Source organism: Limisphaera ngatamarikiensis (assembly GCF_011044775.1).
Classification (GTDB): domain Bacteria; phylum Verrucomicrobiota; class Verrucomicrobiia; order Limisphaerales; family Limisphaeraceae; genus Limisphaera; species Limisphaera ngatamarikiensis.
This window is the reverse complement of the sequence record NZ_JAAKYA010000006.1, coordinates 1-57,671: the sequence shown is the minus strand read 5'-3', so window position 1 is coordinate 57,671 and position 57,671 is coordinate 1. Positions and strand designations below refer to the sequence as shown.

Below are 57,671 nucleotides of genomic sequence, written 5' to 3'. Positions count from 1 at the left end.
TCTAACCAACTGAGCTACACGCCCGTCGGCGCGCGCCCGGGCGGCAGCGCAAACCCTGGTGGAGCTGAGGAGACTCGAACTCCCGACCTACAGCTTGCAAAGCTGCCGCTCTACCAACTGAGCTACAGCCCCACGCGGACCGCCCCGGGTCCGAGGACCCTCGGACGTCGGGTCAACCCGGCGTCCTCTGAGGGCTGGATTGTGCGACAAGGCGAACCACCGGCCTCCGCCGCAGCGGAGGTTCGACCTTCGGAATCCCGTTGCCGGGACCCTTGATCTCCGTAGAAAGGAGGTGATCCAGCCGCAGGTTCCCCTACGGCTACCTTGTTACGACTTCACCCCAATCACCAGCCATGCCTTCGGCACCCCGAAGGGCGACTTCGGGCACAGCCGGCTTTCGTGGTGTGACGGGCGGTGTGTACAAGGCCTGGGAACGTATTCACGGCGCCGTAGCTGATGCGCCGTTACTAGCGATTCCAGCTTCATGCCGGCGAGTTGCAGCCGACAATCTGAACTGGGCCCGGTTTTTGGGGATTAGCTCCACCTTGCGGTGTTGCGACCCATTGTACCGGGCATTGTAGTACGTGTGCAGCCCTGGCCATAAGGGCCATACTGACTTGACGTCATCCCCACCTTCCTCCTCGTTGAAGCGAGGCAGTCCGTCCAGAGTGCTCCGGCCTTGCGGCCGGGTGGCAACAGGACGCAGGGGTTGCGCTCGTTGCGGGACTTAACCCAACATCTCACGACACGAGCTGACGACAGCCATGCAGCACCTGTGCACGCTCCCCTTGCGGGGTCGTCACCCTTTCGGGCTCCTACCACGTGCATGTCAAGGCCAGGTAAGGTTCTTCGCGTTGCATCGAATTAAGCCACATACTCCACCGCTTGTGCAGGCCCCCGTCAATTTCTTTGAGTTTCAACCTTGCGGCCGTACTCCCCAGGCGGCACGCTTAACGCGTTAGCTTCGCCACGGACGGGGTCGAATCCGCCCACGGCAAGCGTGCACCGTTTAGGGCTGGGACTACCAGGGTATCTAATCCTGTTTGCTCCCCCAGCTTTCGTGCCTCAGCGTCAGGGGTTGTCCAGGGACCCGCCTTCGCCACCGGTGTTCCTCTCGATATCTACGCATTTCACTGCTACACCGAGAATTCCGGTCCCCCCTCCAACCCTCAAGCCGGGCAGTTTCCGACGCAGTTCCGAAGTTGAGCTCCGGGATTTCACGTCAGACTTACCCGACCGCCTACGCACCCTTTACGCCCAGTGAATCCGAACAACGCTCGGGACCTCTGTATTACCGCGGCTGCTGGCACAGAGTTAGCCGTCCCTTCCTCTTCCGCTACCATCAGCCGCCGACGTATTAGGTCGGCGGGTTTGGTCGCGGATGACAGGGGTTTACGAGCCGAAGCCCTTCATCCCCCACGCGGCGTCGCTCCGTCAGGCTTTCGCCCATTGCGGAAGATTCTCGACTGCTGCCACCCGTAGGTGTCTGGGCCGTGTCTCAGTCCCAGTGTGGCTGGTCGTCCTCTCAGACCAGCTACCCGTCTTAGCCTTGGTAGGCCGTTACCCTACCAACTAGCTGATAGGCCGCGGGCTCCTCGCGAAGCGGCAGGCCTTGCGGTCCCCACCCTTTAATCCCGCAGGGATGCCCCCGCAGGACCACATCCGGAATTAGCCCACCTTTCGGCGGGTTATACCGGTCTTCGCGGCAGATTACCCACGTGTTACTCACCCGTTTGCGACTCCAGCCGCCGGATATTGCTACCCGACGGCCAGCGTTCCACTTGCATGTCTTATCCACGCCGCCAGCGTTCGTTCTGAGCCAGAATCAAACTCTCCGTGTCAAAAAACACGCAGGTCTGATTCCGTCACCGGTCCCGAAGGACCGGCCGCCGTATCGGCTGAAACTCCGGTGCTGGTCACCTGCCGACCAGCGCCAGAGGGGCTCGCACTTGTCGCACAATTCAACTCTCAAAGAACGCCGGGTTGTTTACCAACCCGCAAAATCCTCTTTTGCCCGCTCTCGGACGACACAGCTGCGTGCCGTGTTCGCTTTTTCGAACCGGCCTCACGCAGCCGTCGAATTTCGCGTTTGAATCTATTGGGCTGCCCGGTTTTTGTCAACAGCCTTTTTTCGTCTTTTTTTATCCCCCTTCGGGGAACCGGGCCGGCCAATCTTTGCGGGCCGTCTTCGCAAAGAACGCGCGATACCGTACGCAGGTTCCCTCGCCGGCGCAAGAGGTTTTTTTAAAAAAATCTCGGCTCGTCAGCCCTCGGTTTCAACCGGTTGCGCCGCGGCCGACAAAGCCGCGGCCACAGCGGCCTGCCAAACGGTCCTGGCCTCAACCCCGTGCTCCATGGCGCGCCGGCAGCAGTCGTCCCATTCGGGCTTCAGCTGCACCACACGGCCGTTTAACAGGCCGCATTTCACGCGTACGGCGCCGTACGCTGTTTGTACTTCCGTGGTGTGCCGCCGGAGCTTGCGACGTTCGCGAACGCTGCGCCGCACGCCCAGTGCCGGTGTTTCGCGCAGGATCAACTCCGTCAGGCGATCGGCATCGGCCGGGCGGCACAGGACCGTGAGCCACACACCGGGGCGATGTTTTTTCATCTGGACGGGCGCGTAAAACACGTCCCATGCGCCGGCCTGGAGGGCGAGTTCCATGAAGCGACCGAGCTGTTCGCCGGTGGCGTCGTCGAGGTTGGTTTCCAGCACGGCCACCTCGTCCTGTTCCCAATCCCACCGGCCCTGCGCGTCCGCTGCGGGCGGGGTCAAGGGGCCCAAGACCGCCCGCAGCACGTTGGGTCGGGTACGAAGGACGCGCTGGCCCAGCCCGAAACCGATCCGTTGGGCGACGAGGTTTTGCATGGGGCCGAAGCGTTCGACGAACTCGGCGAGGAAGGCGGCGCCGGTTGGGGTGACGAGCTCATAAGGTTCTTCACACTGGCTTATGGGGATGCCCCGTGCCCCCAGGATGGCCAGTGTGGCGGGAGCCGGCAGGGGAAACCGTCCATGGGCACAATCGATCCAGCCGGTTCCGTCGACCACGGGGCCGGCTTCCACCCGCGGACGGCCGAGGGACTCGAGCGCGATGCAACCGCCGAGGATGTCCACCAGCGAGTCCACTGCGCCGACCTCGTGGAAATGGACGGTGTCGAGGGGCTGGCCGTGGATACGGCTTTCGGCCTCGGCAATGCGCCGGAACAGGGCCACGGCCTTTTGCCGAACCCAGGGTGAGAGCGAACTTGTCTCGATCAGTTGTTGGATTTCACGAAATGTCCGGTGCTGATGATGTTGGGAGCCCGGCTCGTGAGGGTGAGGGTGTGAGGTGTCGTGAGGGTTTGGGCCCGCATGGGTTGGATGAACTTCCACCCGGTGTCCGGCGATGGCGCCATGGGTGGATCGGTAAACATGCCAGTGCCAGGGACCCAGCGGCACCTTGCGAAGCTCGGATTCCACGTACCGGGGGTCCACGCCGAGGTCAAACAGTGCGCCCAGGAGCATGTCGCCGCTGATGCCGGCGCAGAGGTCGAGGTAGAGGAGGTCCATGGGTGTGATCGTGGTGGGTTGTCAGGCCGTGGTGTTGGGTTCGGATGCGGCTGTACGCGTCATGTGTTCGGCCACCAGGGCGTTGATCTGGCTGGCGGCGAACCCGGCTCCAAAGCCGTTGTCGATGTTGACCACGGTGATGCCGCTGGCGCAGCTGTTGAGCATGGCCAGCAGGGCGGCCAGGCCGCCCAGGTGGGCGCCGTAACCGACGCTGGTGGGCACGGCGATGATGGGCCGGTTGACGAGTCCGCCCACCACGCTGGGGAGGGCACCTTCCATGCCGGCGACCACGATGAGCACATGGGCCCGGCGCAGGTCCTCGAGTCGGCCGAGGAGTCGGTGCAAACCTGCCACGCCCACGTCGTGGATGCGCTGGACGTGGTTGCCCATGATGTCGGCGGTTATGGCGGCTTCTTCCGCGACCGGCAGGTCACTGGTACCGGCGCTGACGACGACGATGGTGCCGGGTCGTTTGGGCAGGGGTTTGGGGTCGATGGTGACGCAGCGGGCGGTCTCGTGCCACACGGCGTGGTTCCACCGGCGGAGTATTTGGCGGGCGTGTTCGGGGGTGAGGCGGGTGGCCAGGACGCGTTCGCCCTGGCGTAAGAGGGTTTCGGCGATGGCCACCACCTGTTCCGGGGTCTTACCCTGGCCGAAAATGACCTCGGGAAAGCCCTGACGGAGTCCGCGGTGCAGGTCCACCTTGGCAAAGCCCAGGTCCGCCAGTGGAGCTTTTTGAAGGGCTTGCAGGACTTCTTCGCGACTGATGCGGTCGGCGCGGAAGGCCTCGAGCAACTCGATGGCTTCTTGCAGGGTCATGTTCGAACAAGGGGTTTGTCGGTTACGGATGGAGGTTGGGTTGCGGGATTGGTTCCGACGAAGACCCGGGTGCCCCGGGCTCCGGGCCTGCGCTGGAGAAGCCGGGCCAGATGGAGTGCCATTTCCAGGGATTGCTCGTAGTTGAGGCGCGGGTCCACCGGACTGCGGTAGGCCCGGGTCAGGTCGGCTTCGGTCAGGCCGCAGGCGCCTCCGAGGCACTCGGTCACGTCTTCTCCGCTCAGTTCGAAGTGCACGCCGGCCAGCGGCAGACCGGCTTGATAAAGGATCTCGCAGGTGGTTTCCAGCTCTTGGAGGATTCGCTCGAATCGCCGGGTTTTGAGTCCGGAGGCCGTGGTCTCGGTGTTCCCATGCATGGGATCGCAGACCCAGAGGACACGACGTCCCCGTCGTTGGAGAGCTTCGACCAGGGGAGGCAGGGCGGAGGCCACCCGGTCGGCGCCAAAGCGGGTGATGAGGGTGAGGCGTCCGGGTTCATGTCCGGGGTCGAGCAGGTCGCAGAGCGTTACCAGTTCCTCCTCGGTGATCGGAGGTCCGATCTTGACGGCAATGGGATTGCGGATGCCGCGGAAGTACTCCACGTGAGCGCCGTTGGGGTCGCGGGTGCGATTGCCGATCCAAGGGAAGTGGGTGCCCAGATTGTACCAGCCGGTTCGGCGTGGGACCTGTCGTGTGAGGGCCTGTTCGTACAACAGGTGGAGTCCCTCGTGGCTGGTGAAGAAATCGACCCGCTGCAGTTGCGGGATGGGGGCGCCCCCGGTGAGGGTTTCCATGAACTCGATGGCCCGGGCCACGGCCTGGACCCGCTGTTGATAGGCGTCGGCGACCGGGCCGGGCCGGGCGAAGTTCAGGGTCCAGTTCTCGGGGTGGTGCAGGTCGGCAAACCCGCCGTCGATCAGGGCGCGGATGAAGTTGATGGTGAGGGCGGCCCGTTCGTAACCGCGCAGGAGCAGTTCCGGATCCGGGGTGCGATCGTCCGGATCGAAGTTGGGTCGGTTGACCAGGTCACCGCGGTAGACGGGCAGCGTCTGACCGTTTCGGGTTTCGGTGTCCGAGGAACGGGGTTTGGCGTACTGACCGGCAAATCGCCCGACGCGAATGACCGGGATTCGCGCGTCGTGGACGATGAGGAGGCTCATCTGGAGAAGGACCTTGAGCTTGCCGGCGATGATGGAGGACTGGCAATCGGCAAAGGTTTCCGAGCAATCTCCACCCTGAAGGAGGAAACGTTCGCCCCGGGCTGCCGCGGCCAGCTGACCCTTCAGGTTTTCGATCTCGTAACTGCTCACCAAGGGTGGCAGTTGGCTGAGCTGGTCGAGGACCGCTCGAAGCGCTGCCGGGTCGGGGTAGACCGGCTGCTGTCGGGCGGGTTTCCGTTGCCAACTGTCCGGCTGCCAATCCTGGAGATGACCGGGCTGGTTCATGCCTTGCGTGCTGAGCCTGCCGCAAAGCGGTGGCCGGCGCAAGTGAAGGGCCGGTTTGCCGGGCGGCCGGGGTGCCGACGAAATACACGCGCGGCTGGAGTGCCCTCACCTGTGTTTCTCAGGAAAGCCACGTGGCACGAAGAGGTGGAGGGGGCTGTCCGTGCCCGGGGCAGCTGCGGATGGACCGGTTACCCCGGTCGGTCCACCTGACACGACGCGCAATCCCGGCCGGGTAGGATGTTATACGCAACGGGGCGGGGACCCGGGACCCGGTGACGAAGTGCCGGAGAACAAGCGGCACAGCCGGTCGGGCCGATCTATTCACGAATCCCGGGACGGTTCGAGGCCCCTGCAGTCAGGTCGAGCCATTCATGCGGCCACGGCCTGTCGGAGGCAGAGAGGCCCGGGGTGTCACCCTGCCCCGGGGCAGCCGGGGGGGAAGGCGGGTTTTCGGCTGGAGCCCGATGCCGTCAGGTCACATGTTAAGCCGAGGCTGTATGGGTGTGAGCACGTTGATGGTCGTGGACGACGAGGCGGACGTCCGCTACTCCTTTCGTCGCCTGTTTGAGGGCGAGGGGTTGGAGGTGGTGGAGGCAGCCAGCGGGGAGGAAGCGTTGCGAATGATCCCGAGGGTGCGCCCCGATTTGGTGGTGATGGACATCCGCATGGCGGGATTGAGCGGGCTGGAGACGTTGCGGCGGATCCGAGAGATGGATCCCCGCCTGTTGGTGATTCTGATGACGGCCTACGGGACCACGCAGACGGCCATCGAGGCGATGAAGCTGGGGGCGTACGATTATCTGCTGAAGCCGTTCGACATGGCCCGGCTGCGTTCGGTGATTCAGCAGGGGCTGAAGGCGGCGCGGGACATGCGCCAGGCAGTGGCCATCCGGCCGACCGGCGGGCTGGAAGAGGATGCGCTCGGGCTGGTGGGCCGGAGTGAGGCCATGCAGCAGGTGTTCAAGCTGATCGGACAACTGGCGGCATCGGATGCCACGGTACTGATCACCGGGGAGAGCGGCACGGGCAAGGAACTGGTGGCGCGGGCGATTTACCAGCACAGTCGTCGTTCCGGGCAACCGTTTTTGGCAGTAAATTGTGCGGCCATCCCCGAGGGGCTGTTGGAGAGCGAGCTGTTCGGGCATGAACGGGGGGCATTCACGGGTGCCACGCAGCAGCGCATTGGCAAGTTCGAGCAGTGTCACCGGGGCACGTTGTTTTTGGATGAAATTGGGGACATGAGCCTGTCCACCCAGGCCAAAATTTTGCGGGTGTTGCAGTCGGGACAGTTTGAGCGGGTGGGCGGCAACCAGACCTTGCAGGTGGACGTGCGGATTTTGGCGGCCACGAACCGGCCGTTGGAGCAGATGGTGGCGAGCCGGCAGTTCCGGGAGGATCTTTTCTACCGGCTGAACGTGGTGCGGATTCATCTGCCCCCGTTGAGGGAGCGCAGGGAGGACATCCCCCTGTTGGTGGAGTATTTTCTGGCGCGGTTTGCGCGGGAACAGAAGCAAACTCCCAGGTCTTTGACTGCGGCGGCCCTGAGGGCGCTGGAGAACTATCACTGGCCGGGCAACGTGCGCGAATTGGAAAACGTGCTGCGGCGGGCCACCGTGATCGCCAAAGGGGAGGCCATCCTGCCGGAGGATCTGCCACCGGAGGTTTTGGAGGGCGCGGCGGGCCCGGTGCGAGCCGGGGCGGCACCGCAACCCAAACCCGGTCCGGCCACGGGAGCTGCGTCGCAGGCACACGCAGGCACCTCCGAAACCGCGCGGGACGAGGAAGAGGTTGTCCACCTGGCGCGGCGCCTGTTCGAGTGGGCGCGCCGGCATCCGGACCGCAAGGTGTTGCCGGCTGTGGAACGTGAGCTGGTGGTGCAGGCCCTTAGGGAGACGCGGGATAATCAGGTGCGCGCGGCCCGCTTGTTGGGCATTACGCGGGCCACGTTGCGGAAACGGATCGAAAAGTACGGGATTCGCCGCGAGTTCCGGGTGGAATAGTTCGGTTCGTCGTGTGGGCCCGGCAGATGGTGGCTGTGGCGCCGGGCCTTTTATTCCGGAGTACCGCCCGGCCGGACGTCCTGGAGAAAGCGTTCGACCGCGGCCCAGACCTCTTCCACAGAAAGCCCCTCCAGACACACGGGCCGGGGCCAGCGACAGTAATCGAAACACGGTTTGAACGGGCAGGGTCGGCCTTCGATCCATTGCGCGGCCGGGTGCAGTGGCGCGAACCATTCGGGCAATTGAGGGCCGAAAATGGTGAACGTGGGGAGGCCACAAATCGCGGCGAGGTGACCGGGTCCGGAATCATTGCCAATGAAGAGGTCGGCAGCTTCGATGAGCTCGAGCAGGGCGGTCACTGTCTGGGGCGTGGCGACATCCCGCTCGCCGGCCTGCTGCCACCAGGCAGTCTGCGGCGGGTCGCAAGCGACCCGGACCTGCCAGCCCCGGGCGCGCAGGCGGCCGACGAGTTCCTTGTAGCGATCCAGCGGCCAGACGCGGACCGGCTGGCCGGCCCCGGTGTGGACAAGGATGGTGCGGGAGCGAGGTCGAGGCGGAGGGGAAAGCTGTTCCCGGGACGGCAACTCCAGGTTCAACGCCCGGGCCAGGCACCGCCAGTACTCGTACCGGTGGGCCTCGGGATCCGGCAACGCCAGGGGACGGGTCAACCACCGGTGGCTGCCCAGCCGGGGGAAACCCACCCTCTCCCGTGCACCGACGAGTCGCAGCCATAAATGATCCCGGGGATCCCAGCGCGCCGAAACGCCCACTTCAAATCGGGCGCGCCGCAGTTGTCGGGTGATCCGGATCAGCTCCCGCCACGGCCAGAGCCAGAACCTGTATTTTCCCCGAAAAGCGGTCCAAGGAGCTACGAGGGACAGGACCCGGACACCGGGCCAAAGCCGGGGTTGCAATTCGCGGCCGAACGGTTTGGACACCAATGTAACCTCGAATCGCTCGGAGGCCGCTTGCAGAAACCTCGAGGCGATCACCAGGTCGCCCAGGCCCCAGAGTTCGAGAACCAAAAGGCGCGGTTTCATGGGGGAGAAGGACGACGATCGGGTGGGCCGGGCTGTGCCGGGGCCGGTGGTTCCGCCGCGGCGGGTCTTCGGGCTGCCACCCACGCAGACCAGCCCAGCCAGTGGACCCGGGCCGTGAGCTGTTTTCGACCCGGGGGGCCCCACCGCAGAATCCAGTGGCTCAGCGCAAACAGCCAGTTGCGCGAAATGCCCGAGCCGAGCACCACCAGGCCGCGTCGTTCCAATTCCCCGGCCAGTTCGACCGTTGGGACCACACGAATGTGCGTGGGGTCATCGTAGAAGTTGAGGGTGAAGCGAACCGGCCGGGGCAGCGAGCGTATGGAGGGAAGTTGGAGCGTTTTGGGGTGCGGGGTTTCGAAGTAAACGCGTCCTCCGGGTTTGAGCAGGCGCGCCACTTCATTCATCAGCAGGTCCAACGAACGGAGGTGCTCGACCAGATGCATGCAGGTAATCGCGTCAAATGAGGCGTCCGGCCACGGGAGCGGATCGCGTTCGAGGTCGGCCCGGACGAATTCGCAGCCTGCCGGATACGCGTCCGGTGTGCCGGCCTTGTCCACCGCATGGAAGTGGAGATCAGGACGCAATTCGGCCATGTGCCGCAGCGTTTCACCGTCGGACGAGCCGAGATCGAGCAGCATCCCGCCGCGCGGGGTGGCGGCAACGAAGGCGGCCCGGGTATCGACCCAGGGCCAGGGTCTCAGCCAGCGCCAGTTCATGGTTCCGGAGCCGGCCCCATTCGGCAACCCATCCGCGCGCGGGCATGGTCGCCCGGCAACGACCTGCTTCGTTTGCATGCACGCGCCTCAGCTGCGCAGGATTCTGCCGGGCTCCCGTTGGGCCGGTGCGACGGAGAGTAGGCGTGGGCGCCGCAGCCTGTAAAGGGCGGGCCCGTTTTGGAGGCGGTCCCGGGCGGTACCTTCCATGCCCGGGCTGGCTTCACACGGATCTGCACCGGGCAACAAGGGCGCGGCCGGGACGAGTTTTGCGTCAGGAGCCGCAGGCGAAAGCTTCTGGCACCCCTGCGATTGATAGCACCATGCGCGGCTGGACCGCAGGGTGGCCAAAACGGATCCGGCAGACTGGGTGGGTGGCCTGTCTGCCGGCAAGCCCAATGCCATGGACCAACCGCGCACCCTGTCATGAACGAATGGATCCGCAAGGCCGCCAACCCCGGCTCGGGATGCGCAGAACGTGAGGTCGGACGGGTCTTGCAGAGGGCCCGGCATTCTTACCTGCGAGCACTACTCCTTCGGGCCTAGGAGGTAAGACCCCGATTGAGGCGGACCGCGCGTTTCACTGCCTTTCGCCCTACGGGCGCGCGGGCAAAAACGCAGCCGCCCTGACCTTCACAGGTCAGGGCGGCCTCGAAATCTGGTTGCGGGGGGTGGATTTGAACCACCGACCTCAAGGTTATGAGCCTTGCGAGCTACCAGGCTGCTCCACCCCGCGGTTCAGTGCGGCGTATACATAGCACGGGCTCCATTGCTGCGCAAGGGGGAAAATGCAAGCGACGACCCGCGTGCCATAGCCCACAGACGCCAGCCGGGGCCCCGGGCAATCCATGCCCGCTGAGAACTCTGCCTGCCTTCCTCGAAGAGGTGTGAGCTTTGCGGCTTTCGATCCCGCACCGGCACCCTCCCCGCAGGGCAGCTGCGGTGCGTGGCAACGAGGTTTTCTGAAGATCGTGGGGCAACGCTTCGTACGGCAAAAGGCGGTGGGTGCAGCCGTGGGAATTGATGCGGAGGTCTCCAAGGCGGGACCTGATCCAATGCCGAAATCCCCCAAGCGTGGTCCGGGCGCGTTCGGCTCATCCAATGGCGCGATTCAAAGCCTACGGGGTGCGGGTACGGGCGGCGCACAAAAGCCTGTTGTGGAAGCACTCTCGACTGGTTGCCCGGCGGGGCAAGATGACGTAGGCTGCGGCTCAGGCGACCGTGAAAGCAGATCAAAAGCCGAGCAACTGGCCCCTTTTGAAGGGTGACAGCCGGGCTCGGGCCTTTAGCCTGACGGAATTGCTGGTGACCGTGGCGGTGATCGGCCTGCTGGCGGCGCTGCTGCTGCCGGCCCTGGGCCGGGCCAAGGCACGCGCCATGCGCACGGTGTGTGTCGGGAATCTCCGTCAGCTGGCCCTGACCTGGCAGATATATGCCCAGGACAACAACGACCGTCTGGTCCCGAACGGATACGGAACCCGTGGGACGGTCGGGGACACCCGGCTTTGGGTCCTTGGCGCCACGCATGCCGCCGCGCCCGAGCACCGGGCCACGTTGACCAATGCAGCCCTGTTGACCGATCCCGCGGTGTCGGCCTTTGCGGCGTATCTGCCCGCTGCGGCCGTGTACAAATGCCCGGCCGATCGTCTGCTAATTGACGGCGCGGCCAAGGTACGGTCCTACGCCCTGAACGCCTATCTGGGCTGGACTCTGCCCGAGGGGGGCGGGGAATTCCTGCTGAGCCCGCGTCATGCAAACTTTCGCACCCTTGCGGAACTGGGCTCTGCGACCCCGTCCGAGCGCCTGCAATTCGTGGATGTGGCGCCCGAATGGCTCTGCCATTCTGCGTTCGGCGTGGCGATGACCGCCGTTTTTTATCAGTTCCCCACGGTTGAGCACGGGGACGCTTCCCCGATTTCCTTTGCGGACGGCCACGTGGAAGTCCGTCGCTGGCGCGACCCCTGGACCTTTCAAATGGCCAGGTCGCGATTTATCACACACCTCAACTGGGCCTTCCGGCCCTCGGCAGACCTCCTGTGGCTGCGGGAGCATGCCAGCGTGGTCACGGATCCGTCCGGAAACACTTCTCCATGAACTCCCCGGTTACCCGTCCCATCGCGTTGACCGTGGCCGGCTCCGACAGTGGCGGCGGCGCCGGCATTCAGGCCGACCTCAAAACCTTCGCCGCGCTGAAGGTGCATGGAACCACGGTCATCACCTGTGTGACGGCGCAGAACCCGCGTGAAGTTCGTGCCGTGCAGGCCCTGCGGCCGTCCATGGTCCGCGCGCAACTGGAAGCGGTTTGCGCCGAACTTCCGCCCGCCGCAATCAAGACGGGAATGTTGTATTCGGCGTCCATCATTCAAGTGGTGGCCCGATTTCGCTTCCCCGGAGACCCGCCACTGGTGGTGGATCCGGTGATGGTGGCGACGAGTGGTGCGCCACTGTTGCGGCCGGAGGCCATGCAGGTGTTGACGCGCCGGCTGCTGCCGCGAGCCACCCTCATCACGCCCAACCTGCCGGAGGCCGAGCTGCTGGTGGGGCGCCGGCTTCAGGAGGTGGAAGACCTTCGAGAAGCCGCCCGGACGCTGCGCCAGCGGTACGGATGCGCGGTGTTGATCAAAGGCGGGCATCTGGGCCGGGTCGAATCCGCGCTCGACCTCTTTTACGACGGCGAGCAGGAGCTGCTGTTGGAGGCCCCGAGGATTGCGGGTCGGCACACGCATGGGACCGGTTGCACCTATGCTGCCGCCATCACGGCATGCCTGGCCCGGGGCGATTCGCTGGTGCGGGCCGTGCAGCGGGCCAAAACGTTCGTGACGCGTGCGATTGCCGGAGCGTATCGGGCCGCCCGGCACGACGTGCTGCTACCCGGTGCCTGAGGCCGGGCCATTCCGGCGGCGTGTGGGCACGTCCGTCGTTGCGATCCACCGGGGCCGGGGGATTGGTTGCCAGAACCGGCCCCCCGGATCAGCGGGGCGGGATGCAAGGCGCGGAGGTTCCCGACCTCGCCATGCCGCCCGCGCTTGTGTATGTTGGGTCAGAATGGCAGCTGCAGCAGGTGGTCATGGGTCGGACATTTATCTTTGAATGCCCGCGGTGTCAGTATCGTGCCCATGTTTCCGGCGGGCCCGATCATGGGTTTCGGTTCGCCGTGCAGACGATTCTTTGTCAGAACTGCAAGGAACTCCATGACGCGGTAGTGCGTCTTCGCGTGCCGGTGGCGCAGCCGCTGTCGTTGTCGTCGCGCTGGTCATTCCCGGCCTTCGGGATGGGACCGGCGCGGAGATCCGTTGCCGTGCCCCGACACCCGCCCACGTTCCATCAGGTGTTGAACCAGCTCTGGCCGCGAGGGGTGCGCCATTCGCGATGGGTGGAGTTTCCGCTCCTCTGTCCCAAGGGCTCCTGGCACACCGTACGCGAATGGAACCAACCGGACAGTTGCCCTCGCTGTGGGACGTTGATGGAGCAGACGGTGTTGCCCTATCGCCTTTGGGAGTAGCAATTGCAGCAATCGCGGGGGCATCCGCGCCCGGTGAACCACGGTGCCGGGCCATCAGGCTCCTGACCAGAGGTCCCCAAAGTTGCCCAACATGGTGCCTCCCGACCGGTCCGGCAGGATTTTTGCGGGCCGCGGTTGGCGACCCTTGGCGCGAGGGGTCGGACGTCCACTTGGTTCCTTCAGCGTCTGGAGTGGTTACACTCCGAGGGTGACGCGAACTGCGGCACGATGCCGGGGCATGCCCCTGGTTGTGGCCGGCTGACCCGCTCCGGATCCGGAGGCCAGCAGGGGCAAGGACAGGACGCGTTGCCGGAATCCTTTTGCAGGTTCAAGGACCTGACGGAGCGGAGTGCCTCTTTGGCAACGCCCGCCGGGCGGTTCCTCCCGGCTGAAGACGGGAGGCTCGTAGGATTCTTTGGCAGTTACCGGCACGTGGCGTAGCCGCGGAAGAAACCGATGCACTGTCCCACGTCCGGCACGTTGTTTTCCCACTTGGTTTCGTACTCGATGGAGATGTTTCCGGCAAAGCCCTGACGTTTCAGTTCGTCCAGCAGGGCCGCCACGTTGACCACGCCGGCGCCGTAGGGGACGTCGGTGGTCTGCCGGCCAATGGCGGTGCGGTCTTTGAGGTGTACGCTGATGATGCGGCCCGAGAGGAGGCGGAGCCCTTGCAGGGGAACGATGCCGGAGGTGGCCCAATGGCCGGTGTCCGCCGCAGCGCCCACGCGCGGGTCACGGTTCCGGACCATTTCCAGCACGTTGGTCGGACTCCAGACCCGGTAATTGGGGTCGTTGGGCCGGCGCGGATGGTTATGGATGCCGACGCGGATGTCGTATTCGCGGGCCAGGCGCTCCAACAGATCGAGTTTGTCCACATCCTCCGTGGTCACGGCGTAGAGGTCGAGTTTGCGGGCAAATTCGAAGATGCGGCGCCACTCGGCCTCGTCGCGCCCGTGGACGACGCCGTAGTTGACGGCGCGCACGCCGTAACGGGCCAGATGTTCCTTCATTCGGGCGATGATCTCATCCGAGGCGTTATGGTCCCAGCGTTCCTGACTGCCGGGCGCGAGGGGTTGGCCCGGATAAAACTCGATCACCCTGGCCCCGGCTGAGGCGGCCTTTTCCACCGCTTCAAACGCCGTGAACCGGTTGAACGTCCATGCCTGAACACCGACGGCGAACCCGCCAATTTTGACATCCTCCGGGATGGGACCCGCCGCTGTGGTCATGACTGCGCCCCATACAAGGGCAGCCGCCGAACATGCGATCCAGGTAGCAGCTTTCATGGTGCCTTTGCGTCTGGCTGGCCCGAAACCGACTGGTTCCGCGTGCGACCGACCGAATCCGCACGCCGCAGCGTTGGGCTGCCCGGTCTCGAAGCCACGCTGTATGCCTACCTGCAGTCGGGCCGAATGCCAAGGAAAACCCGTGCGTTTTTCCGGGTCTCGGGCGGAACCACGGCCCATGGAAGGGTTGGGGACGGTGCGCGTTCACCAGCGTACCCGGAGGAGAAATCCAACCAAAAAAGATGGTGCGCGCTGCAGGATTTGAACCTGCGACCCCCAGTGTGTGATACTGATGCTCTACCGCTGAGCTAAGCGCGCAACCGAGACCACTCTACCGCGGCGTCCCGGGTTTTCAAGTCTTTCTGTGCCGTCCACGGCGTCACAGTTTCCGCCCGGAGATCACAGTCCCTGCCGAGCCACAGCCGCCCGCTGCCACCCGGGTTTCAGCGACGGTACTGGGGATTCCTCCGGGCTCGGCCGGTGAAACCGTGACGACGGGCTGGGCCGGATTCAGTGGCCCGGAGGCTGCATGGTTGCCGGGTACCGCCATGCCTTCCGAAATTGGAGGAATCGAATCCGGGGGCGAATCCCGCTCCGGGGCGCCGAGCGGCTTTTTATGCGGTTCATCTGGCCGGTCATTTAAAAAAGGCAAGGCACCCGGGCGCGTGCCGGAGTCGCTCTGTTGGCAGGGGCCCTAGCCTCGGAGCGGGCAACGGCCACCGGCAGGGTTTCTGACCACAATTGGCCGTGGTGCGGTTGGGCCTCCGGCAGTGTGTTCGACATTTCCGGGCCCGAGCTTCAGGTCGTGTCGCGACAACCCTTTGCGCATGGGCCGGTGCTTTCCAGGTCAAAAGCGGTTCCGGCTGATCCACGGTTAATCCATCCACGGGTCCGGGGAAACAACCAACTGTTGGGCACAAACAAAGGCGTTTGTCACCGCAGCGGACCCGGTGGAGGGCACAACGCCGGCTGACGCATGCAAACCGGCTTTTTGTACCGGCTTTTTGTTGGGGGTACCCTGCCCCTGTAGAAACGGTCGGAGCGGTTCCTGCGTGAAGGCAGCGAACCGCTCCGGCGGGCAATGGGAAACAGCCTGGGTTGTTCAAAGTGCCCGCGGTCGCGAACGTGCTGTTCCCTTATCGGTTGGCGGGAGGTCCGGCCCGACGGCGTTCCGGCCGAGGCCCCGGCCCGGCGCCCGGGCCTGCGCCTCGCTGGGCCCGCTGTTCCTGCCATTTCTGGAACTGTTCAGGCGTGAGGATTTCCTTCATTTTCTCCGTCTGCTTGTCCTGCAGCTGACGGAGTTTCTCGCGCCTTTGCTCGGGCGTAAGGCTGGTGTCCTGACGGATTTGGCGCATTTGTTCGCGCAACTCGTCCATGGCTGCGCGCATCTTCTCGCGTTGTTCCCGGGTCAACTGCAGGCCGGCGCCCGGCTCCGGACGCGGCGGCCGTTCGGCCCGCCGCAGCCCGGGGCCCGCAGCCTGATCCCGGGGCGTGGCGCCGGTCTGGCCGTCGGCTGCCCACAGGGTGGTTCCCGCACATAACAGAGTGGCCAATCCCGCCACCCACACTCTCTTCCTCGCGGTCGTTTTCATAACACATCTCCTTTGGCTCTGGTTTTCGTCCTTCGGGCGGGTTGGTTTCTCGTTCCCGCCTCACTGTTGCAGACGACGTCGGAGCGGTCGAGGTTACGCCCGGACGGGTTTTGGTCCCGTGAGTGTGAGGCGTCGGGGAGTACGGGGTGGTCCTTTCCCGGCAGGTCCGCGCCGACGGCGAGCTGGCAAGGCTGGAGTCAGGGACGGTGGATGGAGGCTGGACAACAGTTCAGCTTCTGTTATAGGAGGCTCCGCACGATGAACAGCATCCGACCCCTGACGGAACGGCTCGCCGTTTGCAGTTGGTCGCTCCTTCCGGAGGGACCGGAGCATCTGGTTCGGTTGTTGGAGCAGGTGGAGCTTTTTCGCGTTCAACTGGCCCTGGACCCGTTGCACGAAGCTCCGGTGGCCTGGCGTCTGACGCGGGAGATTCTCGCCATAAACGGTGTCGAGGTGGTCTCGGGCATGTTCACCACCGTGGGCGAGGATTATTCGACCCTGGAAAGCATCCGGCGCACGGGGGGGCTGGTGCCCGACCAGCACTGGGAAGAGAACTGGCGACGCGTCCAAACCGTTCGGGACATAGCCCGGCGACTCCACATCCGACTGGTCACGTTCCATGCCGGTTTTTTGCCGGAGGATTCCGCGGATCCGGCGTACCAGCGCCTGTTCGACCGGGTGAGCCGGGTGGCGGATTGTTTTGGCGAGGCGGGCATTGGGTTGGCTTTTGAAACCGGCCAGGAAACGGCGGAAACCCTGGCGGAGTTTCTGACGCGCCTGAACCGGCCGCATGTGGGTGTGAACTTCGACCCCGCCAACATGCTGCTGTACGACAAGGGCGATCCGGTGGAGGCGGTGCGGGTGTTGGCGCCCTGGATCCGGCAATGCCATTTGAAGGATGCGCGTCGAACCCGCGTACCGGGCACGTGGGGTGAGGAGGTCGTCCTGGGGACCGGCGAGGTGGACTGGCCGGCGTTCTTCCGCGCGCTGGAGGAAATCGGGTTCGACGGCCCCCTGTGCATTGAACGCGAAGCCGGGGGCCAACGAGTCGAAGACATCCGGGCGGCGCGGGAGTTTGTGGAACGGCTTGTACGCGCCGGGTGACCGCCCGTGTCGCGTTTCGTGGTAACGTCCTCAATCAACTCAACTGTCCAAGCAATCATGAGCACCCGATCCTTGGTCCGACGTCCCGTGCGGGTGGGTGTGGTGGGTCTGGGTTTCATGGGCCTGACCCATTTGCGTGCCTATGCCCGCATCCCCGGGGTGGTTATTACCGCGGTGAGCGACCCTGCCAAGCGTCCCGTTCACGGGGTGGTGCCGGGAGTGAGTGGCAATTTGAGTGCGGCCGATGCATGGCGCCTTCCCGAGGGCACGCGCTTCCATGAAGAGGCCGAGGCCCTTCTGGCGGATCCGGAAGTGGACCTGGTGGACCTCTGCGTGCCCACGCCGCTTCATGTGCCGTTGTCGCTGGCGGCGCTGGCTGCCGGGAAACATGTACTTTGCGAGAAACCGCTTGCGCGGACGGTGTCGGATGCGCGCCGGCTGGTGGAGGCGGTGGAGAGGGCTCGGACGTTTTTCATGCCGGCCATGTGCATGCGGTTTTGGCCGGGTTGGGACTGGCTGGTCGAGCGGATTCGGCGCGGAACGTTCGGTCGGGTTTTGGCGGCGCGGTTTCGTCGGGTGAGCACGCCACCGGGGTGGAGTCGGAGCACCTATTTTCGCGGGGACGTTTCGGGCGGTGCACTGCTGGATTTGCACATTCATGACACGGACTTTGTGCAGCACTGTTTCGGGTCGCCCCGGGCGGTGTTTGCGCGGGGGCTGAGCCGGCTGAGTGGCGCGGTGGACCATGTGGTGACGCAATACGTTTTTGACGGTGACCTGGTGGTCAGTGCGGAGGGCAGCTGGATCATGGCCGGCGATTACCCGTTTCAGATGACCTACACGGTGAATTTCGAGCGTGCCACGGCCGAGTTTGATCTGGCGCGCGGCCGGGAGGCGTTGCGGTTGTATCGGGACGGGCGCCCCGCGGCCACGGTTCCCCTGCCGGAGACGGACGGGTATGTGGAGGAACTGCGGTATTTTGTGCGCTGCATCCGGCGGGGCCAGCCGCCGCAAAGGGTGACGGCCGCGGATGCGCTCCGGGCGGTGGAGATCTGCGCGGCGGAGGAACGGTCGGTTCGCACCGGCCGTGTGGTTCCGCTGCGGTGAATGCGTTGGTTCCCCGCCGCGGGGGCGCCCTGCATTCAGCGCGACGGGACGGGGATCAGGATTGTGTCGCCGGGTTTGAGCCGGTGGAAGTCGAGTCCGGGATTGGCCTTGAGGATGGCGCTCAACGGGACGTCGTACTCCACGGCCAGACTGATGAGGGTTTCGCCGGCGCGGTAGATGTGGGCCCGGAGCGTGGGAGCCGGAGGTTGCGGTTCGGGCAGGTTTTCGCCGAGGACTTCTGCCTGGGCCTTGAGGGCTTCCAGTTCGAGTTGTCGGCGCTGGATTTCGCGCTGGAGGGCCGTGAGGTCGTTGTTGGTTTGGAGCCGGGTGACCTCCTCGGCCAGCGCGTGGCGGATGGCGTAGAAGGTTTCCGCCAGCTCGGGGCGACCCGCCTGTTGGGCCTGGGCCAGGGCCTCGCGGTATTCGGGGTCCTGCAAACGCTGGTATTGCCGGTACCGTTCCTCGCCCAGGGCAAGTCGGATGGCCTGTTGGTATTGGGCTTCCAGGTCCTGGATCTGGCGGGCGGAGGCGGGGCTGTCCGCTTCCGCCAGGGTGGCCAGGCCCTCTTCCAACCGTCGTCGGGCGTGATACCAGGCGCGGAACTGATCCGGGGTCAGGTCCAAACCGCCCAGCTGACTCAGTTCCTGTCGGAGGGTGCGGGCGGTGGGTGAATACCGCAGGAGAAGTTCTTCGAGCTGGGCCGGGGACAGGATGCCTGCCAGTTCCTGCTCCCACTGTCGTTGGAGGCGGAAGATTTCGGCCGGGGTGACTGTGCGTTGTTGTGCGGCGGCCTGTTGTTGGAGGGCGGCCAGTCGTTCCTGGTATCGGCGGTAACTGTCCTGGACCTGCTGTTTGACTTCGGCGGGCAACGGTCCCAGGAGGGGGCCATCGAGAGGAAGGCCGGGTTGGGAAGGTCGGGGCAGGCTGATTTGGTCCCCGGTTTCCCAACCGGGTCCCAGCAGGGCGGTTAACAGGGCGCGGCGTTCTGCTTCGAGCGCTTCCAGTTGGGCACGTGCCCGGGCCTCGATTTCCGGATCCGGCTCGGTCCGCCACCATTGTTGTTGCGGGGTGACGATTTCGGTGGCGCGTCGTCGTGCGAACAGGGCGTTGACGTCGGCGATGATGATGTCGCGGATGGTCTGCTCCGGGCATCCGATGGCACGGAGGTTGGCCACGTAGGTGGCGTAATCCGGAGACTCGATCTCGCTCCAGTGAAAGAACTGTCGCCGGGGCACGAAGTTGGTGCGGGGCACGACCGTTTGGGCGGCGGGCTGCGACTCGGGGGCCGTGGCAACGACCGCGGGGGACGTCCTGCGCAACCAGGAACCGAGCCAGCCGGCGGCCAGCGCCACATTGGCGGCCAGCGAGAGGTACAACCAGATTCGCCCACGCATAAAAACGGCTGCCCCCGGCATCCATGCCACATCCCGCGGTGCGAGGCAACGACCATCCGCGGCAGCGAGGGCCGGTGGTTCAGGTGGGGGGGCCGGCCGGACCGGGTTCACGAGCCCCGCCCGGGTCCGGGGCCTCCGGCCGGCAACGCGCGGTCCACCGCCTCTTCTTCGTCGGATTCGGCAATGACGGGCGCGATGGCCTGCACCCGGTCGCCCTCCTCCAGGTTGATGATCTTAACGCCCTGGGTGTTCCGGCCGATGACCGGGATGCCGCGCACGTAGGTGCGGATCGTCTGGCCCCGGATGGTGATGCCGACGATCTGGTCGTGATCGCGCACCGTCAACGCCCCCACCACCGGACCGGTTCGGTCGGTGGTTTTCATGGTGATGATGCCTTTTCCGCCGCGGCCCTGGGTACGGTACTCCTCGAAGGAGGTACGTTTGCCCAGGCCGTTTTCGCCCACCACCAACAGGGTGGCATCCGGCTGGACCACGGCCATGGCCACCACTTCATCGTCCGGCTCCAATTCGATGCCACGCACACCGAAGGCGGGTCGGCCCATGGGCCGCACTTCCTCCTCGCTGAAGCGGATGCTCATCCCCTGGCGTGTGATCAGGACCACCTCGTCGTTTCCCGAGGTCCACTTCACGTCGATGACGGAGTCGCCCTCCTCGATGCCCATGGCGATGATGCCGCCTTTACGGACGTTGGCGAATTCCTCGAGGGCGGTTTTTTTGACGGTACCGCGGCGGGTGGCGAAGAACAGGTACCCGGGTTGGGCCCAGGTGACGTCGCGGCGTGCCGCGTCGGTTCGGGACGGAATGCGGATCAGCGCGGCGATGCGTTCCTCGGGTTTGAGTTCCAGCAGGTTGGCAATGCTGCGGCCGCGGGCGGTCCGGCCCATGTCCGGTATCTCCAGCACCCTTTCGACGTAGACGCGGCCGGTGTTGGTGAAGAACATCAGGTAATCATGGGTGCTGGCCGCGAACAGGTGTTCGATGAAATCGGCCGGTTCCTCCCCGCCGGTGGGGCTTTCCCGCGTGGTCATGCCGATCACGCCCTTGCCGCCGCGGTGTTGCGTCCGGTAGGCGCTCAGGTGGGTGCGTTTGATCAGGCCGGCATGGGTGAGGGTGATGATCACGGGCTCGTTGGCCACGAGGTCCTCGATGGCCATTTCCCCTTCCTCGTCGAGGATCTCGGTCCGCCGGGGTGAGGCGTACTTTTTCTTCACCTCCTGCAGTTCCGTCTTGATGATGCCCAGGACCCGTTCCTCCCGGGCGAGGATGTCCTGAAGATCGCGGATCCGATCCAGGAGGGAGCGGTACTCGGCGCGGACCTTGTCCACTTCCAATCCGGTCAATTGGTAGAGGCGGAGGTCGAGGATGGCGTCCACCTGGGCTTCGGAGAGGCCGTATCGGCCGTTGACGAGGCGATCCTCGTGGCGGAGGTGGATGTGCCAGGCTTCGATTTGTGCCCGGGTCCATTCGAACGCCAGGAGCTTGACCCTGGCTTCCTCGCGTGTGCGCGACTGCCGGATGATGCGGATGAACTCGTCCAGGTTGGCCAGGGCGATGAGGTAGCCCTCGAGGATCTCGGCCCGTTCCTCGGCGCGGCGCAGTTCGAATCGGGTGCGGCGCAACACCACTTCGCGGCGGTGTTCGATGTAACAGGCCAGGGCATCCTTCAGCGTCAGGGTCCGCGGCCGGCCGCGATCGATGGCCAGCATATTGACGGCGAAGGTGCTTTCCAGCTGGGTCAGCCGGTAAAGGTTGTTGATGATGACCTTCGGCACCGCATCCCGTTTGATCTCCAGAACCACGCGGGTGTTTTCGTCCGACTCGTCCCGGATGCCGGTGATGTCGGTCAGGCCGGGGGTTTTCTGGTTGACCAGCTCGGCGATGCGTTCGACGAGGGCGGCGCGGTTGACGCCGAAGGGGATTTCCGTGATGACGATCTGTTCCCGGCCGCCCCTTGTCTCTTCGACGTGGACGCGGCCCCGGACCTTCAGTGTGCCCCGGCCGGTCTCGTAGTATTGCCGGATCCCGTCGCGGCCGCAGACCATGCAACCGGTGGGGAAGTCCGGGCCCGGCATGATGCGCATGAGTTGGTCAACGGTGATGGCCGGGTTGTCAATCTGGGCGCAGACGGCGTCGATGACCTCGCCCAGGTTGTGGGGCGGGATGTTGGTGGCCATGCCCACGGCGATGCCGGTGCCCCCGTTGACCAGCAGATTGGGGAAGGCGGCTGGAAAGACGGACGGTTCGGTGCGCGTGTCGTCGTAGTTGGGGACGAAGTCCACCGTGTCCTTGTCCATGTCCTCCATGAGCAGCGCGCCCAGGGGCGCCAAACGCGCCTCGGTGTATCGCATGGAGGCCGGTGGATCGCCCTCGATCGATCCGAAGTTGCCCTGCCCGTCCACCAGGGGTTCGCGCATGGACCACGGCTGGGCCATGTGCACGAGGGTGGGGTAGATGGCCTGATCGCCGTGCGGGTGGTAGTTACCCATGGTTTCGCCGACGATCTTGGCGCATTTGACGTGTTTGCGGTTGGGCAGCACGCCCAGCTCGTGCATGGCGTAGAGGATGCGCCGCTGGGAGGGTTTGAGCCCGTCGCGGACGTCCGGCAGGGCGCGTGAAATGATCACCGACATGGAGTAGTCGAGGAAACAGTTCTTGATTTCCTCGGCCACGTTGACGGTGGCGACCTTTTCACCGGCGGGCGTGGGGGCTGCCGGTGCGAGATGGGATTCAGGTGTGTCAGCCATGGATGAAAACCGGGTTGTGAAGCCGTGGGCCGCCGCGGCGCGGCAGCCGGGCCGGCCGGGTCAGATGTCCAGGTTCCGAACGCTCAGGGCATTGTCCTCGATGAAGCGCCGTCGGGGTTCAACCTCCTCACCCATGAGGGTGGTGAACATGCGTTCGGCCTCGACGGCGTCGGTCAGCTCGATCCGCAACAGTTTGCGCCGGGCGGGGTCCATCGTGGTTTCGTACAGCTCTTTGGGATTCATTTCGCCCAGGCCCTTGAATCGTTTGATTTGCAGGCCGCGCCGGCCCACTTCCTTCACCGCGGCCAGGATCTCCGGGATGGAAAAGAGGGGCCGCACCCTGGCGTTGTCGCCCTCGCCCTCGATGAGTTCAAACAGGGGCTGGTCCTGGGCGGCGTAGTGTTCGAGGTGGAAGCCCTTTTTTTCGAGCCGCTGCAACAGCTCTCCGATCGCCTTGCTTTCATGGAGTTCGATGTGGACGGCGCGGCGGGTGGGACCGGAGCGCGGTTTGTCCGACGGCGGGGCGGCCTCGTCGTCGCCAAACAGGCCCAGGTCCGGGTTCGCGTCGCTGAACTCGCGCAGTTCCTGTTCGTTGAGGAAGTAATGGACCTGCTCGTCGTTGCCCTGGCGCACGCGGACCAGGTGCCGCGGCAGTTCGTGGGTTTTGGGATGGCGGTGCTCGATGTAGTCGGCAAAGTCCGCCCCGTGTCGTGCCAGGGCCCGGGCGTATTTGTCGAGGGCGTCCAGGAGTTCCAGGATCTCCTCCAGCTGCTTCTGGGAGAGCTCGCGTTGGTCGGACAGATTCCGCAGGCGCACCTCCTCCGCCCCCAGGCGGATGAGGATCTTGTTGAGCTGGGCCTCGTCCTCGACGTACTCGACCCGTTTCTTGCGGGTGACCTGGTACAGCGGCGGCTGGGCGATGTAGACGTGCCCGCGTTTGATGAGCTCGGGCATCTGGCGGTAGAAGAACGTCAGCAGCAGGGTGCGAATGTGCGAGCCGTCCACGTCGGCGTCGGTCATGAGGATGATTTTGTGGTATCGGAGTTTTTCGATGTTGAAGGCGCCCTCACCCTCCCCGTCGCCGATGCCGGTGCCGATGGCGGTGATCATGGTGCGGATTTCGGCGTTGTCGAGGACCTTGTCCAGACGGGCCTTCTCGACGTTGATGAGCTTGCCGCGGATGGGCAGGATGGCCTGGAAGCGGCGGTCGCGCCCCTGCTTGGCCGAGCCTCCGGCTGAATCGCCCTCCACGATGAACAGCTCGCACTGGGCCGGGTCGCGTTCGGAACAATCGGCCAGTTTGCCCGGCAATCCCCCGCCGGTCAGGGCGGTTTTGCGTACGGTTTCACGGGCCTTGCGGGCCGCCTCCCGTGCCCGCGCGGCCAGGAGCGCCTTTTCCACGATCCTGCGCGCCACGGCGGGATTGGCGTCGAACCAGCTCATCAACCCGTCGTAGACGATGGAGGAGACGATGCCCTCCACCTCGGTGTTGACGAGTTTGACCTTGGTTTGGGACTCGAAGCGGGGGTTGGGCAGTTTGACGCTCAGCACGCAGACCAACCCCTCCCGCACATCGTCGCCGGTCAACGTGGGGTCTTTCTCCTTCAGCAACTCCTGCTGCCGCGCGTACTGGTTGACCGCCCGGGTCAGGGCGGACCGAAAACCGGTCAGGTGCGTGCCACCGTCCGGGTTGGGGATGGAGTTGGCAAAGCAAAGGATCTGGTCGTTGTAACCGTCGTGGTACTGGAGCACGCAGTCCACGAACACCTCCTCGGTGCGGCCCTCGATTTCCACCTCGCGCTTGCCACCGAGGACAATCGGTTTCGGATGCAAGACCTGGCGGTTTTGGTTGATCTGGCGGACGAACTCCTCGATGCCGTGTTTGTAGTAGAAGCGTTCGGTGCGGTCGGTCCGCTCGTCCGTGAGGATGATTTCCAGGCCCGGATTCAAAAAGGCCAGCTCGCGCAGGCGGTTGGCCAGGAGATCGAATTTGAACTCGGTGGTGAGGGTGAAGATTTCCGGGTCCGGCTTGAACGTGATCAGCGTGCCCGTGTGTCGCGACTTGCCGATGACCTCCAGGGGCCGGACCGTTTTGCCGCGGGCAAACTCCATGGAATAGACCTTGCCGTCGCGGTACACCTCCACCTTGAACCATTCCGACAGCGCGTTGACGCACTTGGCGCCCACGCCATGGAGTCCGCCCGAGTATTTGTAGGCGCCCTGGCCGAACTTACCCCCGGCATGGAGGTTGGTCAGCACCAGCTCCACCGCAGGGATTTTCCACTTGGGATGAATGTCCACGGGAATGCCCCGGCCGTCGTCCCGAACCGAGACCGATCCGTCCACATGAATGGTGACCTCGATCTTGTGACAAAAACCCGCCAGGTGCTCGTCGATGGAGTTGTCCACCACCTCGAACACGCAGTGGTGCAACCCCCGCTCGTCCGGGTCGCCAATGTACATGCCCGGCCGCTTTCGAACCGCCTCCAACCCCTCCAACTTGTCAATTTTGGAGGCGTCGTAGGGTTCGGCCGGCGCGACCGCCGCCGCCTGGGTGGCCTGGGTTTCCAGAGTTTCTTCGGGCATCATGATTCCGTTTCTAGCCTGGGCCGGAGGTCAGTCTCCGACCAGCCTGATCATAAAAAATTTGCATTGCGGACACAATCGCGTTTTCCACATCTGGCCCCCTGCCGGACAATTACCAACCCGCTCATCATCAGCAGGTTATGGCGAATCAAGTCAGGCGACCGACCGGGACCCCGGGCGGGATGCGGATTTGTGAGACGCGGGCACCTGGGCAATGGAAGGGGCTGCGTTGATGGTTGGTTGCCGAGGGCTGCACTTCGGTGGCGTGGGGGGCGGACCGTCCGCCCGTTTTGCCGCTCTTCCAAACGGAGCCGTCTGGCGGTCGTGGAGAGGAAACCGGCGCAAAGCCGGGTCTGTTTCAACCCCGGCTGATGTCGCCGCCGAATATGAGCCGGCGACGAAGCAGAAGAAGGGTTCTGTGGATGGTTCGCCTGCAGAGGGGCTTGCGGCGAGGAGTCTGTCGTTCCGGGATCGATCGAACTTCTCGAACCATGCACCCGGATCCCGGCCGTACCCCGTCTCTGCCCCATCGAGGACCGCCCTCAAATCCGCCACGATCTCGAATGGGTCGCGGTGCGCCCCTTTGGTTCCTCCAGCACTTGCCCCATGGCGGCAGGCGACCGGCCAAGGCCTTGCCTGCCGGTGTTCCGGTGCCGGTTCGACACCAACGGTCGCGGAGGCGTCAGCCGGCAGTACGGGCGGTCAACCAGCGTGGTCTAACGCGGCCTGTGCCGCCGGTCCGGCTTTCATGCCCTCGTGCCCGTTGGCTTCATTCATTGCCGCTCCGTCGTGAGCGTCGTTCGCATGCACCGGCACTGACGGACGTGGCCGTGGAACGGGTTGGATTGTCCGTTGGCAATCGCCCGCGCGCGTTTTACCCTCCGGTCTGATGAGTGCCATGAACATCTGGCAGGAGTTGAACTGGCGCGGATTGGTCGCCGACTGCACGGATCCGGGGGCCCTGCAGGAACGAACCCGGCCCTGGACACTCTACTGCGGGTTCGATCCCACGGCCGACAGCCTGCATGTGGGGCACCTGGTGCCGTTGTTGGCGCTGCGGCGGTTCCAACTGTTCGGGCATCATCCCATCGCCGTGGCCGGCGGTGCCACCGGATGTATCGGCGACCCCAGTGGCAAATCCACGGAACGCCCGCTGTTGAGCAAGGAGCAGATCCGGGCCAATCTGGAGGCCATCCGACCGCAGCTGGCCCGGCTGTTGGACTTTGACTGCCGGGCCAACCCGGCCCGGCTTGTGGACAACGCCGACTGGACCGCCCCGGTCACCTACCTGGATTTCCTCCGCGACATCGGGAAGCATTTTTCCATCAACCAAATGCTGGCCAAGGAGAGTGTACGCGCGCGACTGGAGGACCGCGATGCCGGCCTGAGCTACACCGAGTTCAGCTACATGCTTCTCCAGGCCTATGACTTCTACGTGTTGTGCCGTGATTATGGATGCGAGCTTCAAATCGGGGGCAGCGATCAGTGGGGCAACATCACCGCCGGCATCGATCTGATCCGGAAGAAGCTCGGGCGCACTGCGTACGGGCTGACGCTGCCCCTGGTGACCAAGGCCGACGGAACCAAGTTCGGAAAAACCGAGTCCGGCAGTGTGTGGCTCGATCCGCGCAAGACCAGCCCCTACCGATTCTACCAGTTCTGGATCAACACCGACGACCGTGACGTGGTTCGGTACCTGAAGTACTTCACCTTCCTCGGGCAGGAGGAGATTTCGGCGCTGGAGGCCGAGCACCAGCGAAACCCGGGCGCCCGCACGGCGCATCGCGCCCTGGCGCGGGCGGTGACGGAACTGGTTCACGGTCCCACCGCGACCCGGGAGGCGATTCATGCCAGCGAGGTCTTGTTCGGCGGCAACCTCGACGGCGTTTCCGAAAGTACGTTCCGCGAAATCATGGATGAGGTGCCCACGCTGCACGTTCCCCGGCAGCGGTTGGATGGCGAAGGTCTGTTATTGGTGGACCTGCTGGTGCAGGCCGGGCTGGCTCCTTCCAGGAGCCAGGCCCGCAAGGACATCGAAGGAGGCGGGATTTATGTGAACAACGTCCGGGAGACGCAGATCCATCGAAAGGTGCAACCGGCCGACCTGTTGTTTGGCCGGCACCTGTTGTTGCGAAAGGGCAGGAAACACTACGTGCTGGTGACCGCCGAGTGAAGGGGCCGGGCCGCCGTGAACGGTTGGGCCGTTTGGCGGCGGCAGCCGGTTCTTCCGGTGTGACCATGAATTCCCCCGCCGCTCCCGAGGAATCGCCCCTGCAACCGGAGCGCTCTGCGGGCACGGATCCCTACGAGGTCCTCCGCAATCGCGATTATCTCCTGTACCTCATCGGTCGTCTGGTGTCGGTATTCGGGCAGCAAATGGCGGTGGTGGCCGTGGGCTGGGAGTTGTATGACCGGACCGGGACCGCCCTGGCGTTGGGGCTGGTGGGGCTGGTCCAGATGCTGCCCATGTTGCTGTTCACGCTGCCGGCCGGTCATGTGGCCGACAATCACGATCGCCGCCGCATCGTGCTGGCCTGCACGGGGGCCATGAGTCTGGCCGGTATCGGACTTGCCCTGGTGAGTGTCACCCGGGCGCCCGTGGTCTGGATCTACGGTCTTCTTTTCCTGGCCGGCGTGGCCCGCACCTTTCAATGGCCGGCCAGTGCGGCGTTTTTGCCGCAGCTGGTCCCGCGGCACTTGTTCTCGCGTGCGGTCACCTGGAACAGCAGTTCGTTTCATCTCTCCTGTGTGGTGGGACCGGCCGTGGGCGGGGCGATCCTGGCATGGACACGTCACCCTGCGGTGGTGTACGGGCTCTACTCGCTTGCGCACCTGATCTGTTTTTTTCTGATGGCGGCCATTCGGCCGCGGCCGCTCCGGCACAGTCCCGAGCGGCTCACCTTGCAAAGCCTGTTGACCGGTTTCCGGTTCCTCTTTGGACAGCGCGTCCTCCTGGGGGTCATCACCCTGGACCTGTTCGCGGTGGTTCTTGGGGGGGCCACCGCGTTGCTGCCCGTTTTTGCCCGCGACATCCTTCACGCCGGCCCGGACGGGCTGGGTTTGTTGCAAGCGGCCATGCCCGTGGGGGCCGTGGCGTGTGCGCTGGTCCTGGCCCATCGGCCGCCCATCCAGCATGCAGGCCGGGCCATGCTCCTGGCCGTGGCCGTGTTCGGGCTGGCTACGATCGGGTTCGGGATCTCGAGGTGGTTTTGGCTCTCGTTCGTCCTGCTGGTCATTTGCGGCGCTGCCGACAACGTGAGCGTGGTGGTGCGACATACGCTGGTGCAATTGCTCACTCCGGACGACAAACGGGGGCGCGTCTCGGCCGTCAACAGCCTGTTCATCGGAACCTCCAATGAACTGGGCGGATTCCGCGCCGGGACGGTGGCCCACTGGTGCGGGCCCGCGCTGGGGTATTCCATCGCCACGGGCGCCGTGATCTCGGTGGTGCTGGGAGGGATCGGGACCCTGTTGAGCATTTGGGCCGTGGCACTGATCTGGCCCGAGGTCCGCAGATACGGTCGTCTCGACGTCTGAGATTGTTGGTGGCTCTGTTGCCTGCGCGCCTTCTTTCGCGGCAACGCTCGAATCAGGTCGTCGCACCGCCCGGCGGAACCGGCAGGCCCGTCCGCGCCGGTTCCACGGGCCCGCCCGGAGGTACCGGCCGAAGCCCGTGACCCCGACCGCGGTACGCGGCCAGAAAGTAAATCAGCACGCCCACAGTCCAGAGGGCCCAGCCTCCCCAGAACCACGTCCACCCGCCGATGCCGAAGCGGCGGAGGCACCATTCATGCCACCAGCCACAGCCCAGGTAACCCATCAGGCTGCCGAGGCCCATGCTCATGAGGGTGAGCAACGCCTGGGCCCGCGCCCGCCACATGCCTTCGATCCGCTCCGCCACGTACACCTGCGCCGTGATCATTACGCAGGCAAACGCCACGCCATGCAGGGCCACCCCCATCAGCACCGGCATCGGCCGATGGAACGCGCACAACGCCACTCGCAGCGCTCCGCACGCCAGTCCCAGCGCCATCGTCCATTTCAATCGCCACCTCGTCAGAAGGCTGCTGAGAAGAAACAACGCCGCCACCTCGCTCACCTGCGCCAGCGACATCCATGCGCTCAGGCGTTCAAACCCAAGATCCTGCAGCTGCGGCGGCGAGTAGGGATAGAGTCCCGCCAGGCTCACGCTAAACAAGCCCGCCGTGAGGTAGACCACCCGATGATCCCTGTCCCGCAAGAGTCCCAACGCATCCCACCCCAGGCGGGCGCGCCAGTCACCGGCCGGATCCGATGCCGGCGGCGGCACTGCCGGCAATCCCCAGGTGTACAAGCTGACTCCCAACCAAGCGGCCCCGCACAGGTAACCGGACAGCACCAACCCGTCCGCACCTGCGGCACTGATCAACCAGCAGCCGCACATCCAGCCCACGGTTGCCATGGCCCGGATCGGCCCGAACTCGCGGCCGGAATCCTCCAGTTGTGACAGCACCACGGCGGTGGACAAGCTGAACGTGGGCGCCATGCACACGGCCACCCCTTGCACGCAGACCCACGCCCAACCCGCCGAAATCCCCTGTCCCAGCAACCATGAGGTCGCAAGGATCGCCACTCCGGTCGCCGCGGCCAACCCGCGCACCACGCGCACCGGCGACACGTGCCGGTCGGCCACCGCTCCAAACACAAGCGGCGAGACAAAAGCCGCCACAGCCGAGGCTGCAAATGCGTACGGCCGCAGCGCGTCGTGGCCCGTCCCGGCCAACAGGGCGCTCAACGGCACAAACCACATCCCCATCGCCATGGCGTGGAGGAAGAACAAACCCGCCCAACGTCCATGGCCCGTCTTGATCCAACCCAACTGCACTCCGCGAAAAGAACCCTTCAACACGGGATTGCAAGGGAAAAGACCGGCTCACCGCAACCGGAACCCAAACCGGTTGATAAGCCCGTCCAGGGTGCGACGTGGCAAACGACCTCCGGCAAGCCTGGCACCGGGCCCGGCGACCCGGCGGGCTCTGCAGTCACCCCGGTAAACTCCGGCGCGTTGGCAAGACACGCCGGTCCCGGCAACCCGCTCCGCGTCCAGGACCCACTCCGGGGTGGACTTTCCCCGCGGCAACCTCTGTTGGCGGGCGCGTAAAAGGGTCGGCCGTTTTTGGACCTTGGAACATCGCCGGATTGGCGACAGGTTCCTCTTGCAGGACCGCCAAATGCGCCCGAGGTCCTTGCTTAGGGGATGGGAATGGACCCTGTGCATGAAGGCTCGACCGGCCGGCCAAAAGTCCGGTATTCCGCGCGAATTTGACATCATTGCTTGGGGGCCTTAATGGTTGGGCTGTTGGACATGGAACCACCAGCTTTGCAATCGCGCGCGAACAACCACGCCAGACGGGTCTACGACAGCATCTTTGAGTTGTTGCCGGACGTGGACAATCCCACGCCCATGGTCCGCATCCGGCGACTGAATCCGTCGGCCCGGTTTGAGCTTTTTGCCAAGCTGGAGTGGTACAACCCGTTTGGATCGGTGAAGGATCGGGCTGCCTGGGCCATGCTGCGGCAACTGGAGGAGCGCGGGGAGGTGAATGAACAGCGGGGCATTGTTGAACCCACCAGCGGCAACACGGGGCTCAGCCTGGCCGCGATGGCCGGCGCCCGGGGTTATCGCATGCGTGCTGTCGTGCCCAACAAGGTGCCGGTGGAGAAGAAGCTGCTGCTCAAGATTGTGGGGGCCGAGCTGGATGTGGTGAGCGATGAATTGTGTCCGGCGCCCGGGCTCGGAGACGGCTCCATCAACCTGGCCAAAACGCACGCGCGGGCGCAGTCGGATCGCTACGCCATGCCCAACCAGTACGAGAATCCGGCCAACGTGGAGGCCCATTACCGCACCACCGGACCTGAAATCTGGCGGCAGACCGAGGGGCGGATCACGCATCTGTTTGTCTCCCTGGGCACCTGCGGAACCGTCACGGGGACGGGCCGGTTTCTCAAGGAACGCAATCCGCGGATCCGGATTGTTGCCGTGCAGCCATCTGCGGGCCATGACGTGCCGGGTTTGCGCAACGTGGAGCAACTGGCCGTGTCCAAGCTATTCGATCCCACGCTTATTGATGAGCTGTTGGAGATTGACTTTGAACTGGCCTACGTCCGTGCTCTGGACCTGTGTCGGCGGGAGGGGCTGTTGGCCGGACCGAGCTCCGGATTGATTCTGGAGGGCGCGCGCCGGGTGATCGAGCGCGACGGAGAGGGTCTGGGCGTGATGATCTTTCCGGACAACGTATTCAAATACACCACCAACCTGGCCAAACATGTGCGGGAACTCCGGGAGGGACTGGAACCGCCCCGGTAACCCGCGTCGAAGTACGGAACCCCAACCAAAGGAGAGCAACCATGAGCACCCCGAACCAATACGCCCATCCCGAGGTGCTGGTGAGCACCGATTGGGTCAAGGAACACCTCGGTCAACCCGGCATTCGGATCGTCGAGGTTGACGTGGACACCCAGGCCTACGAAGCCGGGCACATCCCCGGCGCCGTGGGTTTCAACTGGCAGACGCAACTGCAGGATCCCGTTCGCCGGGACATCATCAGCGCCGAAGCCTTCGAACAGCTCATGCGGCAATCGGGCATCCGCAACGAGGACACGGTCATCCTCTACGGCGATCACAACAATTGGTTCGCCGCGTACGGTTTCTGGCTTTTCAAGATCTACGGGCACGAGGATGTCCGGCTGATGAACGGCGGCCGGGTCAAATGGCTCAATGAACCCGACAAGCCCCTCACCACGGAAAAGCCGGTTGTCACCCCCAGTGATTACAAGGTCCGAAGTGTGCACACCGAACTGCGGGCGCTGCTGCCCCAGGTCTTCGAAGCGTCGCAGACGGGCAAATACAACCTCGTGGATGTGCGCAGTCCGGACGAGTTCACCGGGAAGGTGATCGCGCCCCCGGGCATGACCGAGACCGCCCAGCGCGGCGGGCACATCCCCGGCGCGAAAAACATTCCCTGGAGCCAGGCCGTCAACCCGGACGGCACCTTCAAATCCCCGGAGGAACTGCGCGCGCTTTATATCGGCGAAAAGGGCATCGATCCGAACAAGCCCACCATTGCCTACTGCCGCATCGGGGAACGTTCCAGCCATACCTGGTTCGTTTTGAAATACCTGCTGGGTCTGCCGGACGTGCGGAATTACGACGGCAGCTGGACCGAGTACGGCAACCTGGTCGGCGTGCCGATTGAAAAACCGTGACCTCCGCGGGGTCGGCCCGGCACTCGTGCGCGCCATTTGCCCGCTTGCCGTCCCGGGGTGGGCCTGGTCAGATTGGCACCACCATGGCACGGCAAAGCACCCGCGCGCAGGCTCCGCGCGTGAAGGAGATCCTGGCGGCCCTGCGCCGCACCTATCCCGACGCGCACTGCGAGCTCGAGTATTCCAACCCGCTCGAGCTCCTCATCGCCACCATCCTGTCGGCCCAATGTACCGACAAGCGGGTCAACCAGGTCACGCGCACCCTTTTCCAAAAGTACCGTTCCGCCGCGGACTACGCCCGGGCGCCGTTGTCCGAACTCGAACAGGCCATCCGCACCACCGGCTTCTACAAAAACAAGGCCCGCAACATCCAGGCCTGCTGCCGGGCCCTTGTCGAACGCCACGGCGGCCAGGTCCCCCGCACCATGGAAGAACTGACCGCCCTGGAGGGCGTCGGACGCAAGACCGCCAATGTCGTCCTGGGCAATGCCTTCGGCCTGAACGAGGGAATCGTGGTGGACACCCATGTGCGCAGGGTCGCCCGCCGCCTGGGTCTGACCCGGCAGAAAAACCCGGAAAAGATCGAGCAGGAACTGATGCAACTTGTCCCCCGCGAGCTCTGGACCCAGTTCAGTCACTGGCTGATCTGGCACGGACGCCGCCGCTGCACGGCCCGAAAGCCGGATTGCGAGCATTGTGAACTGCGGGAGCTCTGCCCTTCAGCTGGCAATGCCACGGTCGACTGAACCCGCAGGCCCGTACCCAATCCCCATGAACGGCCAGCCCACTCCAAACCATCCCGACCGCTCGACCCCGCCCTCCGAACCCGGGCCTGCGAGCACTGCAGTGCCCATCTGCCAGGGCCACCACCCGCCTGCGACAACCCCGGACCCGCATTGGTGGGTGTGGGACGCCGGGCCGTGCCCACCGCCGCACAATATGGCATGGGACGAGGCCCTGCTGTCCTTCGTCAGCCGTGTCGGTCGACCCGTCCTCCGTTTGTACGCCTGGACCCAACCCGCGGCATCGTTTGGTTACTTTCAGCATTATGAGGCGGTTGCGGCCGCCACCCCGCTCCGCCCGTTGCTGCGAAGACCCACCGGGGGCGGGCTCGTCCCGCACGTGGCCGACTGGACCTACGCCCTGGCCATCCCGACCGTTCATCCCTGGTACCGGCTGCGTGCCGAGGACAGTTACCTGCGGCTCCACACCTGGCTCCAGACGGCCTTTCGCGATGTGGGCGTGGCCACCGACCTGGCGCCCGAGGCAAAACGAGCGCAGCCCGGTTGCTGTTTTGAAGGGTACGAACGCCACGATCTGCTCTGGCACGGGCGCAAAATTGCCGGCGCCGCCCAGCGCCGGTCCCGTTCCGGGCTCCTGATTCAGGGCTCCATTCAGCCACCCGTGGCCGGATGGGACCGGCCCGCATTCCACCGCGCCCTCCTTCACGCGGCGCAACTGCTTTGGGGCGTCCAATGGGCCGTCTTCGAACCTCCGTCCGAGCTCCAAACCCTGCGGGAGGAACTCCTCCGCGCCAAATACGAGCGCCCCGAATACCATCGTCGCCGCTAACCTTGCACCCTGGAACGCGGGAGTGGATCCGGGCCGGCGCGGCATGGATCGTTGCCGATCCATTTGGCATGCTCCCTCCGTCGTGACCGTACTCGAAGCCATTCAACGCAGTGCCGAGTTTCTGGGCCGGAAAGGTGTGGATGCGCCGCGGCTGCAAGCGGAGCTGTTGCTGGCGCACGTGCTCCGGTTGCCGCGTCTCAAGCTCTACCTGCAATTTGATCGCGCGCTCACCCCGGCCGAGACGGATCAACTCCGTGAACTTGTCCGCCGGCGCGGCCAGCGCGAGCCGCTTCAATACATCCTGGGTCGGGCGGCCTTTTGCGGGCGGGACCTGCTCGTCAACCCCCACGTGCTGATCCCGCGCCCGGAGACCGAACAACTGGCCGAGCTGGGCTGGACCCGGCTGGCGGCGTGCCCCGGCCCGCGCCTTGCCCTGGACGTCGGCACCGGCAGTGGTTGCATCGCCATTGCCCTGGTGGAGCACTGTCCCGATACGCGTTGCGTGGCCGTGGACGTCTCACCCGAGGCGCTGAACGTTGCCCGGGAGAACGTCGCCGCGGCCGGCCTGACCGATCGCATCGAACTGCTGCCAAGTCGGGAGCTGGAAGCCGTCCCCGCCCAACCTCGCTTTGACCTCATCATCAGCAACCCGCCCTACATCCCCAGCGGCGACATCGCCTCGCTGCAACCCGAGGTGCGCGATCATGAGCCGCGGACGGCCCTCGACGGCGGCCCGGACGGCCTGGATGCCTTTCGATGGCTGGCGCCCCAAGCCCGCGCGCGCATCCGACCCTCGGGGCTGTTGCTACTGGAATGTGGGGACGGACAACCTGACGCCGTCGTCTCCATCCTGCGGGAGCACAACTGGGTTGTGACCGCCGTTCATCCCGACTACACTGGTCGTCCCCGATTCGTAGAGGCGCGGCCCGGGTAAGGCCGCCCCGAACATCCTCGGGGCATACTGAACCCGGAGAAGGCAGAAATCCATGGATACCCTGGTCATCAAAGGCGGCGTACCCCTGCACGGGGAGGTCACCATCAGCGGCGCCAAAAACGCCGTCCTGCCCATCATGGCCGCCGCGTTGCTCACGCCGGAACCCTGCATCATCCGCCGGGTCCCGCAACTCACCGACGTCAAGTTCATGGCCCAGATCCTCACCTGGCTCGGGGCCAAGGTCTCCCTTCAGGGCGACGAACTGCGAATCGAAGCCCGCAAGGTCAAGGGCATCGGTGATTATGACCTGGTGCGCAAGATGCGGGCCTCCATTTGCATCATGGGCCCGTTGTTGGCCCGGCTCAAAAGTGCCACCGTCTCGCTGCCGGGAGGCTGCGTCATTGGCGCGCGCCCGATCAATCTGCACCTCAAAGGATTTGAGGCGCTTGGGGCGCGCGTGACCATTGACGGTGGGTACGTCCATGCGCGTGCACGGAAACTGGTCGGCACGGAGATCTTTCTGGGTGGGCGTGCCGGATCGACCGTGCTCGGGACGGCCAATGTTATGATGGCCGCGACGCTGGCCGAGGGGACCACCATCATTCAAAGCGCCGCGTGTGAGCCGGAGATTGTGGACCTGGCCAACTTCCTCAACGCCATGGGCGCCCGCATCACCGGTGCCGGCAGCCCCACCATCATCATCCAGGGCGTCAAAGAACTTCACGGCGCCGAACACGAGGTCATTCCCGACCGGATTGAGACCGCCACCTACGCAATTGCCGCCGCGGCCACCAACGGAGAGATCACCATCCACGGGTCGAATCCCGGCCATCTCACGGCCGTTCTGGACAAACTGCAGGAGGCCGGCGTGCAAATTGAACGTCGCGGGCCGGACCTCATCGTGCGCCGCGCGCGTCGGCTCAAACCGGTGGACGTGACCACCCTGCCCTACGCCGGATTCCCCACGGACGCCCAGGCCCAGATGATGGCGCTGCTCACCCTGGCCCCGGGGATCAGCATCATTACCGAACGCATTTTCGAGTCCCGGTTCATGCATGTCAGCGAGTTGGCACGGCTCGGGGCCGACATCGAACTCGAGGGACCCAGCGCCATTGTTAAAGGGGGGCGCCCCCTCAGCGGCGCGCCCGTCATGGCCAGCGACCTTCGGGCTTCGGCCGCGCTGGTCATTGCCGGGCTGGCCGCCAAGGGCATCACACGGGTCCTGCGCGTCTACCACATCGATCGCGGGTACGAAAACATTGACGGCAAACTGCGCGCCCTCGGCGCCCGCATCGAGCGGGTTCCCGAATAAGCCCGGCCGTTCAGGTTTCCGGGCCGCGGGACTGTCCATTTCGCAAGATCCAGTGCAGGGGTTTACGTCCGATGGTCCCTGCGGTAAGCTATTCGCGTTACAAGGCCCATGGGTGCCCCCATAGCTCAAATGGATAGAGCAGCGGTTTCCTAAACCGCGGATCCCTGTTCGATTCAGGGTGGGGGTACCAAACTTTTTTCGGCGCGACCCTGCCGGCGCGTGCCCGGGCCAATCCGACAGCTCACCCGATTGATCCCGCGGAATGAATCGGAAGGCCCGCCGCGCTGCGACGGCTGATTCAATCCTCCGGAAGGGGACGGCCCTTGGTCTCGGGCGCCCAGATCAGCGCCACCATCCCGATCAGGTACACCGAGCACATGATCACGGCCGCGGTGCGGAAGGGTTCGGCGACGCCCTGCTGGCTCAGCGCCACGCTCAATTGTCCCAACAGCATGGGCGCCGGTGCGGCCAGGTATCGGACGGTGTTGTAACAGAAACCCACGCCCGTGCCGCGCAGCCGGGTCGGAAAGATCTCGGGGAAGTAAATCGAGTACCCGGCAAACACGGCCAGTTGGGCAAAGCCCATCATCGGCAGCATCCAGTAGGCGTCCGTGGCGGTCCGGAGATTCAGGAACACGTACGACGTCGTCAACAGACACAGCGCGAAGGCCAGCAAAAAGGCCAGGCGCCGACTCAACCACGCCGCCACCACGGTAAAGGCCGTCATGCCCGCAAACGCGCCCAGGTCCTGGTAAAACGTCCCCCAAGCCCGAACGGTGTCCACGGTGGACTGCGGTGCGCCTTTCAACGCCGTGGAGATCAGTTCCGGCGAGAAAAACCCGATCCCCCACAGGCCGACCATTCCGGACACACCCAGCATCAGGCCCACCAACGCATGTTTGCGCCAGCGTGGATGCGCAAACAGATCACGGATTGAGCCCACCTTGTGCTGAGCCATCCCACTGCGGGCCAGTTCGCGCGCCCGTTTCCAGGCATCCGGTTCCCGAAGGAGCAAGAGCATCGGCGCCGCAAGCAATGCCGGCAGAATTCCCACGAAAAACAGCACTCGCCAACCACTCCATCGACCCAGGAAATTCTCGGCCCCGGGCTGGATCCACAAACTGATCAACGATCCCGTCATGTTGCCCACGGCCGAAAGCGCCTGCAGCGCACCCAGCGCCACCGCCCGTACCCGGCCGGGTACACTCTCGGCGACCAGCGTCGTCGCTGCGCCAAACATCCCACCCACGCCCAGCCCCACCAGGAACCGGTAAATGGTGAAATCCACCCACGAGGTCGCCAACCCGCACAAGCCTGTGAACCCGGAATAGACCAGCAGCGTGGTCACCATGGTTTTCACCCGACCCCACTTGTCACTGAGCATGCCGAAAAGAATGCCGCCGGTGGCCCAGCCAAGGATCATCGACGTGGTGGCGTACCCGATGTATTGCTTCACCACTTCGGAGGTCTTTTCCGGTCCCAACAGCTCCCGCAGGGCCGATTCCCGCGCCAGCACGAACAGTCGCTGGTCCATGCAGTCGAACAACCAACCGGCTGAGGCCAACAGGACCACCAACCAGTGGTACCAGGTAATCCGCTCCTCCGCGGCGACCGGGGAGCCCGTGCTCAGTTGGCCAGACACCTGCATGGCGCGCATCGTCCAAAACCCCCTCCGTCGCTGTCAAGCTGCACCGGCTACTTGCCTGCAGTCTGCCACGCCGCCTAACGTGCTGACCCGTGACAGAGGCACCATCCGCACCGGCCCCGGGCCATGCCGATCCCGTCCCGCTCTGCGTGGACCTGGACGGCACGTTGATCCGCTCCGACCTGCTCTGGGAAGGATTGGCACGTTTCTGGCGCCAACACCCGGCCAACCTCATCCGATCCCTGGATTGGTGGTTGCAGGGCCGCGCGCGGCTCAAAGCGGAAATCGCCCGCCGCACCACCGTTCCGCCGGCATCCCTTCCATGGGTCGAAAGCTTCCTGACCCATCTGCGCCAGCAACATCGCGCCGGGCGGAACCTTTACCTCGTCACCGCTTCCGATCGAAACGCCGCTCAACCCGTGGCCGAGCACCTCGGGCTGTTTTGCGAGACCCTCGCCAGTGACGGAGAAACCAACCTCCGCAGCCGCACCAAGGCCGGTGCGCTGGTGGCGAGATTTGGCGAACGCGGGTTCGATTATGCCGGCAATTCAGTGGCCGATCTGGCGGTCTGGCGTCACGCGCGCCATGCGCTCGTCGTAAACGCACCCGATTGGCTCGTGCGCCGTGCCGCGCGGTTCGCCCCGGTCACGGCCACGTTCGATTGCCCCGCGCGGCGTCTCGCTCCGCTCTTCCGAGCCCTGCGTCCGTGGGCATGGGTTCGGAACCTGCTCGTTCTCGTGCCGTTGGGCTTTCATCCCAATCCCGGGCCCGTCCTGGCGCAGCCCGGACCCCTGCTCGCCCTGCTGGCGTTTACGCTGTGCGCCGCCGCGGCCTACTTATGGGACGACCTCATGGACCTCGAAACCGACCGCAGCCTGCCCATCAGTCGCAAGCGCCCCGTGGCAGCCGGTTTGGTGCCTCTTTCCTGGGCTGCCAGCGGCGCGTTTGCGGGCCTGCTCGCAGGTCTGATCGTGGCTGCGACCGTGAATGCGTGGGTCTTCCTCGCCTGCACCGCTTACGTCCTTCTGGCAATGGCAAAGCCCTGGGTCGGCTTGGACTGCCATCGGTATCGGCTTTTCACCGGGTTTGTTTCATCCCTGCTGCGGCCCCTGGCCGGCCATGCAGCCGGGGCAATCCCCCTCGACCCCCTCGCGCTCGCAGCGGAAGCGGGGCTATGCCTGGCCTGGTCCATCGGAAGCAACCTGTACCGGCGGTTCCAAACCGAGCACTGAAAGGTCACGTCAGAGCTTCCGGACTCATCGCAAAGCCGGCAGCGCAGCTCAAGGCCGTTCGCTGCCGACGAACCGTGCACCGGCGTGTTCACGGGTCACGCAGTCTTTCAGGCCCAATAGGAGGGATCAAGGTTGGGGAACAGGTTGTCGCGCTGTTCGAGCTGTTCCAGCCACAGCGGATCCACCCGCCCATGCAACAGCTGATCGTACAACGCGTGAAAGCGCAGCAGGTGATCCTTGATGCGTTGCCGGGCGTAGCCGGGGCTGGTCCCGGTTCGCAGGATGAACGGCCAGTCGCTCGCCTGAGCCAGCAAAAGTTCCCGGGCCGCCTGCTGCAATGCGCGGCGGATGAGGTGGTTGGGCCGTTTGTGTTTTCGCGCCAGCTGGGTCATCCGCTGCTGTGCCACCCGCAAATGCGGCCAGATCCAGGCGTTGGTGTCGTTGACCCACACCTGCCAATATCCCGCCTCGCCCCAACTGGACGGCATGGGCCGCGCCACCTGATGCGTGGCGTGCCGCTGGAGGTACTCCCATGGGGTGATGAAACCCAGGGTGCGCTGCTGGGCCATCAACCGCACCAGCGCATCCAAAAACTCCGGTCCCTCGTACCACCAATGGCCGAACAACTCGGCATCGTAGGGCGCCACCAGGATGGGCGGCACCGGAGTCACCCCCTTCAGCTTCCGCACCTGCTCCAGTCGGGCCTGGAGGAAATGGGCCGCGTGTTCGCCCGCCCGCCGCACCGCCAGGGCCCGGTCGTAGGGCCGTTTGTCGGCACCCGGTCCGGTGATGCTGTAGTATTTGATCCCGGTGAACCCCCGCTGATCCGGCGTGGGCAGGTAGGGCCGAACATAGTCGAGGTCCAAGTCAAACCCGATGTCGCGGTAGAAATCGCGGTAGACCGGGTCGCCCGGGTAACCTTCCTCCTTGCTCCAGACCTGCCGTGAGCATTCCGGATCCCGACCAAACACCGCGATGCCCTCCGGCGTGTAGATGGGGGCAAAAACCCCGTAGCGCGGAGTGGGCCGGGCCCCCAACAACCCGTGCGCGTCCACGATAAACCACCGCAAATCCGCTTCCTGGAGTGGCGCCTCCACGCCCTCGTCATACGCACACTCGGGCAGCCAAAACCCGCGGCAACTCCGCCCGAACACCTGCTGATAATGATCCCGGGCCACGAGGACCTGCGCACGGACGGACGGCGCGTGCTGCAACAGGGGCAACACCGCATGCGTGGCCGCACAGGTGATGATCTCCAGTTGCCCGCTCTCCTGGTGGCGGGCAAAGGCCCCCACCAGATCGCGCCCGATGCCCAGGTACAACTCCCGCAACTCGCGCAGCCGTTGATGGTAAAACCCCGCCAGTTCATGCAACGGCCGGTCCCAGTAAGTGCGCTGCAGTTCCCGTTCCGTCAGTTCAATCAGGCCCTCGAGGTGTCGGTCATAGCGTGCCTGCAGGAGCGAATCGCGCAGCATGCTCGCCAGGGTGGGCGAAATCGAAAGGGTGAGTCGCACCGGCAGGCCCTCCCGCTGCCAGCTTTCCAACCGCTGCAGTAGCGGCAGATAGCATTCGGTGATGGCCTCGAACAGCCAGTTTTCCTCCAGGAACCGCTCGTGCTCCGGATGCCGTACAAACGGCAGATGCGCATGCAAAACAATGGCCAGATAACCTTCCATGCCACCTCATCCATCCTGCGGCGCGCGTCCGCACACCTGGCGGACCGGCACCGCCTCACACCAAAGATCCTCCCGCCCGCGGTTTCAATCACCCCACCGGCGGCTCCACCACCGGGCCAGGGGGCTGCTAACCGCCAACAGAACCAACCCCGCCCCCAGCACCCAGACGGGCCACGTACTCGATGGAGCCGACCCGGGCCCCTTGAGCCGGTCCACATAATCCAGGAAAAAGCCCAGCCCTGCCAGAAAGATCATCCCCACCGCCACCAATCGCAGCAGCGAGGCCAGCAACCGCGCGTAAGCACTCACCGCGCCCTCCTTTTCCAGAACCGTCCCCCGCACCGTGCCTGCTAACGACGCTCGGGGGGCGGCGGCTGCAGAGCCGGGTCGGCCGGCGCCTGATGCACCTCCCCGGAGTAACTTGTCTGCCGGCTGAACCGGAGCACCGCCCGGCGGCTTTCCAATCCGTCAGCCTTTGTTGCCACCGCCTCCAACTCGTAACGCCCGTCCGGCAACACGAACCGGCAACTGAACGACCCATCCGGCCGCAACGTCACCGGCCGGCCCTCCAGCGTCACCCGGGCGTCCGGTTCCGTGGCACCATACACCACCAGTTCCGCATGGATGTTGAACCAAAAGCCCCGGGGAGCGGCCGCCGCCGGGCCTGTAGGACTCGATACCGCCGCGCCCGTCACCCATGCGCCCGACCAACCCGCCCCGCCGGGCGAGGTCGGCCAGCCGGCCAGAGCACGCCGGACCAGCTCCGACACCTCCAACGAACCGGCCCCGCCAGGTCGCCAGGTTTCGCTGCGGATCCACGACTCAACCACCTCCCGCTGCTCCGTGCCCCATTGCGGGCTTGCCGCTGCGAAAGCTGCCGGCAACACAGGTTCGCCCCTTTGCTGCGCCTCTGCCACGGCACGGGCCAGCTCGGGTCGTTGGGCAACCAGCCGGGCCACCAACGCCTCCGCCTTCGTCAAAGGCACCCCCGCAGGCAGGGTCATGAACCGGACCGGCTCTGCCTCGCACTTCGGCTCCGGTGGCGTGCGCACCACCTCGCTCGTCACCACCGACACCCAGGCACCGTCCCGCTTGCGATAATAACCCAGCTCGCACAGATACGTTGCCCCCGCCTCGCCCACGTGCAGGAACCATTGCCGTCCCTCGGGCGGCAATGCCACCTCCACATGCGGTTGCCCGCTGCGTTCACCGCGGTAAACGCGCAGCGTCATGTGTCCTTCGCGCGCCCGCTGGTTATACGCGGCCAACTGTGCCCGGGTGAAATCCCAGTACACAAACAGCCCGTGCGGATCGCGCGGCAGTAGGAACAGCGCCTTGGTCCCATAAGCCTCCGGCAAGTCCAAGGTTTCCGTCTGAACCGACCCGGTGGGACCGGCAGGGGCCAGTTCATACCGCCGTCCCGGCCCGCTCAGCGGCGGCGGACTCGGACGGTCACCCTCCAACAAAATCGGTGGGACCTCGACGGGTGGGCCCGCCGTCTCGGCCCCCGGGGGATTCGGAACAGCCGGCGGTGTCACGGCCGCTGCGCGACGCGCCGATTTCGCCCGGGTCTGGCCAGCCCTGGCGGACGGAACCTTCGCCACCTTGCGGGCTGCTTTCGGCCGGGGAGCCCCCTCGGCAGGCGCCGCACTTTCAACCTGTTTCGGCTTCTCGTGTGGTTTGGTCGCGGCGGTTCCCCGGGCCCGTGCGCTGGTCTGTTTGGTTGCCTTTTTCTTCGGTTTCATGCCCACTCCTCCAAAACGCCCACCGGTGCTGGCAATGGCACTTTACGGCAGGCGCTCCGCGATGCGCAACCGCAATTCCGGGCAACCCAAAAGCCGGTGCAATCGCCTGTCGGTCTCCGGCCTTTTGCATGGTAAGGGTCGACCTCAACCCGGCTTGGCGTGCCGCAATCATTCCTGCGAACCGCCTCTACGGTTTCCCCGGGGTGAGCTGGCGGATTCTCGGGAAGGGCCATTCCGCATGGGCTGGCACCGGCTCCGAAGTCCGGTGCCAGAGGCGGACCGTTGAAAGCTCGGGTGCGTAAACCGGTTCACAACCCCGATCCCCGGCTATTCCAAGCCTCCGCGAAGGGCGCCCCGGCACATCGCCCTGTGCTCGAGCTCATCAACAGGCTGTTGAAAAATCCCCATCACCCTACCCAAACTCCCGTTATCATGTCAAACGCACCGACTTGCGGGCCAAGCACTGCTGTGCTTTGCCGCCTACATCCTCCTGCGCATCGGCAGCCTCTCAGGCTGGTGGGACCCGCATCATGCGCGAGGGAGATACGTTGCGCCGAAAACGGCAAACCTGCCCGAAAATGGGCTAAAAAGAGGCCTTCGAAAGGGCTTTGCAACCCCCTCGAGGTCGCTCGAACACCGAAAACGGTCACAGCCGCATATTCGATGAGTGTTTTTCAACGGCCTGATAATCACTTGTGGTTCGACCCGGCTTGCCATGGGCAGTGCGTAATTTCGACCGAATGTGCCGTTGAGAGGTCAGTCGCTCTTCGTTTTCGGCCCTGATGCAGCCGGGTTTCACGGCGGGGATTTGAACCGGTTGGCCTCAATGAGGGAGCCGATCCTCTTTTACGAAAAGATTCCGCAATTCCGCGTATCGTTTCCCCCTCCGTTCCTTGCCCGGGCTCTTGAAGATGCTGCTCGTGTGCACTTGAGGCATGCCTTTCCCAGGCGCTTCCGTTCGTGCGCGCGCCGAAGGCTGTCCCTGCCGAGCGCCGGCAATTGGGAGGTCCCGGTCGGGCAGCGATTGGGCAGCTCTGCTTTGATACGGCGGGATTTGTTCCGGCGCATTGGCACCGGGGCAACCTACGGTTTCAGTGGCGGTGCGACCGGACGCCAGCCAGGAGGCCCGGCTTGGCCGAGCTTCAGTGCGACAGCGGACGGCGGGTAATTTCGCGGTGGGCGGGGTTTGCCGATTGCTCAAGCAGGGGGTGCCCTGCGATGAGCCACAGCACGTTGCGGTTGGCAGCTTGGCGCTTTGGCGATGGTCGCTGGTGGAAGGGCGGAAAAGAAAAGGCCGCACGGCGAACCGTGCGGCCCTGAAAGTTTGCGGTCAGGTGATTACTTCCGACGGAAGACCATCAACCCGAGCGCGCCCAGACCGAGCAGCGCCAGCGTGCCCGGCTCGGGGATGTAGTAGATGTTGAAGCTTTGCAGCCCCACCAAGTTGGGCGGCGGGTTCAGCGTGCCACCAATGGCGTTGACGTTGAAAGTCAGCGACTTGCCGGCAGCGATCTGACCCGACAGCCACAGGGCCTCCGCCTGCGCCCACGTGGTCACCGTCCCGCCCATGTTGTCCCACACACGCAGTTGCAATGTGGCAACCGGGGCATCCGGCGGCACGTTGGGCAGTGTGGCCGTCACCAGTGCGACAAAGCCCGCGGCGGCGCCTGTACGGAACGTCGTCGTGGGCGTTGCGGGCTGCAAGGAGGACTCGGGCTGGTCTGCCCCTGGCGCGGCAAACAGCTGCGCTGTATAGCCGGCACCAGCCAGAAGCGGCCTGCCACCATAATCCACCGTTCCTGCGGGAATGGACGGCGAAGGGCCGTTACCCACAAGGCTTACAGTGTCGCCCGGCCCCAGCGGCCCATAAATCGGCGCACGCAAGACGCCCGTGACGTTGTTGACAAACACGACTGTCCCTTGGGCAAATGCACTTGCCGCGCACGCCAAGGCCATTGCAACCACCAATGTCTTCTTCATAGGAGCAACGCGTTGATTGTGGTTTACTACCTGCTTTCAACAACAAAGCGAGCCTCTGTCACTGCACCGTGAAATTACGAACCCAGTTGGCTGCGGCCGCCTTGCGGCTGAAGAACGCCTCACCGACGCCCACTTGAGGGTTGGAAGGCGTCCAAGCCATTTCGAATTCGTCGAACATATAAGCAGTGTACCCACTACTTGGGACGTATTTGAACACTTGGTCGCCAGGCTGAGCAGGAAAACTCAGGCTGGGCAGATCACCAGCCTGCGGAACCATGGAACTAACCACGGCGTATCCAGCCGGGATCGCCACAGACAGCTCGCCCTGCATAACCTCGCCCACGAAAGTAATGGTCATAGGCTGGCTTGTGTTGTTCTTAATGAACGCGCCCTCGCCAGGGTTCAGCGTTGCGTCCCCATTCGGCGTCCAGACGAGATCGAACTCGTCGAACATGTACGCCGTCCATGCCCCGCCAGAGTACTTGAACAGCTGCGTGCCTGGCGGCACTGAAGGCAGGAGCGCTGCAATGGTGTTGTTTGTCGTATTGAGCTGGTTCGCGATCAGCGCGAAGCTGTTCGGCGGAACCGTGATGTTGTAGTACCCCACGACGTTGAGGGAGTACACGTTTTGCGCCATTGAGGCGGCGAGACCTGCTGCGAAGGCCGCAGCTGCCAGTAGTGCTTTGGTTCTCATGGTCCTCTGTGCGGTTGTTGTTGGTTTTCTACCGTGTGCGACGCCACTTTCCCAGACTGCGCGATTCCTGTCAATAGCTTTTGCGAAAAAATTTTGAACGCCGCGGGGCATCAGCCGGACCTTTGTTGAGTGCCTTCCACAGCCCCGGTCTGAAATGGCTCCGGGCCGCCCCACCCCGCCCTGGCAACGCCCGTGCCCAAGGGCGTAACCGCACGCTGGCAGCGCTGAGGTAAGTTCTTGGCGGGCAGGGAGATGTGGATCTGACGGATCCGACGGATCTGACCGATCTGACGGATCCGGTGAGGCCAGCGGGGCCGGGGGGCGGTCCCGCTTGCGGGTTGGCGCGATCCACGGCCAAAATGGGGCGGTGAACTGCTCAACCGGACGAACCGGAACCGGCACGGCTGCCGCCCAGGCGCGCAGGTGGTGTGTTCTGGTCCGGCTTCTGTGGTGGGCAGGTATTTGCTCCGTTGTACCGGGCGCGGCGGGCGAGCCTTCTTATTTTTTTCAGTATTGGAGCACGGATGAGGGGTTGCCGCAAAGTTCGGTTTCAGCGGTGGTGCAAACGCGGGACGGATATTTGTGGCTGGGGACGTACGGCGGGCTGGTGCGGTTTGACGGGGTGCGGTTTGTGGCGTTTGACGCGGGCAACACGTCCGGGCTGGCCAGCAGTCGGGTGACGGCGTTGTACGAGGACGCGGAGGGGCGGATGTGGATTGGCCATGAGAACGGTTCCGCCACGATGTACGAGGCGGGCCGATTTCGGCCGGTGCCGCTGCCGGAGTCGTGGGGGACGGGCAAGGTCCTGGCGATTGTGGGGGATGAACGGAACCGGGTGTGGTTGGTGGACGAGGAAGGGACGATGTACGGGGTGGCGGACAGAGGTCGGCTGGTGCCGGCCAGCGGGAGCGGTCGCGGCCTGATTGCGGTGGCGCGGACGGTGTCAGGGGAGGTGTGGATTGCGCGGAATGGTCGGCTCTCGGTGCTTCGGAACGGGCGATTGGAGGTGGAAACTTTTGGCGACGCGCCGGAAGCGGGTTTTGTTCAGGGGATTTGCGGCAGTCGGCGGGGCGGATTGTGGGTGTCGCGGAACGGTCGGCTGGGGCGCTGGACGGCGTGGGGCTGGGCGGAAGAACGGGGTGAAGCCCCTTGGGGGGCCCATGGAGTGCCGGTGATGCTGGAGATGCAGGACGGAACCGTGGTGGGGGGCACGACCGAAGCGGGCTTGTTCCTGGTGCCACCGGATGGAGCGCCGGTGCATTTTACGCGGACGAACGGGCTGCCGCAGGATTGGATTCGGTCGTTGTGCGAGGATCACGAGGGGAACCTTTGGGTGGGCGTGGGCAGTGCAGGGCTTGTGGCGGTGCGGGCGGCGCAGGTCCAAACCCCGGCACCGCCCGACCGGTGGCAGGGTCGGCCGGTGCTTTCGGTCCTTTACGGTCGCGACGGCGCGCTATGGATGGGCACGGAGGGTGCGGGTTTGTATCGGTGGCATCAAGGGCGGTGGGAACACTTTGGGAGTGAATCGGGTTTGGCGAATCCGTTTGTGTGGTCGTTGGCGGAGGATGGAGCGGGTCGGCTGTGGGTGGGCACGTGGGGTGGCGGGGTGTTTGTGCGCAATTCTGAGGGGCGCTTTGAGCGGCCGCCGGGCCTGGACGAGTTGACGGTCCCGGTGCTGGCCCTCCTGCCGGGCCGGCATGGGGAGATGTGGCTGGGCACGGGTGACGGGTTGGTCCGGTACGACGCGGGCCGCGTGGAGTGGTATGGTCGAGCCGAGGGGCTGCAGTCGCCGGATGTGCGTGCCGTGCTGGAGAGCCCGGATGGCACGGTGTGGTTTGGGATGTCGGGTGGCGGGTTGGGGCGACTTCGGGACGGGAAAGTGCGCCAGTGGCGGCGGAAGGACGGTCTGCCCAGCGATTACGTCCAGGCGCTTTGGCAGGACGATCCGGGTACCCTCTGGCTGGGCACGGCCGGGGAAGGGCTGGTGCGATTCATGGGGGAACGGTTTGATCCGGTGGGGCCACGTCAGGGGCTGCCGAACGGTGTGATTTGCCACATGACGTCGGACGGGCGCGGTTGGGTGTGGCTTTCGACATTTGGCGGGTTGATCCGTGTGGCGAAGGCGGAGTTGGACCGCGTGGCCGGGGGCGGGCCCGGTCCGGTGTCGGCCGTGGTGTATGGGAAGGGCGAGGGGATGCCCACCTTGGAATGCTCCGGGGGGTTGCAACCGGCGGGGTGCAGGACGCCCGACGGCCGGCTCTGGTTTGCCACGAGCAAGGGGCTGGTGGGGGTGGACCCGGCGCAACAGAAGATCAACCGGCAGCCGCCGCCGGTGGTGATCGAGGAGGTTCGGCTGAACGGGCAGTCGTGGGCGCGACAACCGTTTGCTGCGACGGAGCCGGTCCGGATTCCGGCCGGTCGGCATCGGTTGGAGTTTCGGTTTACCGGCCTGAGTTTCACGGTGCCGGAGAAGGTGCGGTTTCGGTTCCGGTTGGAGGGGGTGGACCGTGAATGGACGGAGGGCGGGACGGAACGCAGTGCGGTGTACCAGTATCTGCCGCCCGGCGAGTACGTGTTTCGGGTCACCGCATGCAACAACGACGGAATCTGGAATCCGGTGGGCGCGCGCGTCTCGTTTCGGGTGGAGCCGTTCATCTGGCAGACGTGGTGGTTTCGGATGTTGGCCGTGTTGACCGGTGCGGGTGCGGTGGGCGGTGGGGTGGCGGCGGCGGCGCGAGTGCGGATGCGGCGGAAACTGGAGCGGCTGGAGCGGCAACAGGCTTTGGAACGGGAGCGGGCCCGGATTGCCAAGGACATGCACGACGAGCTGGGCGCCAGCCTGACGCGCATCACGCTGCTGAGCCAGACGGCCCGATCCGAGCTGGACGATCCGGCTCTGGTGGCGCCGGTGCTGGACCGTATTTTTGACACGGCCCGCGAGCTGACGCGGGCGTTGGACGAGATTGTGTGGGCGGTGAACCCGCGGCATGACACGCTGGACAGTTTGGCCACCTATCTGGGGCGGTTTGCCCAGGAGTTTCTGGCTGCGGCGCGGATCAGGTGTCGGCTGGACGTTCCGGTGGATTTACCGGCCTGGCCGGTAACGGCCGAGGTGCGGCACAATCTGTTTCTGGCCTTCAAAGAGGCGCTGAACAACGCGGTCAAGCACGCCGCGCCCGGCGAGGTGCGCATCCGGCTGGAAACCGGGTCGGACGGATTCGTTTTGCAGGTGGAGGACGACGGGCGGGGTTTCGAGCCGGCGCCAGCGGGGGACCCGGGGGCAGGAGTGGCGCGGCGCGGCGGTCACGGCCTGGACAACATGCGGCAACGCCTGGAGGACATCGGCGGGCGGTGCGAAATCCGCAGCGCTCCCGGGCAGGGCACGACGGTGGTGTTCACGGTGCCGCGGGCCCGCCACTCGGGTTGAACTGGCCAAGTGGGACGCCAGCTTTAACGGGCGGGGTACGATCGAGCACTCCATGACGGTCTGGAGAGGAAGAAAGGGTTCTCTCCGCTCGGGCATAAACCTCCCGTCGCGTTTCGACACGCCCTAATCGCACCAATCTCGCGGCAATGCCTCCACGAGTTCGCCCAAGGGCCCTGGCAATTTCTCCGATGCTACACCCAGAGTCAAAGCGGGCAAGCAGCTCGGAGTCCTGTTCAGAAGTCCAAGGCCGACCCACGTTAGGCGGAGTGGATTTTGCCCTGAATCGCAATGGTTGGGCATCACTGAGAACCAAGACCGCTGTATACAGTGCTCGGATAACGTCGGGGTCCTGCAATACACCCGGCTGCTCAATCGGAGCCCCCGTTTTTGGATTGGTGCCGTTTGCGAGCGCTCGCAGTATGGCTAGTGCTTCACTGGACGTCATAGTCCTGCTGCTCAGCCGATAGCCAGTGGCAGTTTTTGTTGCTGGTTTTATTAGCACGAAACCCACCACACTCTCAAGAACCGCCTGGTCACGGTGGTCCACCATCCGCACCGGCCACGAAAATGATTCCGGCTAGCAGGGTGTAGGACCGATTCTTGGAGACTATGCGGCAACGCCTGGAGGACATCGGCGGGCGGTGCGAAATCCGCAGCGCTCCCGGGCAGGGCACGAGGGTGGTGTTCACGGTGCCGCGGTCGCATGCGCCCAATTGAGACCGGGCAACCACGGTTCGGGTGAAGAATGGCCGGGATTGATCCCGGCGGCGGAATGTCGGAGCCCGGTGAAGGGTGGGTTACCCGCGGCGGATGCGAGGTCGGGTGGCGGGCGTACCGGGGCCGACCGTGGCGCGGGGTATGAGGGCATGACAGGGCGCGCAAGGGGCCGGGCGATTGGAATCGTTGCAGGCGTGCATCATCCAATGCCGAACACGCAGACGGGAGAGCCGCTGCTGTTTGGATGTGGTGCTTCGCGCAGGGCCCTGGCGGTTTCTGCCCCGGTGGCCGGGGACCATGATTCATCTTGCCCGCACTGCCGAGGGGAGTCGGTCCGGGAATCGGCCGCCGGGAACGCGGCCTCTCCGACGGCCGGGCAACGGACCGTGGGGATGCGTTCGAGGGCGGCCTTGCGGAGTGGCGCAGTGCTGCCGGGGTGGAGCTGTCGTGTGAAATCATGACACCCGGGAGCTGCGGGCATAGACTAGGCTGCATGGGCAGGGTGAGTATTGCGGTGGCCATCATTGAGGATGACGCGCCGGCGCGTGAGATCCTGGCGCAATGGTTGCGCCGGGCGGAGGGGTTTCGCTGCGTGGGCGAGTATGAGTCGGCCGAGACCGCCCTGCGCGAGTTACCCGGTGTGAAACCGGACGTGGTGTTGGTGGACATCAACCTGCCCGGGCTGAACGGGATCGAGTGTGTGCGCCGGCTGAAACCGCAGATGCCGGAGGCGCAGTTCGTGATGCTGACCGTGTACGAGGACGCGGATCACATTTTCGATGCGCTCAAGGCGGGTGCAACCGGTTACCTGCTCAAACAGACCACACGGCAGGAACTTCTGGCGGCGGTGCGCCAGGTGCACAGCGGGGGCTCGCCCATGACCAGCAACATTGCCCGCAAGGTGGTGCAATCCTTTCAGCAGCAACCGGCGGGACTGTCTGCAGGTGCGGTGGAGGCACCGGAAACGGCCGAGTTGTCGCCGCGGGAGCGGGAGGTGCTGGATCTGCTGGCGCGGGGTTACCTGTACAAGGAGATTGCGGATGCGCTGAGCATCAGCCTGCCCACGGTGAACACCTACATCCGGCGGATCTACGAGAAACTGCATGTGCGTTCGCGCTGGCAGGCGGTGGCCCGGTATGCCCATTGGGCTCCGGGCGCGGGAGGCGCGGATCGAGGTTCGGAAGGTTCCGGCGGTCGGAAGAACTGAGGGGGCCAGCAGGTTCACGGGCCGCGGGGTGGTCCGCGGTCGGGGCAGGCGGGGGCGTTTCGAATGCGGCCTTCGGGCCGGCCGGGCTTCGTGGGTTGCAGGCCCTCAATAGAGCCATTCCACGATGCGGCCCTGGGCATCGAGTTTTACCCCCTGCCGACGAAAGGCCCAGCACATGTAGCTGACGCTGACGAAGAAGGAGGCCGGCAGACGGTTCACGGCACAGATCTTGGCACCCAGCAGGGTGGTCCAGCCGCCGAATCCCATGGGGCCGATGCCCAGTTCGTTGGCGGTGCGCACGATGTCCTGTTCCAGTTCGTCCAGGACGGGGTTGGGGTTGCGGTCGTCCAGACGGCGCAGGAACTGTTGTTTGCTGAACTCGTATCCGGTGGCGCGGTCGCCACCAATGCAAACGCCCAGCACGCCCGGGCCACAGCCCTTGCCCTGGGCCTGCAACACGGCGTCCAAAATGACCTTGCGGCACCCGGCCAGGTCACGGTTGGCTCCCAGGCGCTCGTCCGGGAGCGAATATTGGGCGCCGACATTTTCGCACCCGCCGCCCTTGAGGATGAGGCGGACGTAAACGTCCGGCGAACGGTGTTGGTGGAAATGAAGGGTGGGCGAACCGGGGCCGACGTTGGTGCCGTCGTTTTTGCCGGTGAGGGAATCCACCGAGTTTTGGCGAAGGTACCCCTTGCGTGTGGCCAGTTTGACTGCCTCGCGGGCGGTTTCCTCGAAGGCAATCTGGTCATAGCCCACCGGGCAATCCACGTAGAACAGAATGCTGCCGGTGTCCTGGCAGATGGGCTGGGATTTGCGCCGGGCCAGTTCGATGTTGGCCTGGATGATTTTCATGGCCGACTCGGCGATGGTGCCCTTCTGTTCCCGTTCGAGCGCCGCCACGATCGCCCGGGCGACGTCGTCGGGCATCTCGGCCGAGGTGCGCCGGATCAGTTCCACCAGGGAAGCCTGCAATTCGCCGTTCATGTAGGTGCAATGTAGGTGGGGATGGCCGTGGCCGCAACGCGGCAGAGGGTCCGGGTGGCCCGGCAAACCGGTGGGTCCGGGCCGACGAACGGGCTGCAGTGGACGCTTGGTTTTGCGGGCCGGGTGTTGTTTCATCGCGGGCGGTTATGGACGAGTCCAATGCGCTGATTGAACAGCGGAAGGCGAAGCTGGCGGCCCTGCGGGCGCGCGGCCTGGATCCGTTTCGCAACAAGTTCACGCCCACCCGGAGCTGCGAGGAGGCCCGGACCGGGTACGTGGAAGGCCAGGAGGTGGCGGTGGCGGGTCGGGTGACGGCGCATCGGGACATGGGCAGGAGCCTGTTTTTCGATGTGCGCGACGGCAGCGGTCGGCTGCAGGTCTACGCCCAGAAGAACGTGTTGGGCGACGAGGCCTACGAGCTCGTGAAGCACCTGGATCTGGGCGACATCGTGGGGGTGCGCGGCACGTTGTTCACCACGCGCACGGGTGAGATTTCGGTGCGGGCGACCGAGTGCGTGTTGCTGGCCAAGGCGTTGCGACCGCCCCCGGCCAAATGGCACGGGCTCGAAGACACCGAGATCCGCTACCGGCAGCGTTATCTGGACCTGATCGCCAACCCGGAGGTCAAACAGGTGTTTTTGAAGCGGAGCCGGATCGTGCGGGCCATCCGGGAGTTTCTGTACAACCGCGGGTTTGTGGAAGTGGAGACGCCGGTGTTGCAGGCCATTCCGGGGGGTGCGGCGGCGCGGCCGTTCAGGACCTGGCACAATGCGCTGGGGTGCGAGTTTTACCTGCGGATCGCGCTGGAGCTGCCGTTGAAGCGGCTGCTGGTGGGGGGATTTGACCGGGTGTTCGAGCTGGGTCGGTGTTTCCGCAACGAGGGGATTTCCCGCCGGCACAATCCGGAGTTCACCATGCTGGAGGCTTATCAGGCCTATGGCGATTACGAGACCATGATGGAACTGGTCCAGAGCATGATTGTGCACGTGGCGCAGACGGTGCTGGGCACGTTGCGGGTCGAACACCGGAACGCGGAGGGGCAGGTGGTGCGGACGATTGATCTGACGCCGCCCTGGCCCCGGGTGCGGTACAAGGATCTGGTGCGCGAACGGGCGGGCCGGGACTGGTTCGATGTCACGCCGGAGGAACGGCGCGCGCGGGCGGAACGGCTGGGGGCGGAGCTGGGGCCGGATTACGAGGATTTCGAGGTCACCCAGGCCGTGTTTGAAAAGCTGATCGAGCCCACGCTGATCCAGCCGGTGTTCGTGACGCATCTGCCCAGGGAGTTGATTCCACTGGCCAAGGTGTCGCCGGAGGATCCCACCACGGTGGAGGTGTTTGAGCTGTGCATCAACGGCCAGGAAATCGCGCCCGCCTACACGGAACAGAACGATCCCATCGAACAGCGCGAACGGCTGGAACACCAGGCCGGCGGCGAACGGCAAAAGCTGGACGAGGACTTCCTTGTGGCGCTGGAGCATGGGATGCCGCCTGCCGGTGGCATGGGCATGGGCATTGACCGGCTGTGCATGATGCTGCTGGGTCAGGAGAGCATTCGGGACGTGATCCTGTTCCCGCAACTGCGTCCTCGTCAGCCGCACACAGCTGCAGGTACGGATCTGCCGACCGCTGCGGCCGGCCCGACCGGTTGACGGTGGACACTCCCGGGTCCGACGCCGCTGCGCCCTGGTGCGAGGGCCCGGCGTACCCTGTTCACCAGGCCCCGCGGCTGCGGCGACCGGGTGGGGTGTGGAACCGCGGGGTTTTGGACTTCCGCAAGAGGTCCGGGGAGGTCAACATCCCGGACGGATCCGTTTGCAACCGGTGAGGGTGGACGGTTGAACGTGGATCCTTGCTCAACTGGGCGGAACCATGCACGGCCCTGGGGACCCAACGGGCGGATCGGTCGGAGCCGGCTCGGGGCTCAAGGTGGGGTGTTGCGGTTTTGCGGGGTCCCAGAAGGACTACTTTCGCAAATTCCGGGTGGTGGAAATTCAACAGACGTTCTACGAGCCGCCCCGGGTCGAGACAGCCGGCAAATGGCGGGCCGCAGCGCCGGCAGACTTCGAGTTCACGTTAAAAGCGTGGCAGTTGATCACCCACACGGCCGACAGCCCCACCTACCGCCGGTTGCGGACGGAGCTTTCGGAGGCGGATCTGATCGAGTGCGGTCATTTTCAGGACACCGCGGTGGTGCGCTTTGCGTGGCAACGGACCCTGGAGGTGGCGCGGGCCCTACAGGCGCGGCGGGTGCTCTTCCAATGTCCGGCCCGGTTCACACCCACGCCGGAGAACGTCCGGCGTTTGCGGCGGTTTTTTGAGAACCTGGATCGTTCCGGGCTGGACTGCGTGTGGGAACCGCGCGGGTCCTGGCCGCCCGACCTGGTGCGTTCCCTGTGCGAGGAACTGCACCTGACCCATGCAGTGGATCCGTTCCGGCAACCGTGCCTGGCGGGGGCGGTGCCCTACTATCGGCTGCATGGGGGCACCGGCTACTCCCATCGGTTTACTGACGAGGAACTGGATGAGCTGAAGAGGCGGGTGGGTCCGGGCCCGGCCCATGTCTTTTTCAACAACGTGACGATGAAAGAGGACGCGCTGCGGTTTTTGGCGCGGCTTTGACCACCGGTGGCAGGGCGGTGTCAACCGCCGGCCGCGGGCGGGCCGCTTCCTCGGCGGAGAACAGGAGGGACCGGGCGAACTTCAAGGGACGCCGACGCCGCCGGGGCGGCGTTGCAGGAGGTACCAAGCCGCCCCCAGGACCAAGATCGCAAGGATGAGGGCGATCAAGGTCGCCACTTTTTTGATCCACCGGGCCCGCTCGAGCAGGGCTTGGGTGCGCATCCGCTCGGCCTGCATAAACAGTTCGAATTCTTTTTCGATGGACAGGCCTTCGGGCGGGGGTTCGCGCAATTGGAGGGTCAGCCAGCGGCCCTTGAGCGCGCGCCAGGGTTCGGGCAACTGGGCGAGCACGGTTTCCTCGGCCCGATGCATGCCGCAGCGGGCCCAGAACGGAGCCTCTTCGCGGGTCCAGACGCGGTAGAGCCCGTGGTTGCGGGCGACCTGTTCGAGCCGCTCCCACAAGAGGGCGCGGTAATGGTCGGCCCCGGCGAAGTCGGCGAAGACCTCGCTGTGGACGAGTCCGTGTCCCTGCTCCATTGCGAGGGCAACGGCGGCCAGGATTTGTCCCTCGGGCGACTCGACCACCTGGAACTCCGTGACGCGTCGTTCCAGTCCGGCCACGTCGGGTAGCTGGGCCTGCCAAAGAGTGCGCAACTGCGGAAGGTCATCCACCGTGGCACGCCGGACTCGCAGGTTGCCGCCCTCCATGGCAGGGGTCGGAGCAGAGGGTTCAAGCGGCTTTTGTCCCGGCACGGGCTGCGCGGGCGGCCTCGGCATAGGCCGTTGCGCGGCGTTTCAGTTCGGCCCAGTCGTTGGCCGCCAGGATCTCCCTGGAGACCAGGGCCGAGCCCACGCCCACGGCCGGGCAACCGGCCTGAAACCATTCGGCCAGGTTTTCCAAGGTGACTCCGCCCGTGGGGATGAACCGCAGGTGGGGCATCGGAGCCCGCACGGAACGCACGAACCCCGGGCCCAACAGCTCGGCCGGAAAGAGTTTGATGAAGTCGGCCCCGGCCTCGTGAGCCCATTGGGCTTCGGTGGGGGTGAAGGCTCCGATGACGCTGACGGCCCCGCCTGTGAAAATGATGGGGACGAAATCCGGGCGGGCCAGCGGGGTAACCACAAACTCCGCGCCGCTGGCCAGGACGGCGCGGCACTGGTCCGCGTTCAGCACGGTGCCGGCGCCGATCAGGGCGTCGTTTTCGAATCGTCGCCGGGCCTCTTCAATGGCCGCACAGGCCTCGGGCGTGGTGAGTGTGATTTCCACCGCCCGCACCCCGCCTGCCAGCAGGGCTTCGGTCAGGGGCAGAACCTGTTCCCGGGACCGTGCCCGCACCACGGCGATGACGCCCGGGTCCGTCAGCGCCTGCAGGATTTGATCGCGCGTACGCATAGCAACGGCGGTTCATGATAGAAAAGCCGCCGTTGCTGTCGCGGAAAAAGTGACCCGCGGCGCACCCGGCCGCGGTGGACGGTTCGTTGCCCGGTCAGCTTCGGATGGCCAACCCCACGGGCATTTGGTCCGGCGGAACGTCCTCGATGTGGGCGTGTTGTTCGAGAAACTCGAGAACCTTCCCGTGGAGGATTTCGTCGTGGACGGCCTGGGCCGTCTGGTTTTGGACGATTTCGGACAACACCTGCTGGGGCGTTTTGTTGGCCAGGGCGGCGTGATAGGCGACCCAGCGATGGAAATCTTCTTCGGTGACCTTGATGTTTTCCTTTTCGGCGATCCGGTTCACCAGGAAGTCCCATTTGACCCGGTCCCGGGCGGTGGCCAGTGCGTTCTGGTAGATGGTCTCCTTTTCACGTTCAATCAGGTCGCGGCTGACGCCCCGGGCCGTGTTTTCGCGGACAATCTGGTAGACGACCCGGCGTGTCTCGTTCTCCACGAGAGATTCCGGCAGGTCGAAATGGACCCGCTCCAGCAACCCGCGAATCAGTTGGGATCGGACCTGCTGTCGGAGTTTGTATTTCAGCTCATTTTCAAGGTCGCGCCGGACGCCTGCGCGGAGGGCCTCCAGGTTTTCGGCTCCCAGGTCCCTGGCGAACTGGTCGTCCAGCGGTGGAAGGACCACTTCCTTGATCTCGACGACCTCCACCTGAAATGCGGCCGGTCGACCTGCCAGGGCCGGGCTGGGAAAATCGGGCGGGAACATGAGGTGGATGGTCCGCGATTCGCCGGCCCGGGCACCGGTCAACTGTTCTCCGAAGCCGGGCAGGAAGGCGTTTCGTTCCACGTTGACCCAAAAGGCCCTGGCCTCGGCGAGGCTCGGCGCATCAGGGGCCACCTCGCGCAGGGGCCGGCCTTCCACGGTGGCGGTGTAGTTGATCACGGCGATGTCGCCGGTGGCCGCCGGGCGGTCAACGGTCTGATAGCGCACGCGTTGGCGGCGCAGCACCTCCAGGGCACGTTCCACGTCCTCCTCGGTCACCGAACGGATCTCGCGTTTGGCGGGCAGGCCCTTGTACTCCGGCAGGTCGAATTCGGGCTCGGTTTCGAGGGTCAGGACGGCGTTCAATGCCTGGCCGCGACCGAACTGCACCACTTCCAGGTTTTCCGTTCGCAACGGGCGCAGACCCTTGTTGGTTTCAATCTCCTTCAGGCACTCCTGCAGGAGTCGGCGCCGGACGGCTTCCTCGATTTCCTTCTGGAACTTGCGCTCGACCAGTTCCAAGGGTGCCTTGCCGCGGCGGAAACCCGGCAGGATCGCCTCCGCCCGGTACTCCTTGAGCGTTTCGGCAAAGGCCTCGTCCACCTTTGCAGCCTCGACTTCCACCCGCACCAGCTTGCGGCAGGGGGCCAACGGTTCTACCGAAATGTTCACAGTTCCAATCCTTTCCTGGTTGCTGTTGCCGGCCCGCGTTTCGGGCTCCGAGGCTCCGCGACCGGCAGAGCGAAACAATCTAGAATGGCAACCCCCTCCGTCAAGCCCGCCAGACCGACCGGTTGCATCCGGGGCGCATCTCGGTTGGTGGCCGTTGGCCGTTGTTCGGGGTGGGCCCGGCCTGGTCGGCGGAGGCCTCCGGTCGTCACCTCCGCAACCCCTTCCACGGCGTTCTTAGGGTTTGGGTGCAGAAACCGTTGCATCGGCTGCTGCGAAGGGAGTTGGTGCCGGCGGGGCGGGAGTCCGCGACCGCCACAGGGCTTCAAAAAAGCAGAGTGCAGCCGCCGAGGCACCTTGACCAGACGTGGAAGTTGCCCGGCAGACAACCAGAGCGCATTGCGGGCCGATGAGATCGCGGGGGCGTGGTGAGTGGAAATGTGGTCGGCGTCCGGACGCGAGATGGACCAGCAGGAGGCGGCGCTCCCCGTCTCGCAGGTCGCGCCGGGGGCTCCGCAATTGCGCGGCCCCGTGCAGACGGTCCATGCGCGCCCGGTATCCCCGTGTGATCAAGGAAGTCTGCGGTCCTGTGCTTGCCTTCGGATGCGCGGAAGCAAGGGGTGGCGGTCACGCGGGAGCCGCCGACCGCCCATGCACGGGGAACGCCCGGACCCGGTGAGGGTCCGCGAACCAGCTGAACAGGTCGCACGCCGTCCTTCCGAAGGAGCGGATCTTCCAAGGGACGCCACCCGGGGCCGCACTGTGAAACCGGGTCTCATGGGGAGTCAACACGGCGGTTGGCCCGGCCGCCCGCTCTCTCTTTCCACTGATGGCGTCGGGTCGCCGGCATCGAACCCTCGAGCCGTGTGCGCGTTCCGCGGGACCCCCTGAATCCTTAGCCAGCCGTTGGGGCGGGGTGCAAAACGATGTTTTCGAATCGGAGGAGTCTCTAAACGA

Annotated in this window: 39 protein-coding genes, 5 tRNA genes, 1 rRNA gene and 1 pseudogene (1 of these 46 running past the window's edge); 20 read left to right on the top strand and 26 right to left on the bottom strand. The window is 65.0% G+C overall.

The window, feature by feature from the left end:
• The 6 genes and pseudogenes from G4L39_RS00925 to G4L39_RS00900 form a co-directional block, all read right to left on the bottom strand.
• Positions 1-24 (bottom strand) — tRNA-Ile (locus G4L39_RS00925) (it extends 53 nt beyond the left edge of the window).
• A gap of 32 nt (positions 25-56) precedes the next feature.
• A tRNA-Ala gene (locus G4L39_RS00920) sits at positions 57-132 on the bottom strand.
• Between the two features lie 153 nt (positions 133-285).
• Positions 286-1,841 (bottom strand): 16S ribosomal RNA (locus G4L39_RS00915).
• Positions 1,842-2,263: 422 nt separating this feature from the next.
• On the bottom strand, positions 2,264-3,547 hold the full coding sequence (gene larC / locus G4L39_RS00910; protein WP_165105228.1) for a nickel pincer cofactor biosynthesis protein LarC: 1,284 nt from the start codon (positions 3,545-3,547) through the stop codon (positions 2,264-2,266).
• A 21-nt stretch (positions 3,548-3,568) separates the two neighbouring features.
• A complete protein-coding gene (larB, locus tag G4L39_RS00905) occupies positions 3,569-4,366 on the bottom strand; it encodes a nickel pincer cofactor biosynthesis protein LarB (RefSeq protein ID WP_165105226.1) in 798 nt (265 codons plus the stop codon).
• Between the two features lie 89 nt (positions 4,367-4,455).
• Positions 4,456-5,808, bottom strand: a pseudogene (locus tag G4L39_RS00900) (3-deoxy-7-phosphoheptulonate synthase class II); the annotation flags it as partial.
• 497 nt (positions 5,809-6,305) lie between these two features.
• Between G4L39_RS00900 and G4L39_RS00895 the strand changes: the two are divergent.
• On the top strand, positions 6,306-7,808 hold the full coding sequence (locus G4L39_RS00895; RefSeq protein WP_205880684.1) for a sigma-54-dependent transcriptional regulator: 1,503 nt from the start codon (positions 6,306-6,308) through the stop codon (positions 7,806-7,808).
• A 50-nt stretch (positions 7,809-7,858) separates the two neighbouring features.
• On the opposite strand, the gene G4L39_RS00890 is transcribed toward G4L39_RS00895, so the two are convergent.
• The 3 genes from G4L39_RS00890 to G4L39_RS00880 all read right to left on the bottom strand — a co-directional run bounded on the left by G4L39_RS00890 (position 7,859) and on the right by G4L39_RS00880 (position 10,297).
• Positions 7,859-8,848 (bottom strand): glycosyltransferase family 9 protein, encoded by a 990-nt coding sequence (locus G4L39_RS00890; RefSeq protein WP_165105222.1) that lies wholly within the window; start codon positions 8,846-8,848, stop codon positions 7,859-7,861.
• Positions 8,845-9,564, bottom strand: coding sequence for a class I SAM-dependent methyltransferase (locus tag G4L39_RS00885; protein ID WP_165105220.1), 720 nt, complete (start codon positions 9,562-9,564; stop codon positions 8,845-8,847). Before G4L39_RS00885 ends, G4L39_RS00890 begins: the two co-directional genes overlap by 4 nt.
• Before the next feature lie 656 nt (positions 9,565-10,220).
• Positions 10,221-10,297 (bottom strand) — tRNA-Met (locus tag G4L39_RS00880).
• A gap of 485 nt (positions 10,298-10,782) precedes the next feature.
• Between G4L39_RS00880 and G4L39_RS00875 the strand changes: the two genes are divergently transcribed.
• The 3 genes from G4L39_RS00875 to G4L39_RS00865 all read left to right on the top strand — a co-directional run bounded on the left by G4L39_RS00875 (position 10,783) and on the right by G4L39_RS00865 (position 13,063).
• Positions 10,783-11,655 carry a prepilin-type N-terminal cleavage/methylation domain-containing protein gene (locus tag G4L39_RS00875; RefSeq protein WP_165105218.1) on the top strand — a complete coding sequence of 291 codons (873 nt, stop codon included), beginning with the start codon at positions 10,783-10,785 and terminating at the stop codon, positions 11,653-11,655.
• A complete protein-coding gene (thiD, locus tag G4L39_RS00870) occupies positions 11,652-12,443 on the top strand; it encodes a bifunctional hydroxymethylpyrimidine kinase/phosphomethylpyrimidine kinase (RefSeq protein WP_165105216.1) in 792 nt (263 codons plus the stop codon). The genes G4L39_RS00875 and thiD overlap by 4 nt, the downstream gene beginning before the upstream one ends.
• Before the next feature lie 272 nt (positions 12,444-12,715).
• The gene (locus tag G4L39_RS00865) at positions 12,716-13,063 is read left to right on the top strand and encodes a hypothetical protein (protein ID WP_165105214.1); all 348 of its coding nucleotides are present in this window, start codon (positions 12,716-12,718) and stop codon (positions 13,061-13,063) included.
• A gap of 422 nt (positions 13,064-13,485) precedes the next feature.
• On the opposite strand, the gene G4L39_RS00860 is transcribed toward G4L39_RS00865, so the two are convergent.
• From G4L39_RS00860 to G4L39_RS00850, 3 genes are all read right to left on the bottom strand, one after another.
• Positions 13,486-14,349, bottom strand: coding sequence for a sugar phosphate isomerase/epimerase family protein (locus G4L39_RS00860; RefSeq protein WP_165105212.1), 864 nt, complete (start codon positions 14,347-14,349; stop codon positions 13,486-13,488).
• A 243-nt stretch (positions 14,350-14,592) separates the two neighbouring features.
• Positions 14,593-14,667, bottom strand: a tRNA-Val gene (locus G4L39_RS00855).
• Between the two features lie 818 nt (positions 14,668-15,485).
• Positions 15,486-15,941, bottom strand: coding sequence for a nucleoporin Nup88 family protein (locus G4L39_RS00850; RefSeq protein WP_165105210.1), 456 nt, complete (start codon positions 15,939-15,941; stop codon positions 15,486-15,488).
• A 258-nt stretch (positions 15,942-16,199) separates the two neighbouring features.
• Between G4L39_RS00850 and G4L39_RS00845 the strand changes: the two genes are divergently transcribed.
• Both G4L39_RS00845 and G4L39_RS00840 read left to right on the top strand, forming a co-directional pair.
• Positions 16,200-17,045: a sugar phosphate isomerase/epimerase family protein gene (locus tag G4L39_RS00845; protein WP_165105208.1), complete on the top strand. Its 846-nt coding sequence runs from the start codon at positions 16,200-16,202 to the stop codon at positions 17,043-17,045.
• Positions 17,046-17,102: 57 nt separating this feature from the next.
• Positions 17,103-18,152 (top strand): Gfo/Idh/MocA family protein, encoded by a 1,050-nt coding sequence (locus G4L39_RS00840; RefSeq protein ID WP_165105206.1) that lies wholly within the window; start codon positions 17,103-17,105, stop codon positions 18,150-18,152.
• Positions 18,153-18,187: 35 nt separating this feature from the next.
• On the opposite strand, the gene G4L39_RS00835 is transcribed toward G4L39_RS00840, so the two are convergent.
• The 3 genes from G4L39_RS00835 to gyrB all read right to left on the bottom strand — a co-directional run bounded on the left by G4L39_RS00835 (position 18,188) and on the right by gyrB (position 24,897).
• Positions 18,188-19,546, bottom strand: a complete 1,359-nt coding sequence (locus G4L39_RS00835; RefSeq protein ID WP_165105204.1) for a LysM peptidoglycan-binding domain-containing protein — start codon at positions 19,544-19,546, stop codon at positions 18,188-18,190.
• A gap of 107 nt (positions 19,547-19,653) precedes the next feature.
• The gene (gyrA, locus tag G4L39_RS00830) at positions 19,654-22,311 is read right to left on the bottom strand and encodes a DNA gyrase subunit A (RefSeq protein ID WP_165105203.1); all 2,658 of its coding nucleotides are present in this window, start codon (positions 22,309-22,311) and stop codon (positions 19,654-19,656) included.
• 60 nt (positions 22,312-22,371) lie between these two features.
• Positions 22,372-24,897: a DNA topoisomerase (ATP-hydrolyzing) subunit B gene (gene gyrB / locus G4L39_RS00825; RefSeq protein ID WP_165105202.1), complete on the bottom strand. Its 2,526-nt coding sequence runs from the start codon at positions 24,895-24,897 to the stop codon at positions 22,372-22,374.
• 898 nt (positions 24,898-25,795) lie between these two features.
• On the opposite strand from gyrB, the gene tyrS reads away from it, so the two are divergent.
• Together tyrS and G4L39_RS00815 are read left to right on the top strand one after the other, a co-directional pair.
• On the top strand, positions 25,796-27,070 hold the full coding sequence (tyrS, locus tag G4L39_RS00820) for a tyrosine--tRNA ligase (protein WP_165105344.1): 1,275 nt from the start codon (positions 25,796-25,798) through the stop codon (positions 27,068-27,070).
• A gap of 65 nt (positions 27,071-27,135) precedes the next feature.
• Positions 27,136-28,434 carry an MFS transporter gene (locus tag G4L39_RS00815; protein ID WP_165105201.1) on the top strand — a complete coding sequence of 433 codons (1,299 nt, stop codon included), beginning with the start codon at positions 27,136-27,138 and terminating at the stop codon, positions 28,432-28,434.
• Between the two features lie 52 nt (positions 28,435-28,486).
• Here the strand turns inward: G4L39_RS00815 and G4L39_RS00810 are convergent, their stop codons facing one another.
• Entirely contained in the window at positions 28,487-29,785 is a 1,299-nt protein-coding gene (locus G4L39_RS00810) for an MFS transporter (protein ID WP_165105200.1), read from the bottom strand.
• Positions 29,786-30,241: 456 nt separating this feature from the next.
• Here G4L39_RS00810 and G4L39_RS00805 point away from each other — a divergent pair, with 456 nt between their 5' ends.
• The 7 genes from G4L39_RS00805 (at position 30,242) to G4L39_RS00775 (ending at position 36,150) form a co-directional block, all read left to right on the top strand.
• Positions 30,242-31,243, top strand: a complete 1,002-nt coding sequence (locus G4L39_RS00805) for a PLP-dependent cysteine synthase family protein (RefSeq protein WP_165105199.1) — start codon at positions 30,242-30,244, stop codon at positions 31,241-31,243.
• A 41-nt stretch (positions 31,244-31,284) separates the two neighbouring features.
• A complete protein-coding gene (locus G4L39_RS00800; RefSeq protein ID WP_165105198.1) occupies positions 31,285-32,142 on the top strand; it encodes a sulfurtransferase in 858 nt (285 codons plus the stop codon).
• 83 nt (positions 32,143-32,225) lie between these two features.
• On the top strand, positions 32,226-32,888 hold the full coding sequence (gene nth, locus G4L39_RS00795; protein WP_165105197.1) for an endonuclease III: 663 nt from the start codon (positions 32,226-32,228) through the stop codon (positions 32,886-32,888).
• A 193-nt stretch (positions 32,889-33,081) separates the two neighbouring features.
• Positions 33,082-33,714, top strand: a complete 633-nt coding sequence (locus G4L39_RS00790; protein WP_165105196.1) for a lipoate--protein ligase family protein — start codon at positions 33,082-33,084, stop codon at positions 33,712-33,714.
• A gap of 82 nt (positions 33,715-33,796) precedes the next feature.
• Positions 33,797-34,648, top strand: coding sequence for a peptide chain release factor N(5)-glutamine methyltransferase (gene prmC / locus G4L39_RS00785; RefSeq protein ID WP_165105195.1), 852 nt, complete (start codon positions 33,797-33,799; stop codon positions 34,646-34,648).
• 52 nt (positions 34,649-34,700) lie between these two features.
• On the top strand, positions 34,701-35,960 hold the full coding sequence (murA, locus tag G4L39_RS00780; protein ID WP_165105193.1) for a UDP-N-acetylglucosamine 1-carboxyvinyltransferase: 1,260 nt from the start codon (positions 34,701-34,703) through the stop codon (positions 35,958-35,960).
• 114 nt (positions 35,961-36,074) lie between these two features.
• Positions 36,075-36,150: transfer RNA gene (locus tag G4L39_RS00775), tRNA-Arg, on the top strand.
• A 108-nt stretch (positions 36,151-36,258) separates the two neighbouring features.
• Here G4L39_RS00775 and G4L39_RS00770 read toward each other — a convergent pair.
• Complete coding sequence (locus G4L39_RS00770) at positions 36,259-37,608, bottom strand: MFS transporter (protein WP_165105192.1); 1,350 nt, start codon at positions 37,606-37,608, stop codon at positions 36,259-36,261.
• Between the two features lie 89 nt (positions 37,609-37,697).
• On the opposite strand from G4L39_RS00770, the gene G4L39_RS15680 reads away from it, so the two are divergent.
• The gene (locus tag G4L39_RS15680; RefSeq protein ID WP_165105191.1) at positions 37,698-38,837 is read left to right on the top strand and encodes a UbiA family prenyltransferase; all 1,140 of its coding nucleotides are present in this window, start codon (positions 37,698-37,700) and stop codon (positions 38,835-38,837) included.
• A gap of 107 nt (positions 38,838-38,944) precedes the next feature.
• Here the strand turns inward: G4L39_RS15680 and G4L39_RS00760 are convergent, their stop codons facing one another.
• The 5 genes from G4L39_RS00760 to G4L39_RS00740 form a co-directional block, all read right to left on the bottom strand.
• Positions 38,945-40,513 (bottom strand): glycoside hydrolase family 57 protein, encoded by a 1,569-nt coding sequence (locus tag G4L39_RS00760; protein WP_165105190.1) that lies wholly within the window; start codon positions 40,511-40,513, stop codon positions 38,945-38,947.
• 84 nt (positions 40,514-40,597) lie between these two features.
• Complete coding sequence (locus tag G4L39_RS00755) at positions 40,598-40,822, bottom strand: hypothetical protein (protein ID WP_165105189.1); 225 nt, start codon at positions 40,820-40,822, stop codon at positions 40,598-40,600.
• Positions 40,823-40,863: 41 nt separating this feature from the next.
• Entirely contained in the window at positions 40,864-42,051 is a 1,188-nt protein-coding gene (locus tag G4L39_RS00750; protein WP_205880683.1) for a DUF4912 domain-containing protein, read from the bottom strand.
• 1,545 nt (positions 42,052-43,596) lie between these two features.
• Positions 43,597-44,238, bottom strand: a complete 642-nt coding sequence (locus G4L39_RS00745; protein ID WP_165105187.1) for a PEP-CTERM sorting domain-containing protein — start codon at positions 44,236-44,238, stop codon at positions 43,597-43,599.
• A gap of 58 nt (positions 44,239-44,296) precedes the next feature.
• Complete coding sequence (locus G4L39_RS00740; RefSeq protein ID WP_165105186.1) at positions 44,297-44,932, bottom strand: hypothetical protein; 636 nt, start codon at positions 44,930-44,932, stop codon at positions 44,297-44,299.
• A 367-nt stretch (positions 44,933-45,299) separates the two neighbouring features.
• On the opposite strand from G4L39_RS00740, the gene G4L39_RS00735 reads away from it, so the two are divergent.
• Positions 45,300-48,359: a sensor histidine kinase gene (locus G4L39_RS00735; protein ID WP_343203288.1), complete on the top strand. Its 3,060-nt coding sequence runs from the start codon at positions 45,300-45,302 to the stop codon at positions 48,357-48,359.
• Between the two features lie 1,210 nt (positions 48,360-49,569).
• Positions 49,570-50,283, top strand: coding sequence for a response regulator transcription factor (locus G4L39_RS00730; RefSeq protein ID WP_165105183.1), 714 nt, complete (start codon positions 49,570-49,572; stop codon positions 50,281-50,283).
• A gap of 105 nt (positions 50,284-50,388) precedes the next feature.
• On the opposite strand, the gene G4L39_RS00725 is transcribed toward G4L39_RS00730, so the two are convergent.
• Positions 50,389-51,270: a fumarate hydratase gene (locus G4L39_RS00725; protein WP_165105182.1), complete on the bottom strand. Its 882-nt coding sequence runs from the start codon at positions 51,268-51,270 to the stop codon at positions 50,389-50,391.
• 146 nt (positions 51,271-51,416) lie between these two features.
• On the opposite strand from G4L39_RS00725, the gene lysS reads away from it, so the two are divergent.
• Both lysS and G4L39_RS00715 read left to right on the top strand, forming a co-directional pair.
• Positions 51,417-52,922 (top strand): lysine--tRNA ligase, encoded by a 1,506-nt coding sequence (gene lysS / locus G4L39_RS00720; RefSeq protein WP_165105181.1) that lies wholly within the window; start codon positions 51,417-51,419, stop codon positions 52,920-52,922.
• Positions 52,923-53,142: 220 nt separating this feature from the next.
• Positions 53,143-53,892, top strand: a complete 750-nt coding sequence (locus G4L39_RS00715; RefSeq protein WP_165105179.1) for a DUF72 domain-containing protein — start codon at positions 53,143-53,145, stop codon at positions 53,890-53,892.
• A gap of 81 nt (positions 53,893-53,973) precedes the next feature.
• On the opposite strand, the gene G4L39_RS00710 is transcribed toward G4L39_RS00715, so the two are convergent.
• From G4L39_RS00710 to tig, 3 genes are all read right to left on the bottom strand, one after another.
• Positions 53,974-54,600, bottom strand: coding sequence for a GNAT family N-acetyltransferase (locus tag G4L39_RS00710; RefSeq protein ID WP_165105178.1), 627 nt, complete (start codon positions 54,598-54,600; stop codon positions 53,974-53,976).
• Positions 54,601-54,622: 22 nt separating this feature from the next.
• Positions 54,623-55,285, bottom strand: coding sequence for a bifunctional 4-hydroxy-2-oxoglutarate aldolase/2-dehydro-3-deoxy-phosphogluconate aldolase (locus tag G4L39_RS00705; RefSeq protein WP_165105177.1), 663 nt, complete (start codon positions 55,283-55,285; stop codon positions 54,623-54,625).
• A 94-nt stretch (positions 55,286-55,379) separates the two neighbouring features.
• A complete protein-coding gene (gene tig / locus G4L39_RS00700; RefSeq protein ID WP_165105175.1) occupies positions 55,380-56,717 on the bottom strand; it encodes a trigger factor in 1,338 nt (445 codons plus the stop codon).
• Positions 56,718-57,671 lie beyond the last annotated feature (954 nt).

Bases quoted from the DNA above. Each gene is read 5' to 3' on its own strand.
- tyrS (WP_165105344.1), top strand. From the start codon at position 25,796: ATGAACATCTGGCAGGAGTTGAACTGGCGCGGATTGGTCGCCGACTGC.
- G4L39_RS00740 (WP_165105186.1), bottom strand. From the start codon at position 44,932: ATGAGAACCAAAGCACTACTGGCAGCTGCGGCCTTCGCAGCAGGTCTC.
- G4L39_RS00730 (WP_165105183.1), top strand. From the start codon at position 49,570: ATGGGCAGGGTGAGTATTGCGGTGGCCATCATTGAGGATGACGCGCCG.
- gyrA (WP_165105203.1), bottom strand. From the start codon at position 22,311: ATGGCTGACACACCTGAATCCCATCTCGCACCGGCAGCCCCCACGCCC.
- G4L39_RS00890 (WP_165105222.1), bottom strand. From the start codon at position 8,848: ATGAAACCGCGCCTTTTGGTTCTCGAACTCTGGGGCCTGGGCGACCTG.
- G4L39_RS00860 (WP_165105212.1), bottom strand. From the start codon at position 14,349: ATGAAAGCTGCTACCTGGATCGCATGTTCGGCGGCTGCCCTTGTATGG.
- G4L39_RS00815 (WP_165105201.1), top strand. From the start codon at position 27,136: ATGAATTCCCCCGCCGCTCCCGAGGAATCGCCCCTGCAACCGGAGCGC.
- lysS (WP_165105181.1), top strand. From the start codon at position 51,417: ATGGACGAGTCCAATGCGCTGATTGAACAGCGGAAGGCGAAGCTGGCG.
- larC (WP_165105228.1), bottom strand. From the start codon at position 3,547: ATGGACCTCCTCTACCTCGACCTCTGCGCCGGCATCAGCGGCGACATG.
- G4L39_RS00835 (WP_165105204.1), bottom strand. From the start codon at position 19,546: ATGCGTGGGCGAATCTGGTTGTACCTCTCGCTGGCCGCCAATGTGGCG.
- G4L39_RS00805 (WP_165105199.1), top strand. From the start codon at position 30,242: ATGGAACCACCAGCTTTGCAATCGCGCGCGAACAACCACGCCAGACGG.
- G4L39_RS00845 (WP_165105208.1), top strand. From the start codon at position 16,200: ATGAACAGCATCCGACCCCTGACGGAACGGCTCGCCGTTTGCAGTTGG.
- G4L39_RS00800 (WP_165105198.1), top strand. From the start codon at position 31,285: ATGAGCACCCCGAACCAATACGCCCATCCCGAGGTGCTGGTGAGCACC.
- G4L39_RS00885 (WP_165105220.1), bottom strand. From the start codon at position 9,564: ATGAACTGGCGCTGGCTGAGACCCTGGCCCTGGGTCGATACCCGGGCC.
- G4L39_RS00895 (WP_205880684.1), top strand. From the start codon at position 6,306: ATGGGTGTGAGCACGTTGATGGTCGTGGACGACGAGGCGGACGTCCGC.
- G4L39_RS00770 (WP_165105192.1), bottom strand. From the start codon at position 37,608: ATGCAGGTGTCTGGCCAACTGAGCACGGGCTCCCCGGTCGCCGCGGAG.
- nth (WP_165105197.1), top strand. From the start codon at position 32,226: ATGGCACGGCAAAGCACCCGCGCGCAGGCTCCGCGCGTGAAGGAGATC.
- G4L39_RS00725 (WP_165105182.1), bottom strand. From the start codon at position 51,270: ATGAACGGCGAATTGCAGGCTTCCCTGGTGGAACTGATCCGGCGCACC.
- G4L39_RS00745 (WP_165105187.1), bottom strand. From the start codon at position 44,238: ATGAAGAAGACATTGGTGGTTGCAATGGCCTTGGCGTGCGCGGCAAGT.
- gyrB (WP_165105202.1), bottom strand. From the start codon at position 24,897: ATGCCCGAAGAAACTCTGGAAACCCAGGCCACCCAGGCGGCGGCGGTC.
- G4L39_RS00710 (WP_165105178.1), bottom strand. From the start codon at position 54,600: ATGGAGGGCGGCAACCTGCGAGTCCGGCGTGCCACGGTGGATGACCTT.
- G4L39_RS00705 (WP_165105177.1), bottom strand. From the start codon at position 55,285: ATGCGTACGCGCGATCAAATCCTGCAGGCGCTGACGGACCCGGGCGTC.
- G4L39_RS00790 (WP_165105196.1), top strand. From the start codon at position 33,082: ATGGCATGGGACGAGGCCCTGCTGTCCTTCGTCAGCCGTGTCGGTCGA.
- G4L39_RS00850 (WP_165105210.1), bottom strand. From the start codon at position 15,941: ATGAAAACGACCGCGAGGAAGAGAGTGTGGGTGGCGGGATTGGCCACT.
- G4L39_RS00715 (WP_165105179.1), top strand. From the start codon at position 53,143: ATGCACGGCCCTGGGGACCCAACGGGCGGATCGGTCGGAGCCGGCTCG.
- murA (WP_165105193.1), top strand. From the start codon at position 34,701: ATGGATACCCTGGTCATCAAAGGCGGCGTACCCCTGCACGGGGAGGTC.
- larB (WP_165105226.1), bottom strand. From the start codon at position 4,366: ATGACCCTGCAAGAAGCCATCGAGTTGCTCGAGGCCTTCCGCGCCGAC.
- G4L39_RS00840 (WP_165105206.1), top strand. From the start codon at position 17,103: ATGAGCACCCGATCCTTGGTCCGACGTCCCGTGCGGGTGGGTGTGGTG.
- G4L39_RS00760 (WP_165105190.1), bottom strand. From the start codon at position 40,513: ATGGAAGGTTATCTGGCCATTGTTTTGCATGCGCATCTGCCGTTTGTA.
- thiD (WP_165105216.1), top strand. From the start codon at position 11,652: ATGAACTCCCCGGTTACCCGTCCCATCGCGTTGACCGTGGCCGGCTCC.